The following is a 46741-nucleotide window of genomic DNA, read 5'->3' as shown; positions in this document are numbered from 1 at the left end:
CCCATCAGAGCCAAGATGGCCGATACGCCTGAGCAGTCAGAACATACCAGCATTCGGCTACGTATTCAGGCAGCCTTGAAATGCGAACAACCCGCCAAGCTACTGCCCTTTATCGGCAATGAATGCGATAACCTGCGCAGTGGTATTGCGTTTGGGCTCAAAGATTATCTTGAATTGGTGGATGATACCGGGCGCTGTATTCGCGATGATAAGCGAGGTTCGATAAGTGAAAAGAGTACCAAGCTACTGACGCGGTTGAATATTCCTCATGATAATTGGCTCAAGCTTACCACTGAATTTGGAAGACTATTTCGTGGGCCAGTAGGCACCTTGCAAGAGCTCAGTTGTTACTGCGAACACTTGGAGAAGCGACGACGGCATTTTGCAACCAGCTGTCAGTACTTTCAAACGGCTTGAACCCCACGCTATTTATCTCAACCGCAGTCATTGAAACCCCCTGAACCATGGGTGGGGCTAGCACGGCTCAAATCTCGCATTTTTGCGTGAAATAGGTTCGATTTCATCAAGCCTCTGCATCTCACGGATATCTTTCGACCTTAGTGNATCTCAACCGCAGTCATTGAAACCCCCTGAACCATGGGTGGGGCTAGCACGGCTCAAATCTCGCATTTTTGCGTGAAATAGGTTCGATTTCATCAAGCCTCTGCATCTCACGGATATCTTTCGACCTTAGTGTGCTCAAATCCCCTAACGGTGCTTGAACATAGACAGAAAGAAGATTAGGTTATTGTTTTATAATGGGTGGCTTGATTTTTTTTGACAGAAAGAAGATTAGGTTATTGTTTTATAATGGGTGGCTTGATTTTTTGCTAGAATGCGGCGTTATATGCACAAAAGGATTTCGAAAATGCGCTTACTTTTTTTACTTCTCCTCATTCCTTCTTTTGCTAATGCCGAGATAGACAAAGTATTACAGTCTCAACTCTTAGAAATGGCAAAATTGGACCAATCAGTACGCAAACAATTAGGCGAAGCTGGCTGGGACAAAGCTCCAAAAAATCTCCATACCAAATTATCAACTGTCGACCATGAGAATACAAAAAAGCTCAAAGCAATATTGAGCGAACGAAAATGGTTTACTGATGTTGAGGTAGGAAAAGAAGGTATAGGGGCTGCTTTTCTTATAATTCAGCATTCACCAGACACTGAGTTCCAAGAAAGGATGCTCCCTATTTTAAAGGAATCTTACTTAAGCAACGAAGGCGTATCAGGACAGGAAGTAGCGTTATTAACTGATCGTGTACTTATCCGTATGGGCAAAAAGCAAATATATGGCACACAAGCAGATGTTAAAAATGGTGAAATAGCTTTTATGCCCATTTCAGACATTGATACAGTGGATGAAAGAAGGGCTGAAATGAACATGCCACCTTTAGAATTTTATAAGAAACTTATGGAAGAAATGTATGGCATCAAAGATCACCCAGAAATAGAACTGAATTAAAGTGCATATAACAAACGGTTTATGCTGGGACGCAAAAAAGCTTGGCTTGCGTCACTTCGTTCCTAAATTATAGCCAAGCATTTTCCGCCCCATAACCGGGTGTTATTCACCGCATTCGGGCTCCCAGCCCATCCCCGCTGCAGGCAATGAAACATCCGTCACCGGAAGCCCAATCAATGTTATTTGGCTATTTTGAGCTGAAAGTTATGTCGGCCGTCGTCCCCGCGACAAAACCTCCTGGGGAAGACGGCCGATGGTTTTAAGATTAGACTTTGAACTCGCCAACCGAAGCCTGCAACTCTTCGGCGAGTTGTGCTACCTGATGGCTGGATTGGGCGGTCTGATCGGCGCCTGAGGCGGTTTCTTCCGAAATCAGTGCAATATGTTCCAGTTTTTCTGAAACCTGCTGGCTGACCAGGTTCTGTTCCTGAGCGGCGTTGGCGATTTGGGTTCCGGCATCGAAAGCCTGATGTACAGATTCGCTGATGGCTTCCAGAGCTTGATTGGCTTGCTCTGTCTTGGCGACGCAGGAGTTGGCTTGGGCGCGGCCCTGTTCCATGACAGCGACCGCCTCTTGGGTGCCGGTTTGCAGCACCTGGATCATCTGCTGGATCTCCTGGGTCGACTCCTGGGTGCGGGAGGCGAGGTTGCGTACCTCATCGGCCACAACGGCAAAGCCGCGTCCCTGTTCACCGGCCCTGGCGGCCTCGATGGCGGCGTTGAGTGCCAGTAGATTGGTCTGTTCGGCAACACCCCGAATAACATCCAGAATCGAGCCTATGGCATCGCTGTCGGAATGCACCTTGTTGATCACTTGCCCCGCCTTGGCGACTTCGTCGGCCAGCGCTTCTATGGTGCGGCGGTTTTCCTCGGCAATGATCCGCATATTCTGAGCTTCTTCATCGGCCTGTTTAATCTGGCTCAGGGCGTGATCGGCGCTGTGGGATACCTGCTGGGCACTTGAGCTCAGTTCTGTGGTGGCTGTGGCTACCTGATCGACCTGGCTCTTCTGCTCCTGGATCCCGATAGTGGTTTGTGAGGTGACCGCCGAGGTTTGTTCGGCGGCGGCTGCCAACTGGTTGGATCTATCCAAAATGCCACGGATCAGACCTCTGAGACTGTCGATAAGGCGGTTGCAGTTGCGGGAAAGTTCGGCAAACTCATCCTGTCCAGAGTCATCCAGCTTATGGGTCAAGTCACCGGAAGCGAGGATATTCAATGCCTGATTGATACGGTTGAGTGACGCGGTCAGTGGTTTCACCACGGCAATACTCACGGCTATGGCCACCATTATTGCTACCAGCACCACCAATAGGGTTTGCATACTGGCCGAGTCGATACTGGCCAGGGTTTTGGCGTTGATCTCGTTGGTCAGGGTTTCGATTGCCCCGGAAAGAGCCGCCATTGCCTGATTAACATTTTTCTTGTCGGTTTCCACTTGCTCCAGTGCTGCCTGAGTGCTGGCCTTGAGCTCGAGTTGGGCCGCTTTTTGGGCCTGAATCGAGTTTTTGCCCTTGAGATGTTGGCTGAGTTTGCCAAGCTCGCTGGTCATTTCATTGAGTATGTCTGCATCGATGACACCGGCGCCGTGACGACTGATGTACTCCAGCTTGGCCTCGGCTTCGTTGCTGATATAGCTAAGTTCTTTGACTATGATTTCGTACTTGCTGCGGTCCTCGGTGGCGACCAGATCGTAGACAGTACTGATCACATTGGTGACATTGCTGTCCAGAGCGGCGGCGGAAGCGGCAATTTCCCGCTCAGTAGTGTCTTGGCTCTGTTCCAGATCCATTAGATCCAGCAACAGACTGGCGGCATCATCCGCCGTGCTTTCCAGTTGATCCCGCTGCTTATTGAGGCTTTCCTGCTGCTCTAGGGCGCTGAGGTGGTCGGCCATCATGCGTTCACTAGTGTTGATGAAGGCCTGATAATTGCGTTCTACCTGGGGCAGGATCTCTTTGAGTCCGGGCTCTTGCTGTACCAGCTTTGACAGACTGGCAAGTTGCGCCTTGAAGCTTTGCTTTTGACTGGTAAATTGCTGTTGGAGCGGCGGGAGTTTATTGGCCTTGGGGACGTGGTAACCCACCAGAACCAATCTTTGCTGCTCGCTGAGGGTTTCACCCAGCTCGCCGGTTGATTTGAGTGCCGGGATACTCAGTTGCTGTAGAACTTCGGTGGTGTTTTTCAGCTCATTGTTGGTGAACCAGGAAACAGCACCAAGTAGGATCAATAGCAGGGTGACTACGGCAAACCCTGCTATGACTCGGGTCGCTACATTCAACTTCATAGGCTACTCCGGAAAAGGTTATGGTTTTTCTCTTGGGAAAAATCTTTTAGTTTTCATGGGCACGTTACCAGATGGTTATCGGCCGACGTCCACTAAGTTTAACCTTTTTTTAACCTAGGTTGGGTAATTTTTTGATCTGATTCCAGGTGCCAGAGTGTCAGGTATTCTCCCCAGCAACAGCCGGTATCCAGCGCCTGCAGTCTTTCGCCTTCGACCTTGCCCATCAGCGCGGCCCAATGCCCAAAGACTTTGGTGTAGTCAGCGGTGTTGGATGGGAATAAAAACCAGGGTTTGAGATTGGGGTCTTCACATTTGGCCGGCGGCACCTTGCAGCTGAAATCCAGCGTGCCGTCGAGATAGAGGTAACGCATCCGGGTCAGGGCGTTGATACAGTATCTGAGTCTGGGCAGGCCGCTGAGCGCACCGGACCAGTCTTCCGGCTCTTCTGTGTACATCCGGGCGATGAGACTGTCGAGATAGTCGACTCTTTGCAGCGCCTGGCTAACGGCGCCTGCTTCCTGGCGTAAGGTTTGGATGTCCCACTGGGGCGGTACGCCCGCATGGGTCATGATGAGTTTATGCTCGGGTAGTTCGCGCATCAGGGGCTGGGTTCTGATCCAGTCGATGAGACTGTCGATATCAGCCGCTTCCAGTAGCGGTTGCAGCTTGTCACTGGGTTTGACCCGTTTGAGCCCGGCCTTGACCGCCAGCAGGTGCAGATCATGGTTACCCAGTACCGACTTGGCCGAATCGCCGAGATCGCGGAAGAATCTCAAGGTCGAGAGAGAATCCGGACCGCGGGCGATCAGATCGCCGACCGCCCAAAGCTCATCCTGGGAAGGGTTGAAATCGACTTTATCCAGTAAGTGTTGCAACTCGTTGAAACAGCCTTGAATATCGCCGACAAAATAGTGAGCCACTGTTATCTGTCCATTAGTGAACCTGGCCGGGTACGGCCAGGCGGAAAGCAGGGATCTGGGCGTAGAAACTCTCGCCCGCATCGGTTTCCATCAGGTAACGGCCTTCCATAAAGCCCAGCGGCGTTTCCAGCACTGTGCCGCTGCTGTATTGGTAGGCGGTATTGGGCTTGATCCTCGGGGTTTCGCCGACGACTCCGGCGCCCTGAACCTCGCTCTGTTGGCCATTGCCATCTGTGATCACCCAGTGGCGACTCTTGAGAGTCACCGCCTCATCACCCAGATTGATAATGGTGATGGTGTAGCTGAAAAGATACTTGTCTTCATCCGGTGCAGACTGGTGTTCTATGTAGTGGGTCTGCACCTCGACTCTGATACGGCTCTTCTGGGGATTCATCTTAAGTTCCTGGCCAAAATCTCTGATGGAAAGGAAGGACGCCGCCCGGCGTCCGGATGTTACGCCTGACGGTCGCTCAGCAAATTGGCGATGGCAACATACTGCTCGACACTGATCTGCTCGGGTCTGAGGCCGGGATCGATTCCCAGGGTCTCATAATCGGCATCATCAAGCAGCCCCTTGAGGTTATTTCTCAGGGTCTTGCGGCGCATGTTGAAGGCGGTGCTGGTTACCTTGCCGAGCATGGCAACGTCCTTGGCCGGCCAGGGTTTGGTTTCATAGGGCACCAGGCGCACTACGGCAGAGTCGACCTTAGGTGGTGGCGTGAAGCTGCCTGGGGGCACTTCCAGTACCGGCACTACCTGGCAATAGTATTGAGCCATGACGGTGAGGCGGCCATAGGCCTTGCTGCCCGGGCTGGCCGAAAGCCGCAACACCACCTCTTTTTGCAGCATGAAGTGCATGTTGGTGATCTGCTCGGCATATTCGAACAGATGGAACATCAGCGGTGTGGAGATATTGTATGGCAGGTTACCAAAGACCTTGAGCTTCTTGCCCTCGACCATCAGCTTGTTGAAGTCAAACTGCAGCGCATCACCCTGGTGAATTTCCAGCTTGTCTTTCAGCACAGGATGCTGCTTCAGGCGTTCTACCAGATCTCTATCCAGCTCGACCACGGTCAGCTTGTCGATGGCACTGGCCACAGGTTCGGTCAGGGCCGCCAGACCCGGGCCGATTTCGACCATCACATGCTCATTATCCGGGGCGATAGCCGCCACAATACGGTTGATCACATTGTCATCGGTCAGGAAGTTTTGTCCGAAACGTTTTCTGGCGGTATGGCCTAAGTGTACTTTATTGCTCATTGATACTCAGTTGGATCAGTTTTTACCGGCCAGTTCTATGGCCTTGTTGAGTGCACAGACGAAGCTGCCGATATCGGCCTTGCCCGTGCCTGCGAGTTCCAGTGCCGTGCCGTGATCCACCGAAGTGCGGATATAGGGCAGGCCCAGCGTAATGTTGACCGACTTGCCAAAGCCCTGAGACTTGAGCACAGGCAGGCCTTGGTCGTGGTACATGGCCAGTACCACATCGGCGTCTTGCAGATACTTGGGTTGGAACAGGGTATCGGCAGGCAAAGGGCCTATGATCCGCATCTGTTCCTGCTCTCTGAGTTCGTTCAGCGCCGGGATGATCACATCCAGCTCTTCCCGACCCAAATGGCCATCTTCACCGGCATGGGGGTTAAGGCCACAGACATAAATCTTGGGGTTGTCCAGGGCAAACTTATTCACCAGATCCTGGTGCAGTATCTTGATGATCTGATGCAGGCGTTCACGGGTGATCGCCTTGGAGACGTAAGCCAATGGGATGTGGGTGGTCACCAGGGCTACCTGTAGACCGGGGCAGGCGAGCATCATCACCACATCCTGACAACCGGCCTGATGGGCAAAAAATTCGGTATGGCCGGAGAAAGGGATCCCGGCCTGGTTGATAATGCCCTTGTGAACCGGACCTGTCACCACGGCGTCAAACTCGCCGTTCATGTTCTTTTCACCCGCATAACGCAGGGTGTCGACCACATAGGCGCTGTTTTGTTCATTGAGCACGCCGCAGCGAGGTTCACAGGCCATAGTGAAGGGCACTATGGTCAAACTACCGGCCTGCTGAGGCTTGGCCGCTTGGCTTGGCTGATAAGGCTTGAGCTGGAGACTGAGCCCCAGCATCTTGGCACGCGCCTGCAACAAGGCAGGATCTGCGCACACGACCAGCTCGGCCGGCCAGTCGCGCTGCGCCAGCTGTACTACCAGATCCGGACCTATGCCGGCTGGCTCTCCGGGAGTAATGGCAATACGTTTAATGTTCAAGCTGCTTAACCTCTATCCGTTTCAGGGGCGAAGAGTTCAATGTATGCATCGGCCCGCATTTCGTCCAGCCAGTTTTGTAACTCTTCGTTGAATTTGCGGCGGAAGATCAATTGATGCGCACGGTTGGTGTTGAACTGTTCTGTGGCATCTGTCTTGCGTCTCTCTTCCAGCTGAGTGATGTGCCAGCCGTGGGTTGAACGGAACGGCTCACTGATTTCACCCTGCTTCAGGTTGTTGAGTGTCTGGGCGAACTCGGGCACATAGATGCTTGGATCCGCCCAACCCAGCTCACCGCCTTTGGTGGCGCTACCGGGATCTTCCGAATACTGGCGCGCCAGATCTTCAAACTTGGCTTCGCCGCTGCGGATCTGTTTGAGGAACTGCTGCAGCATCGCCTTGGCTCTGTCTTCAGACAGGATCGGTGACGGCTTGAGCAGGATATGGCGGGCTCTGACTTCCTCAACTTCTTTGGTCTGCAGGCCGCGGGCGTCCATGATCTTGATGATATGGAAACCGGCACCACTCTTGATAGGGCCTATGATGTCGCCTTTCTTGGCATCTGTGATCACTTCGGCAAACAGGGTAGGCATCTCATTGATGTTCATGTAATCCCAGATACCGCCTTCCAGCGCCTTGGGACCGGCGGAAGAAGCGATGGCGGTTTCACGGAAGTCGGCACCGGATTTCAGGCGCTCCAGCACGGCATTGGCACGCTTGCTGGCTCCTTCCAGTTGCTCTGAAGTGGGGTTGGAAGGCACTTCAATCAGAATGTGGCCAACCTGGTATTCCACGTCTTTCAGGCCCTGTTCCTTGATCAGCTTCACCAGGTTATTGATCTCCTGGGGTGAAACCTGAATTCGGCGCTGTACTTGAATACGCTGGATCTCGCCTATGGTTACTTCTTCACGCAGTTGCTCGCGGTATTGGCTGAAGCTGCTGCCATCGGCTTCAATTTCGGCGCGCATCTGAGCGACAGTCATGTTCTGTTGCTTGGCAATGTTTTCTATGGTTTGGTCCAGCTGCAGATCCCCGATATGCAGACCGATACGGTCGGCCATCTGCAGTTGCAGGCGGGTCAGGATCAAACGCTCAATAACCTGGGTGCGAAGCGCCTGATCCGAAGGCAGACTCTGGCCGGCGGCCTTGGCGTTGGCCTTAACAGTGTCGACCATGTTCTGGACTTCGCTTTCCAGCACTATACCGTCGTTGATCTGTACTGCAACGCGATCCAGCAGCTGTGGTGCTGCCAGGGCAGCCTGGCTCATGACTAGAGCAAAAAATCCAAAAATCAGTTTCTTACAGGGTTTCATCCACAAAATCCTTGCCACATTTTCGTTTCGTTGGCCGCCGATGGCAGCGGCCTGGGTTGTCCAGATTGGACTCTCTGTCCCGTCCGAGGTTCAGCAATCTACCACAAATCTTGATTAATTCCTCAGATAAAGTGGTTTGCGGTAGTTGAACAGACCTTCATCCAGCATGTCGCTGACCCCCAGTGGGCCTGAGCCGCCGAGGCCTTTGATCACAAAGTTGAGGTAGACGCCGGTTTCGAACATCTCACGCTCGTTGAGCATTGCATTCTTGAGGTCGTCCTCGTAGTTGGTCTTAATACGGTAGTGGTAGCTCAGACGCACTGCCCAGCAGCATGACTCGTACTGGAAGCCGGTATAGGTTTCCACCGAACGTTCCTCTTTGAGGTCGTAATACCAGTTGCCGACAAAATAGAGGCTGTCGGTAATTGGCCAGGTGGTACGGACACCGGCCTGGGAGATATCCACTCTGTCATTAGTGTTGCTGTTGAGCAGATCCGGCACGTAACGATAGCTGAATTGCAACAGCTTGTTGGGGCCGGGGCGGTAGTCCAGGGTTGCTTCACTCTTCTTGTTGGAGCTGTAACGGGTGTCGTATTGAATAGCACCGCTGACAAACCAGTCTTTGTAGATTCTGGCATCCAGCTCGGCGGCCAGTACCGAAGTGGACGGCTGCTCTGTGAGTTCATCCTCATAGAGGCTGACCTTACTGTCTTTGAAGTAGATGATCTGGCCCAGGCTGAACTTCAGCTGTTCCAGGTTACGCTCATCAAACAGGCGGGTGGTCAGACCCAGGGTCAACTGGTTGGCATCGGCGATACGGTCCAGACCCGAGAAGCGGCGGTCGCGGAACAGGCCGAAATAGTCCTGCTGCAGTTCACCCGTGTCATAGAGACCGATTTTGGACTGATCTTCATAGCCGACATACAGGTATTGGAACTGCGGCTCCAGCGTCTGGCGGTAGTTCTGGTCGAAGTATTCGGTATAACGCTCGAAGTTTATCTGACCGTGAACCCTCACCTGAGGCAAGGTACGGCTGACACTGTCATCCAACTCGGGCTGCTGAATATTGTGCTGCCAGTAGTTGGTTTGCATCAACTTGACTTCACTGGTCAGTGAGCCTGCCGGGCCATGGATTGGCAGACTGATGCTGGGCTCCATATGTACCCGGGTTGCCGTGGTGTAACTGTCTTCTCTGTGGCGGAAGTTGGTTATCTCGGAGGCGAAGTTGAAATCCAGGCCTTGCCACACCCCGGGGGTGCGGTAGTTGAAGTTCAACTGCGGCATCACCTGGTAGGGTCGCTCTTCATTGCCCAGTACCTTGATGTCCTGCACCCTGGCATTGAAGTCCCAGTTGTCGGTGAAATAGGCGATTTCACCAACCCGGGACAACTGGTTGTCGGTGGCACGATTGACATCTGAGTTGAGATCGTTGAAGTAGTTGTTGTCCGAGACATCGGTATAGTTGGCCAGCACCCGCCAGTTCTCATCCAGGGCGTCGCTGTGTTCCCAGTGATACATATAGCGGTTGGGGCTGCCATCGAGCATGTTATCGCTGCCCAGGTACTCCAGGTTGAACTGGCCGGTAGGCGTTTGCCTGTTACCGTTATCGCCCAGCAGATAGCGGAATTCTGTCTTGGTAAACAAGCCCCGCGACGACATATAGTGCGGGGTAAAGGTCAGATCGTACTCTGGCGCTATGTTCCAGTAAAAAGGCGCGGCAAATTCCACCCCGTTGGTGGTGCTGGAACTGAAGCTGGGGAACAGGAAACCTGTCTTGCGTTTTTCCGAAACCGGCACTGTCATATAGGGAATATAGAATACCGGCACGCCACCTATTCTGAGTTTGGCATCCCAGATCTCCCCCCACTCTTCCTTGCTGTCGATTTTGATCTTCTCGGCTTCCAGCAGCCAGGAGACATTATCCGGTGGGCAAGTGGTGAAGTTGGTGTTGTTCAATACCAGGTTGTTATTCTGGGTAATTTCCAGTTTCTGGGCATCCCCGTGAACCTGCTGACCATGGAGCCAGTACTGCGCCCCTTCAAGGGTGGCGTTATTGGAACGCATCTGCGCCATCAGCGAGTCGGCGGTCACGGTAAACAGCGGGTCTTGAAACACCAGGTTGCCCTGAGCGGTTAACTGCTGCTCCTGCTGGTTGACCGTGGCTCTTTCGGCGGAAATTTTGCGCCCGGCCTGAGAAAAGGTCACATTGCCTTCGAAGGTCGCCTCACGCCCCAATTGCGCCGAAGAGGCGTCAGAATGGATCTGTATTTTTTGATCGGCCAAAGGGCCGCTGCTTTCCCCATCCTGATGATAGGGAACCGGAGGCAAGATAACACATTGAGCGTTGTTGCCGCCCTCCTGAGGAAGGGGTTCAGCCAGCGTCAGGGGAGGTAAAAGGCTCAATGCCAGAAAATATCGGATCTGCATCTTAGGTCAATTATTTAGATTTCTTTGTCTGGACAAGTATTCGGAGGGAAAAGTTGCATCCTGCCTCGGGCAACGCAGCCAAAAAACTCTGTATTTATTGGCTGTTTCCTGTTTTTTACCTCGGTATAATAAAGCAATTTTTCGTCAAGAGCCATGAGATGACCTTGTCTGATCCCAGATTTCTTTCCATGTCGTGCTGGTTGCAGCAACTTTTCGGTAAGCCTTTGCAAGCCAAGCTGATTTCCGGCGATGCCAGCTTTAGGCGTTATTTTCGTCTCAATGTCGATGGTTGTGATTACATAGTCACGGACTCACCTCCCAACTTATTGGATAACAAGCCCTTTATTGCCTTGGCGCGAGCGTATCACCAAGCGGGCATTCGGGTGCCCAAGGTGCTTGAGTTCAACGAGGAAGAGGGCTTTATTCTGCAGCAGGACCTTGGCGATAATTTGTTGTTGCCCGAGTTGACCGAAACCAATGTGAGTGACTGGTATCTCAAGGCGCTGGCGATTTTGCCGGATATCGCGGCGGTGCGGGAAAGTGAACTTGGCCCATTGCCCGACTATGATGCGGCCTTTGTCGAACGCGAGCTGGCGATTTTCAGCGAGTGGCTGCTGGATAAACACTTGCAAGTCTCCCTGACAGCCGCTGAGCATACTATGTTGACCGAAAGCTTTGCTATTTTGACTGCCAGCGCGCTTGCGCAACCCCAGGTCGGCATGCACAGGGACTTTCACAGCCGTAATCTGATGCTTAAAGAGGGTAAGCTTTGGGTAATAGATTTTCAGGATGCCGTGTTGGGGCCTGTGACCTATGATGCAGTCTCGCTGCTGAGAGATTGCTATATACGTTGGCCGGATGCGATAGTCGAGCCGCTGCTCAAAGCCTTCTTTGAACAGTGTCGCGAGCCGGGGTTGGTTGGCAAAGATGTTGATTTTGCCACCTTCAGTCGCTGGTTCGATCTCATGGGAGTGCAGCGACACCTGAAGGCGGCGGGTATCTTTGCCCGCTTGCACCACAGAGATGGCAAGTCAGGTTATCTCAAGGATATACCGCTTACACTCGGATATGTGGCTGATATCTGCGAGCGTTATCCTCAGTTGCAGGCGCTTTCCTCCTGGGTCAGGCAGAGGTTATTGCCGCTGACTCAACAACAGTCACCACAAGCAGAGCCACAGGAGCACAAATGAAGGCGATGATTCTGGCAGCCGGCAGAGGGGAGCGTCTGCGTCCCTTGACCGACAAGCTGCCTAAACCTCTGGTGACAGTGGCCGGTAAGCCCTTGATTGAGTATCACATTGAACGTTTGGCCGCCATGGGCGTGACAGAATTGGTGATCAACTGCGCCTGGCAGGCAGACAAACTGATTGAACGCCTGGGAGACGGCAGCCGTTTTGGCGTGACGATTCATTACAGCCGTGAGATTGAGGCGCTGGAAACCGGCGGCGGGATCAAAAAGGCCCTGCCGCTGCTGGGTAATGCACCTTTTTTGGTGATTAACGGCGATGTGTTTATCGACGCCATGCCTGAGCTGCCCAATTTGGCTGCAGATACGCTGGCGCACCTGTTTCTGGTGGATAACCCGGCGCAGCATCCCGAGGGAGACTTCGCCTTGCTGCCGCAAACATTCGGCGATTCGCGGGTCAGTGACAGGGGCGCGCCCAGGTACACTTTCTCCGGGGTGGGAATATATCGCCCCGAATTATTCGATGGGGTAGCAGAGACACATTTTGCCTTGGCGCCGCTGCTGCGGCAAAAGATGGCGCAGGGGCTTATCAGTGGCAGTCATTTCACGGGTTACTGGTGTGATGTCGGCACACTGGACAGGTTGCAACAGCTGGAGCTTAGGCAGGCTAAAGGGGCTGTTTAACCACGAGCGCGCAAGCGGACGCAAGACAAGACAGTTCAAGATTAAGTATTGGCCCGGCCAAGCACGGGCGCACTATGGGATAACAGATGCGTATTTGGGGTAAATTTTTCGGCGGTGTCATTGGCTTTATGTTCGGGCGTTTCTTCGGCGCCTTGCTGGGGATCTGGCTTGGGCATCTATATGACAAGCGGATGGCGGCCTCTCAGGGCCTACCGGGGGGCAGTCGGCAGGCACAGTTCTTCAACACCACTTTTGCCGTTATGGGGCATATCGCCAAGGCCTCGGGGCGGGTGACCGAAAATGATATCCGCATGGCCACCAGTCTGATGGATATGCTGCGCCTCAGCGGCACAGCGCGAAAAGACGCCCAGCAGGCGTTTCGCGAGGGCAAGGAGCCGGACTTTGAACTGGAAGCCAGCCTGCGCCGCTTTCGACGTATCACCTTTGGCCGCCGGGAAGTGCAGCAGATGTTTCTGGAAATTCAAATCCAGACTGCCCTGTCTGACGGTGAACTGCAGGACAAGGAATATGCAATACTGCAGGTGATTGCCAGAGAGCTGGGATTCAGCAGCTTTCAGCTCGATGAACTGCTTAAGCGTTGGCAGGCGGAGCTGCGTTTTCAACAAGCTCCCGGCGATCACAGACCATCGGTTGCCGATGCCTATGAAGTCTTGGGGCTGTCAGAATCCGCCAGCGATCAGGACATCAAACGCGCCTATCGCAAATTGATGAATGAACACCATCCGGATAAGTTGGTAGCCAAGGGCTTACCGGAAGAGATGATGGAGTTGGCCAAGCGTAAGGCTCAGGATATTCAGGCGGCTTACGACAGGGTCAAGAGCAGTAGAGGAATGCGCTGAGCCTCGCCCTTGGGTGTCGGCTCATGCTGTTAAAGAGGGTTCACCCAAGGAGAGCGCCATGAAACTTGCTTATTCAATCCCCTTGCTTTTGGCCCTGAGCGGTCAGGCTCAGGCCGAAGTGTTTGTTGCGCCGTTCGGCGGTTACAGCTTTGGCGGCAATGATCTGGACTATAGGTCCAGCGAAAGCACGGTTAATAACAACAGTAGTGCGGATATTACAGAGGCCGGTCATTTTGGCTTTATGTTGGGGCTGACGACGTCAGAGCCGGGTGACATGTATCTGCTTTACTCCCATCAGGGCACTGAGCTCAGTGGCAGCGGTTTCCCGGGCACTGACAAGCTGATGGACCTCAGCGTCGATTATCTGCATCTGGGGGGCACACTCTATTTCCCCAAAGACAAGCTGCGGCCCTATGTCACCGCCAGCGCCGGTTTGACGCAACTGCGTCCCGAGCTTGGCAGCAACGAAACCCGTTTTTCCATGGGGCTTGGACTGGGGCTGGATTATCAACTGCTAGAGCAGCTATCCCTGTTTGCCGATGTGCGCGGCTATGCGACTCTGATAAACAGCGACAGCAGCCTGTTTTGCGATGCCAATCAGTGCTTATGGCATATCAAGGGCGATACCCTGTGGCAGGGGCAGGTCAATCTGGGGTTAAGATACCGTTTCTGAGTGGGGTAACAAAGAGGTGAGTATGAGCTTAAAAATAGTGGTTCTGGATGGCTTTTGTCTCAATCCTGGCGATCTCGATTGGTCGCCACTCAAGGCGCTTGGGGAGCTTAACGTCTATGACAGAACCCCGGCTGAGCTTGTGCTGCAGCGCGCCCAAGGCGCCGATATTCTGCTCACCAACAAGACAGTGCTTGGGGCGCAGCAACTGGCGGCGCTGCCCGGACTCAAGTACGTAGGCATTCTTGCCACGGGCACCAATGTGGTTGACTTAAAGGCCGCCGGTGACCTAGGCATCACGGTCACCAATGTGCCTGGCTATGGTCCGGATGCGGTGGCGCAGATGGTCTTTGCCCATCTCTTGTATCACACCCAACAAGTGGCGCAGCACCACCAGGCTGTGGCGGCGGGGGCCTGGAGCCAGTGCGCCGACTTCTGTTTTACTCTGTCACCGCTGATGTCACTCTCGGGCAAGGTGATGGGAATTGTCGGTTATGGTGATATAGGCTCGCGAGTGGCGAATATTGCCCGGGCGCTGGGGATGCGGGTGCTGCTGCATACCCGAACTAAGCGCCATGACCTGGCCGAAGGCATCAGCTGGGCGCCACTGGAGCAGCTGTATCGTGAAGCCGATGTGATCTCGCTGCACTGCCCGCTGACCGCGGCGACCGAGAAGATGATCAATCAAGACTCGCTGCAGCTGTTAAAGCCCGGGGTTATTTTGATCAATACCGCCCGTGGTGGGCTGGTGGATGAAAATGCGCTTGCCACAGCACTCAATCAGGGCAAGTTGCGGGCCGGAGTGGATGTGCTCTCCAGTGAGCCTCCAATGCCTGACAACCCCTTACTCAATGCTAAAGGAGTCAGCATAAGTCCGCACAATGCCTGGGCGACAATAGAAGCCAGGCAGAAGCTGTTGGATATTGCCGTGGACAATCTGCGCGCCTTTATTGGTGGAAACTCAGTTAACCAGGTTTAACTCAATAAGGTTTAGTGCGGCACAGTTGCCGATAGGAGCGGGATTCCAACATGGCTTGGGTCAGTCCGAACCGGGCTGCCAGTTGCCAAAGCTCGCTGCGAAGCTGCTCCAGCTTATCGCTATCGTCGGTCATGATCGCCAGTTCGGCAAAATCGCCGAGCCCCGCCAGGCTGTCCAGCGTCATATGCCACTTGCCGATAAAGTAGATGCTGCGGCATTTTTGCAGCCGCTGCACCGGCACATAGCCCATGGCGCTGAGCATGTTGCGGGCCCTGGCGGCATCCGAGATATTGACCGCTTCACAGCAATCTGTCCCCGGGCCCTTGAGGATCCACAGCAGATTGTTGGATGGCTGCATCTCCCGGATGCACAGTGACTTGTCCGCCGCGTCCAGTTGACCATCCGGGGTATCGAAGTAGCAGTCGTCCTCCTGATTATCGGCAAACATACACTCATGCTCCATGGCATTGAGGCGCTCAAGCAGTTGTTGTTTGCTGCAAGATTCATTCAGACGGAACTTGAGCTCCACTTCATACTTACCCTGAAAATGCTGGCCCACGGCGGTCTCTTTTAAAAAATCACTTCCACTTTGGCGGCGGAGCGCAGCGCCTTGTCTATGGCGCTTTGAACATCCAGATCCCTTGCCAGAGCAACCCCCAGACGGCGGCGACCATGGATCTCCGGCTTGCCGAACAGTCGCAGCTGAGTGTCGGCTTCGCTTAGCGCTGCAGCAAGGCCTGTGTAGCGCAGGTTGTCTGAGTCGCCTTCTTTGAGCACCACAGCCGAAGCGCTGGGGCCGTGCTGGCGGATATTGGCGATCGGTAATCCGAGAATGGCACGCACGTGCAGGGCAAACTCGGACAGATCCTGGCTTATCAGGGTCACCATGCCGGTGTCGTGTGGGCGGGGCGAGACTTCAGAGAAGTAGACTTCATCGCCCTTGATAAAGAGTTCAACCCCAAACAAACCATGGCCGCCGAGCGCCTCAACCACTTTGGCGCCTATCTGTTGCGCCTTTTCCAGGGCCACTTGGCTCATGGCCTGTGGCTGCCAGGATTCGCGGTAGTCACCGTCTTCCTGCCTGTGGCCTATAGGTGCACAGAAATGAATGCCGTTGACTGCTCTTATGGTGAGCAGGGTGATTTCGTAGTCGAAAGGCACAAAGCCTTCGACAATCACCCGGCCTTGACCAGCGCGGCCACCTTGCTGGGCATACTCCCAGGCCGCGGCTATCTGGGCTTGCTCGCGGATCACGCTCTGGCCCTTGCCCGATGAGCTCATCACAGGCTTGACCACGCAGGGCAAACCTATTTGGGCCACCGCCTGATTGAATTCTGTCTCAGTGTCACAAAAGACGTAGGGCGAGGTGGGGATCCCCAGCGTCTCTGCTGCCAGACGGCGAATGCCTTCTCTGTCCATGGTCAACTGGGTGGCCCTGGCGGTGGGCACCACCTTCAGGCCTTCGGCCTCCATTTGCGCCAGCGTCGCTGTGGCTATGGCTTCGATTTCCGGAATGACCAGATGGGGTTTTTCCAGCTCGATGACGGCGCGCAGCGCCTCGGGATCGAGCATGTTCACCACATGAAAACGATGACTGACCTGCATGGCAGGGGCATTGGGGTAGCGGTCAACGCCGATGACTTCGACGCCCAGGCGCTGCAGTTCAATCGCAACTTCTTTGCCCAGTTCGCCGCAGCCGAGCAGCATGGCGCGCACGGCGCCTTGGCTAAGGGGAGTGCCTAACATAGTGTGGGTACCTTTGGTTATTGTAGCTGCCTGTGGCAGCGGATTTTTTGCTAGTTTACCCTTTGGCAATCGGCTTGGGCGGAAGGCTTGATAAATTGTGCGCTGGATCACTGCTTGCGCTGCTGTGGCGGATGTTGAAACTTTGTTATTCTTAAGTCCGCTATTATCGTGCGGGAAGCCAGAATGCAGGATGTCAAAGACTTAACCGGGGTGCTCAGGGGCGGTACGCCCTTGGTAATAATTGAAACGTATGAGGAGCCCAGAGTTCTGGAGCTGCTCAAAAGAGTGGCCGGTGTGCTGATGCGGCCCCTGTATGGCTGGAGTGTTACCCAGGGGCTCAAGCGGCTGGACAGGGAAGTCGGGGTGCAGAAATTCAATGCCGAACCGACCGATATTCTGGCGCACATCAAGGCCAGCCAGCAGCAGGGGATCTATGTGCTCTGTGACTTTCACCCTTATGTGGTTGAGGCGCCGCGTAACGTGAGAATGATCAAGGAGATTGCCCTTGAGCACGAAACCTTGCAACACACCCTGGTGATGGTTAGCCACGCCTTTGATGTGCCCCCTGAACTGAGCCGATACTGCGCTCATTTCTCCCTCTCCATGCCAGGGCAGGCCCAGTTGGAAAACCTCATCATAGAGGAAGCTCGCCTGGCTCGAGCCAAAGGGGTCTTGAATCGTCTCGATGAAGCCGTGATCCCACTGCTTGCCGGTAACCTTCGCGGCCTGAGCCATGCCGATGCCCGCCGTCTTGCCCGTAAGGCCATCTGGGATGATGGTGCCTTGTGTCACTCGGATATTCCCGTGGTCAACAAGGCCAAGTTTGCGCTTTTGGATATGGAAGGTGTGCTGCAATTTGAGTACGACACCTGTGACTTTGCCGATGTTGCCGGGCTTTCCAGACTCAAGGAGTGGCTGAACCACAGGCGCCTTGGCAGCGATGCGCAATCATTCGATACGCCCAAGGGCGTGATGCTGCTCGGGGTGCAGGGTAGCGGCAAGAGCCTGGCGGCCAAGGCGGTGGCCGGGATCTGGCAGCGGCCTTTGCTGCGCCTGGATATGGCCGGACTCTACAATAAGTACATAGGCGAGACGGAGCGCAACCTCAAGAAAGCGCTGGAGATGGCGGAATTGATGGCGCCCTGCGTACTCTGGATAGATGAAATTGAAAAAGGGCTGGGCAGCAGTAACAGCGATGAAGGCACCTCGAAGCGGATCCTCGGCACCCTGCTGACCTGGATGGCAGAGCGCAAGTCCGAAGTCTTTATGGTGGCGACCGCCAACGACATCAGCGCGCTGCCCCCCGAGTTGCTGCGTAAGGGACGCCTGGATGAGATATTTTTTGTCGACCTGCCGGACAGCTCCACCCGGGAGGAGATCTTTCGCATCCACTGCCGTAAGCGCAATATCGATCCGGCCGCGCTGGAATTGGCGAGTCTGGCAAGCGCCAGTGAAGGTTTCTCCGGCGCCGAGATAGAGCAGGCGGTTATTTCTGCCCGTTATGCCGCGAGGGCAGCGGGGCAGGAGGCCAATCAGGCCTGGCTGCTCGATGCCCTGAGTCGGACCCGCCCCTTATCTGTGGTGATGGCGGAAAAGCTCAATGTTCTGCGTCAATGGGCCAACGGTCGCACTGTGATGGCTCACGGTTGAGGCGGAAACTGGCTCAGGATCCGCATTACGGTTTCCCGGGTTGCCTGAGCCTTACCTTCGCCGCCATCGCTGAAGCTGAACTGATCGCTGCCGCGCCAGATGAGGCGGTTGCTACTCGCTTCTATGATATCGATTTGTATGGTCTGGAGTTTGGCATCGGCTCCCAGAGGCACACCCACACTGGTGCCCACGCCAATGCCACCGCCAGAGCCCCAGGTGCCGCTGCCAAGGCCGATGGAGAGGCCTGAGTCTTTTGGCTTATCTGTAGTGCGAAAGGCAAAGGAAACCTTGAAGTCCGCCGACTCGGTGACTTCGGTAAATTGTTTGCTTTTTAGCGTGTCGACAATTGCCTGATTGATCCGCTCGGCGCTCAGGGGATCATCACTGCTGGAAATCGGCAGGGGGGTGAACTTTTGTAGCTTGGCGAAGTTGTATTCCGGGTCGTAGTCCTGTTTCGGCTGCTGGGCGCAGGCTGTCAGCAGCAGGGGTACCAGCAGCAAGAGTGTCCTGAATGTCATCGCTTGTCCTCCGTGAAGGGATATACCTTACCCTGTGACTTTGTGCCAAAGCGGCCGTCAGTGCAAGAAGTGGATAAAAAATCGCCTTTTTAAGAATGAGATGATATACCTAAGGTTCAGCCGTCAGAGAGAGCCTGCAATTACGCCCCTATGGAACAACTGGTCTTTTTTGATATCCCCAGCCCCTGTATCGGTGTCTGCCAGACAGATGCCAAGGGCTATTGCAAAGGTTGTTTTCGGAACCGCGAAGAGAGATTCGATTGGCTCAATTTTTCCAACGCCCGTAAGTTGGACGTCATTCGCCTTTGCAAGGCGCGTAAACGGCGCTGGCAGCTGGCGCAGATAAAGGCGCGCAGGGAGCAGCTCAAGGTGGAAGAGCTGCAGTTGAATCACAGCTTGGACTTTGATGCCAAAGGTGACGAAGACGAGCCTCTGGACTTCAGCGATTTCAGTCTCGATTGAGTTCCCGCGTGGGCAGACTGATGCAAAAACGGGTTTCCCCGGGGCGGCTAAATAGCCGGATCTCGCCTTGATGGCGCTCGACTATGCGTTTGATAATCGCCAGCCCCAGTCCAAAGCCTTTATTGCTGTTGCGTGAGGTATCGCTGCGGACAAAGGGCTCGAATATCTTGCGCTGTTCCTCTTCAGGGATCCCTTCGCCATCGTCTTTAACCTCGATGGTGACTCCATCGTTTTCTTCTTTCAGAGTCACCAGAATTTGGCTCTCGGCGAAGCGCTGGGCATTGGTGAGCAGGTTTTGCAGGGCTCTTTCAATCAAGGCCGGCTCACAGGTGAAGGGCAGTTTGGCGACGGAACTGTCCAGGGTTATCGGAATAGGGCTCAGGCTCTGCAATCTGTCTATCACCTGGCGGCAAAGGGCGGTGAGGTTGCAACTCTCCTGTCTCAGTCCGGTTTGGGCCGACTCCAGACTGGCATAGGTGAGCATTTCTTGCAGTAAGGATTCCATCTCTTTGACATCTTCTGTCATGCCGGCAATAAACTCGGCCCTGGCGGCCTCATCATTCCCCTCCCGGCAATAGTTGGGGATCAGTGCCAGGGCGAACTTGAGCCTGGCCAGCGGCGTGCGGATCTCGTGGGAGACGGCATTGGCCAGGTGGCGCTGGTTGTCGATAAGAGCACCGATATGCCGCGCCATCTCATTGAAGGTTTGTGCCAGGGGTTGTACTTGAGAGCGGGGGGACAGCTTGATGCGAGTATCCCACTTGGCTTGTCCAAGGGCTTCCGTTGCTTGTTTGAGCACCTTAAGATCTCGGGAGAGTGGCCAGACCCAAACCAGGGCTACTCCGGCCAGCGACAGATAGAAGAACAGGGTGAACAGGCCGCGCAGTCTGGCCCTGGGATCTGTATCTATCGGGCCTGTCATCAGTACCTGTTGATCCAGGCGGATAAACTGCATCTGCTTGCCAGAGTTGGTCAGGGTGGTGAAGACTTCACCGGGAGCCAACTCACCATCATCGGCCTGAGTGATCTTGTCGGCACTGAATAGACGCAGCGGGTAGTTTGCATTGATATTGGCAGCGGCAATCGCCTGTTGCCGCTGCTCGGGCGTCATGGGTTTAAGCATGGCCGCCATCGCCATCAATGGCGCATCGGCCAATTGTTCTGTCTCATCATCATGTTGTTGCCAGAGGGCATCGAGAGTCCATCCCAGCCCGAGAAAACTCAGGCTGATCAATAGATACAAACTGATAAAGAGGCGTTTCACACGTTAACCTAACAGGGGATCAGCTATTCCAGGCTTCGGGAGCAAACAGATATCCCTGGCCCCAAACCGTCTTGATCCTGAATGGCGTTTCAATATTATCGCCCAGCTTCTTGCGCAGACGAGAGATACGTACGTCTATCTTGCGATCCTTGCCATCGAAGTCGATGTTCAGCAGACATTGGTAGATATACTGGCGGCTCAGCACTTGGCCGGCTTGGGATGCCAGCAGCCACAGGAGTTCAAATTCGTGACTGGTGAGATCCACCTCTTTCTCGCCCAAACGGATCGCCTGGGTGTGAGGATCTATACTCAGCTTGCCAAAGCTCAGGCAGTGGGATTCTGCCATAGGCGGCTTGGTATGACGTCGCAGCAGATTGTTGATCCGTGCAACCAGGAGCGCCGGATCCACCGGTTTTACCACATAGTCATCGGCGCCCAGTTCTAGGCCTTTGATTTGATCTTCATTGGAGCCAAGTGCACTCATCAGCAGAATTGGGCCGGCAAAGTAGTCCGGTAGTTTTTCACACAAGGACAGGCCATCCATGCCCGGTAACATGATGTCCAAAAGAATAATGTCTGGCTTATAGGTGAGCAGTCGGGTCAAGACGGTATCACCGCGGCGCTCAACTTCCACATGCATACCATGGGACTTGAGATAATCCACAATAAGGTTGGCCAGACGAGTGTCGTCTTCCACCAGTAAAACGCGGTGGGTCGATTGCGCTGAGGTCATCAGAATAAACTCCAAGGGTTGCGATATCTACGCCTGACGCTGGTGTCAGACACGGGCGTAGTTCTAAAATAAACGCCGGCTAAGGTTTGCCATGTGTCCTTATCTACCATGACAAAGTGAATGTCCTCACTGGTTGTGAGTCGGAATGTGAAGCCGTGCACATCTTCTGTTTCACTGCACCAACGTTGTAACCCTTCATAATCAGAAAGGATACAAACCGCACCGTTTGTATTAGTCCAACTTAAACTGACATCAAGCGAACAGGTGTCCTCTTCGCTCTTGAGAATGCAGAGCTGAGGGGTAATAGCCAGCTTGATTTCTTGATTATTATTATTTGAGTCGGCCTGCACCTGGGAGGCTGATGTCATTGACAACATCAGCAACGGAAACAACCAACACCAGCCTTTTACTAAGCGCACCTTGATTAAAACCTATAGGCAGCACCAATGAAAAAAGTTCTGACGTCATCTTCATCCAGCAGAGGACTCTTGGCTATTTCATCGGCAAGTTGGGTATAACGTAGTCCTAACACAAGATCCCAGTCTTCGTTGAGGCTGTAGCGACCGGTAAACTCCAGTCCGCGGTTAAAGCCTGAACTCCCCTGGTAAGCCTGACTCCAATAGGCATTCTCGCTTGGTCTGACGCCAAAGTAATAATCGACTATTTCTTTACTCTTCCACTCCAGATTCAGGGCGAACTCCAGTTTCCAGCGTTGCCAATTCAGGTTATACAACCACCTAGCCTTGGCTTCGGTGCCCCGGTGAACATTAAACATATCATGTGTAAGCGAAAGATTCAGTGTACCGTATCGAGTGTAAATAAAAGCCTCGGCTCCACCAAGAAATGTAAAGTGTCTGTCCTCCAATTCGTTAAAAACTTTGGGAGGCTCATTTCTTGGCGTTGACATCACTGACACCGCCCGGCTTTGAGGCGCGACCGATATCTGCGAGCGACTACCAAAAGTGAAGATATTGCTGGGATCCCAGCGATAGAAAAATGCCCGCTCTCTGCTATAAGCCGTCACCAGATTAATGGTGTAGTTTTCCGACTCCGCCAGGGTCAGTCCCAAGCTGCCATTGTCAAAAAACCAGTTCTCACCATAGTAGGCAATGCTGGGGAGCACGTAGAGAGGAATATCGTCCTGCTGGCGCAAGGGATTGCTCTTTTGGCCATAACCCATGGCCAGCCCAAGCTCCCATTCACCAACAGGTATGCACTCCCTCTCCTCGCAATAGGGATGAGCCCAGGCGCTGAAAGACAAGAGGCTGAAAATGAACAAACAGAGTCGTAAAGACATGAAAATACGGTATATCAATAATAAGCATGATTGGTTGAGCGCAGAAGATTAGCATTTGTTCGGCTTAAATTCAGAGACTTCTATCATATGTGTTGCAAATTGATACAGGTGTAATCTTGGCTTGACACTTGTGTCTGTGCTGGGCAGATATGCGGGACTGAGGTAGCATGATGAAAATCAGCTGAAAAAAGGATAAAGCTATGGCCCGTAATCCCTTCGATTGGCAAGATCCCTTGCAGTTTGACAGTCTGTTGCAGCCGGAAGAAAGGATGATCCGCGATACTGTGCATGAATATGCCCAAAGCAAGTTGCAACCCAGGATCCTGCAGGCAAATCGCGAGCAATACTTTGATCCCGAGATCATGACAGAACTCGGTGCTCTGGGGTTACTCGGGGCGACTCTGCCGACTGAATATGGCGGCGCCGGGGTCAACTATGTCAGCTATGGCCTGATTGCCCGGGAGATAGAGCGGGTCGACAGTGGTTACCGCTCGGCCATGAGTGTGCAGTCCTCTTTGGTGATGCATCCGATTTTTGCCTACGGCAGTGAAGAGCAGAAACAGAAATATCTGCCAAGGCTGGCCCGCGGTGAGCTGATTGGCTGTTTCGGCCTGACCGAGCCGGATGTAGGGTCAGATCCCGGCGGCATGAAGACTCGCGCCGAAGCCATCCCGGGAGGGTATCGGCTCCATGGCAACAAAATGTGGATCACCAATTCACCGATTGCCGATCTCTTCTTGGTTTGGGCCAAGCTTGATGGGGTCATTCGTGGCTTTTTAGTGGAAAAGGGCACCCCTGGGCTGTCGGCGCCCAAGATAGAGGGCAAGTTCTCTCTCAGGGCCTCGATAACCGGCGAAATCGTGCTGGACGGAGTTGAAGTGGGTGTCGATGCTCTGCTGCCCAATGTCGAGGGGCTCAAGGGGCCCTTTGGTTGTCTCAACAAGGCCAGATATGGCATCGCCTGGGGCGCCTTGGGCGCGGCCGAGTTTTGCTGGCATGCCGCGCGGCAATACAGTCTGGATCGAGTCCAGTTTGGCAGGCCGCTGGCGGCCAATCAGCTGATCCAGAAAAAGCTGGTGGACATGCAGACAGAGATCACCACGGCGCTGTTTGCCTGCTTGCAGGCCGGTCGCTTGCTAGATCAGGACAGTTTGGCTATTGAGGCCATCTCGCTCATCAAGCGTAACTCCTGCGGCAAGGCGCTCGAAATCGCCCGCCAGGCCAGGGACATTCACGGTGGTAATGGTATCAGTGACGAGTTTCATGTCATCCGGCATCTGATGAACCTGGAAGCGGTCAATACCTATGAGGGGACCCATGATATTCATGCCTTGATCCTGGGGCGGGCCCAGACAGGCTTGGCAGCTTTTAGTTAAGGAGAACAACAGAGTGCAGGCAACAGAGTTTGAACCCAAGGTGAGTCAGTCACAACAAGAGGTTGTGGTGCGCCACAGCGAGCACACGGATATTCCGGCAATACGGGCGCTCTTTACTCAGCCCAGCTGTTATGCTGGCACCTTGCAGCAGCCCTTTCCGTCACTCGAAAAGTGGTATAAGCGCCTGGGGGAACTGCCGGATGGTTATTATTCACTGGTCGCAGAGTGGCAAGGGGAGGTGGCCGGTCAGCTCTCCTTACAGGTACAAACCAACCCCAGACGTAAGCATGTGGCCGATCTGGGGATGGCGGTGAGTGAAGAGTGCCGAGGTATCGGCGTGGGTTCTGCGCTGCTGGCCGCCGCTGTGGATTTGGCCCATAACTGGTTGGCGGTGAGACGCCTTGAGCTGACGGTTTATACCGACAATCACGCCGCCATAGCGCTCTACAAACGCCATGGCTTTGTGATTGAGGGCGAGGCGCGGGACTATGCCTTCCGTGATGGCGAATATGTGGATGTGTTTTTTATGGCCAACATCCGCGAATGATTACTCAAACATCAAGAACAGATAGACCATAAACAACACCAAGTGAGTCGCCCCGTGCAGCGCATGGGGGCGGCCACTACACTCAGGATCATTTTTCATTATCTTGTGCCCCCTTCGAGTGACGGATAAAAGACAGGTATTATGCCTGTGGCTGCTTCCCCTTATCCCGGGTCAGCCACAAGCTGCCCAATACACTGATCAGCAAGATAGCGGCGATGACAGCCAGTGCCAGCATGATAGGCAGATGATAGATATCCAGCAGAAGCATCTTGGTACCGATAAACATCAGGATCAGCGCCAGGCCATATTTGAGCAGCACAAAACGTTCGGCGGCGCCCGCCAACAGGAAGTACATGGCCCTGAGTCCCATGATGGCAAAGATGTTGGAGGTCAGTACGATAAAGGGATCTGTGGTGACCGCGAAGATAGCTGGAATACTGTCCACCGCGAAGATGATGTCGCTGATCTCTACCAAAATCAGCGCCAGCAACAGGGGCGTGGCAAATAACATGCCGCGGCGACGCACCACAAAGCGTTCACCCTGAAGCTTTTTCACCACCCTCAGGTGTTTTCTGAGCCAACCGAGTAGTTTGCTGTTGGCGAGATCGGTTTCATGCTCTTCCTTGGCAAACAACATCTTGGCGCCGGTAAATAGCAAAAAGGCTCCAAAAAGATACAGTACCCAGTGGAACTGACTAATCAGCCAGGTGCCGCCAAATACCATTGCGGCCCGCATCACTATGGCGCCCAGTACTCCGTAGAGCAGCACCCGTCTTTGCAGCTCGGCGGGGATGGCGAAATAGCTAAACAGCATCAACCAGACAAACACATTGTCCACGGCCAGGGCTTTTTCGATGAGATAGGCTGTGAGAAACTCCAGCCCTTGTTGATTGGCGACTTCGAGACCTGCGGTCTGTTTAAGGTAGAACCAGATCCCTAAGTTAAACAGCATGGCGACGCTTATCCACACCAGGGTCCAGATCCCCGCCTCTTTGACCGAGACCTTATGGCTGTGACCACCGCCGACAAACTTAAGATCTATCCAAAGGATCCCCAGCACTATTACCAGAAATCCGCTCCACAACCACCAGGTACCCATTTCATTTTCTCCAAATACAACAAAGCCTGCCACCGACGGCAGGCCAGCTGAAGGAGCACGGATCCTTGCCTGTCGGCAAGGTCTCACTTACAAAGCACAATTCAATAGCCTTGCCCGGTTGCCGGGTGTGGATACACCGTAATGACGACAAGCCGGCGAGAAGTTACTCCCCTTGGAATATTTTCCAATTTAACAATATGTTGTTCCGATAGCCAGCTCTGGAAGATGAAATTATCTTAATCTTGCCAGCCACTTGGAGCTGAGGGCAAGCGAATAATAAATAAAAAGGGCAGTCGATTGACTGCCCTTGGGTTTTATGGTTCTTGGGTAAACCGTTAGGCTTCCAGTTTGGCCAGCTCGGCTTGCTGCTCTTTGAGCTTGTCCATATCGCGCTTGAGATCAGCCATCTTGCTGCGCTCTTTGTCGATAACCGCTGCCGGGGCCTTGGCCACAAAGCCTTCATTGGACAGTTTGCCTTCAATGCGGGCGACTTCGCCACTCAGCTTATCCAGCTGTTTGTCGATACGAGCCATCTCAGCCGCTACGTCGATAAGCCCTGCCATAGGGATCAACAGTTCCATCTCGCCCACCAGTTGGGTGGTGGACATGGGTGCGTTGTCGCCATCGGCCAGAATCGTCATGCTTTCCAGCTTGGCCAAGCTAGTGAAGAAGGTTTGGTTGGCTTCGACACGGGCCTTGTCGCGGGCACTGACACTGCGCAGTAAGGCGTTGAGCGGCTTGGACGGAGCTATGTTCAGCTCGGCGCGGATGTTACGCACGGCAACAATCACTTGCTTGACCCATTCCAAGTCGGCCATGGCCTCGGTATCGACTTTGTCGGCCTGATACTCAGGGAAGGCGGCCAGCATCAGGGTTTCCCCTTCTACACCGGCAAGTGGTTTGACACGGTGCCAGATGGTTTCAGTGATGTATGGCATCAATGGATGCATCAGGCGCAACAACTGCTCGAGTACAGTCACCAGAGTATGACGGGTGCCACGCTGCTCGGCTTCAGAGCCGTTTTGCAGCACAGGCTTGGTCAGCTCCAGATACCAGTCACAGAACTGGTTCCAGGTGAATTCGTACAGGGTATTGGCAGCCAGGTCGAAACGATAGGCGCCCATATGCTCTTCGAAGGTCTTGACCGTTTGGTTGAACAGACCTGTGATCCAGCGATCTGCCAGTGACAGCTGCATCTCACCGCCGGCCTTGCCGTTAGGTGAGTTGGGGCCGCAATCTTGATCTTCGGTATTCATCAGTACATAGCGGGAAGCATTCCACAGCTTGTTACAGAAGCTGCGGTAGCCGTCCAGGCGCTTCATGTCCCAGTTGATGTCACGGCCGGTGGACGCCATGGCAGCCAGGGTAAAGCGCAGCGCATCGGTACCGTGGGCTTCGATGCCGTCGGCAAACTCCTTGCGGGTGCTCTTTTCAATCTTGGCGGCCAGTTGCGGCTGCATCATGTTACCGGTGCGCTTGCCAACCAGAGATTCGAGATCTATGCCATCGATCATATCCAGTGGATCCAGCACATTGCCCTTGGACTTAGACATCTTGTTGCCTTGCTCATCACGGATAAGCCCGGTCACATAGACAGTCTTGAAGGGCACCTGAGGTGTGCCGTCTTCATCCTTGATGAAGTGCATGGTCATCATGATCATCCGGGCTACCCAGAAGAAGATGATGTCGAAACCTGTCACCAGCACGTCTGTGGGGTGGAAGGTTTTCAGCTCAGGAGTCTGCTGTGGCCAACCCAGGGTTGAGAAGGTCCACAGGGCAGAGGAGAACCAGGTATCCAGTACATCATCGTCCTGACGCAGAGCAACATCGCTTGCCAAGTTATGCTTGGCACGGACTTCGGCTTCGTTACGGCCGACATAGACCTTGCCGCTGTCGTCATACCAGGCCGGAATACGGTGACCCCACCACAGCTGACGTGAAATACACCAGTCCTGAATGTCACGCATCCAGGAGAAGTACATGTTCTCGTATTGCTGAGGCACAAACTTGATATCGCCGTTTTCCACCGCTTCTATGGCTGTTTTGGCCAGTGGTTTGACAGACACATACCATTGGTCGGTCAGCAGGGGCTCAATCACCACGCCGCTGCGGTCGCCATAAGGCACTTTCAGGCCGTGAGGCTCGATTTTTTCCAAAAGACCCAGGGTCTCGAATTCGGCGACAACGGCATCGCGTGCCTTGAATCTGTCCATACCGGCATAACGGCTTGGCAAAGAGGCGTCCAATTCGGTGTTGAGGCTACCATCGACATTCACCACTTCGGCCACAGTGCGGATGGCGGCATCTTGGGTGAGTATGTTGAACATGGGTAGATTATGACGCTTGCCAACTTCATAGTCATTGAAGTCGTGGGCCGGGGTGATCTTCACGCAGCCGGTACCGAACTCCATATCCACATAGTCATCGGCCACCACAGGAATGCGGCGGTTAACGATTGGCAGAATGATCTCTTTGCCAATCAGGGATTGATATCGTTCATCGTCAGGGTGCACGGCAACCGCGCTGTCACCCAGCATAGTCTCCGGACGTGTGGTGGCGACAATCAGATAGTCTTTACCGTCGGCGGTCAGGGCGCCATCGGCGAGTGGATAGCGGAAATGCCACATGTGGCCCTGCTTTTCCTTGTTTTCCACTTCCAGATCGGAGATCGCAGTGTGCAGCTTGGGATCCCAGTTAACCAGGCGCTTACCGCGATAGATGAGATCATCTTCATAGAGGCGAACAAACACTTCCTGCACGGCTTCCGACAGGCCTTCGTCCATGGTGAAACGCTCGCGGTCCCAGTCTACCGAGGCGCCCAGGCGACGCATCTGGCTGGTAATGGTGCCACCGGACTGGCTCTTCCACTCCCATACCTTGTCCATAAAGGCTTCACGGCCGAGATCGTGGCGGCTCTTGCCTTCTTCGGCTTCCAGTTTACGTTCCACCAACATCTGGGTGGCGATACCGGCATGGTCGGTGCCCACTTGCCAGAGGGTATTCTTGCCTTTCATCCGCTGGTAACGGATCAGGGTGTCCATAATGGTATCCTGGAAGGCGTGTCCCATGTGCAGGCTGCCGGTGACATTCGGCGGTGGGATCATGATGCAATAGTTGCCCTGGGACTCGTCACCGTGGGGCTTGAAATAGCCTTTCTCTTCCCAAACCTGGTAGAGCGCTTGTTCAATAGACTGCGGATTGTATGTTTTTTCCATGGGAGCTTACATTTCTCAAACTGGTTTAAGAGGTTCGGTTGTCAATTCTTGAGTGCTCAGAGGAATATTAAACGCCCGATATTGCTTATAGCGCTGGCGGGCGATGACCTTCATGGCATCATCGTTGGCAACGAAATCGATAATGTGACCAAAGTTTACCGCAAATGCAGGGCTTTGGTCTGCAAGATTAATCAGAACCTGACGTAATTTGCCGGGCCCGATAGGATCAAATCCTATCTCTACAGGTGCCCCGGCCGCCGGGCCTTCACCTTTAAGGTTGTGGGGCACGAAACTGATGGGGTCAAACTGCCATAGTTGTTCATCAATGGCATGGGCTTGTGTCTGGTCATTACAGTGAATATATACCTGCGCACCATTGGCGTAATGCCATTGTGCCAGCTTGCAGGCGGCCATCTCAACTTGCTCACGGGCAGAGGGCGTTGATACCTGTGGCAACAAATAGAATATTGCTTGACTCATCTATGGTATTGGCCTTGATTACCCTTGACATAAACGTAGGATTTTACACCCTTTGCTGTAGGCTTAACAACCAAGGGGGAAGAAGCGCATTGGAATAGATTTTCATGGTAAGTGATCTGCGTGGCCGCATATTGTGATTGTTGGGTGCGCTGCGTCATGGTTTGAATAAAAACGGGGAAACGGTCTGGACAAGCGTGATCTCGGCTCCTAAAATACCCCGCGAAATTTACATACCCTCTGGGCACCTCGTGTGTCAGAGATAAAGCAGCTGATCCTATTCAGTTGTTTTTTCTATTTCTTTTAGTAGAAAGAACACAAAAATGGATCGCTCATGTCTACTTCTCAATCTGCTGCAGATATCTCTTGTAATTTATCCCCCCGCTCTGTTGCGCAAACGCAACGGGATTTTCAGAAAAAAGCCATTTTTAGCGTCGCCTTTTTGATGGCAATGACTTCAGTCGGTCCAGGTTTCCTTACTCAAACTGCAGTTTTTACCAATATCTACAAGATAGATATGGCGTTTCCAGTACTCGTGTCGGCAATCATCACTTTTGGAATAGTGATGAATCTGTGGCGTATTGTTGGCGTATCCGGTCTACGAATTCAGGACATTGCCAACCGGGTCGCTCCAGGAATGGGGTATGTGATCGGTACTCTATTGGCTCTGGGTGCCGTGGCATTTAATTTTGGCAATGTCAGTGGCTCGGCATTGGGGATGAATGTACTCACAGGTATCGATACTACCTGGGGAGCCATAGTGACCGGCGTCATGGGGGCGACACTGTTTTTATTACACAATGCATCCAAACGCATAGATCAAATGGCCCGTTATTTGGGATTGTTAATGATAGTGTTGATTGCCTATGTTGCACTCAATAATCTACCACCGGTTCAGCAGACTATAGTGGCTGCCGTATATCCCACTGACTATGCGAGCTTGTTACTCCCAACTTTGACCATAGTCGGAGGTGCTGTCGGTGGCTATTACACAGGTGCTCAACGATTGGTGGATGTCGGCTTGAGTGGCAACCAACAATTAAATGGGATCAAGCAGGCAGCTTGGGCAGGGATCTCCATCGCCGTAGTCATTCGGGTACTGTTGTTTTGTGCCATTCTCGGGGTGATTATGGCGGGTGGGGTGTTGGATGCTGCCAATCCTGCGGCCGATGCGTTCCGGATAGGGGCTGGTAACTTGGGTTATCATATCTTTGGCTTGGTGTTGTTTGTGGCCTCGATTACCTCTGTCGTCGGCAATTCCTATATGGCCGTTTCCTTGGTGAAAACCTTGTTCCCTGTGGTTGCCCGTCATGAAAAAGCCTGTTGTGTCGGCTTTATTATGATTACCGTTTTGGGGACTGTGTTGGTCAATATGCCGGTATTTTTGTTGATGTTGGCAGGATTGGTAAACAGCATAATTCTACCAGTCGTCTTGGCGGTGATACTGATGGCGACTCGTCGAAAGAGTATTGTCGGTGATTATCGTCACCCGCTTGGATTAACCGCTATTGGCGCCGCGATAGTCATCGTCATGGCGGGGGCCAGCGTGTCAAACATAGAACGTTTTGTGGCGACTTTCGTGGGATAAAACTGTTAGTGATTGTTACCTCGTCGATCGCGGGTTTGAAAGTGATTTCAGGATTGGCAGGATCAAATAAATCGCTTTAATGAGGTTGAATGAAACCGTTAGAACTTACGGCCCTCTTGGCGTTTATGCTTAAGAGGGCCGCAAGTCTTGCTTTGCTGGTTACCGAATGGCCGCAGGACTCAATTTAGTGCAGCCATCAGTTTTTATCACAGCGGCTCGGCAACCTTGATCACCAGCTTGCCGAAGTTTTTACCTTCAAGCAGGCCGATAAAGGCTTGGGGTGCCTGCTCCAGCCCTTCGACCAGTTGCTCCTTATATTGAATTTTGCCTTGAGACAGCCAGTCACCCATATCCTTGGCAAACTCTTCATATCTGTGACCATAGTCGTCAAAAATGATAAAGCCCTGCATCTTGATCCGCTTCACCAGAATGGTGCTCATCAGCAGTGACAGGCGATCCGGGCCGGCCGGCAACTCAGTAGCGTTATATTGAGACACCAAACCACATACGGGGACTCTGGCGCTGGTGTTCAGCAGGGGCAATACGGCATCAAACACCTTGCCGCCGACGTTCTCGAAATAGATGTCTATTCCCTGGTCGCAGACTCGGGCCAACTGCTCGGCGAAGTCCTCGGCCTTGTGATCCAGACACTCATCGAAACCCAGTACTTCTTTGGCGTGGCGACATTTCTCAGCGCCGCCGGCAATACCTATGACCCGGCAGCCCTTGAGTTTGCCTATCTGGCCTACAGTAGCGCCAACCGGTCCGGTGGCGGCGGCAACCACCAGGGTTTCTCCCGCTTTGGGCTGGCCAATATCCAGAAGTCCCATATAGGCAGTGAACCCCGGCATGCCCATGACTCCGAGGGCATATGAAGGGGCAGCCGGCGCTTTGCCGAGTTTCAACAACCCTTCACCGTCCGAAAGGGCATAGTTTTGCCAGCCGGTGTAAGCGAGCACCCACTCACCGACTTCAAAGTTCGGGTGACGGGATTCTTCCACCTGGCAAACCGTGCCGCCGACCATGATATCGTTCACGGCTACCGGCTCGGCATAGGATTCTGCATCACTCATGCGGCCGCGCATGTATGGATCCAGCGACAGATAGATGGTGCGCAGCAACACCTGGCCGTCGCCTGCCACCGGCTTGCTGCTGCTTTCCAGGCGGAAGTTGTCTGCGTTGGGAGCGCCGCTCGGGCGAGAGGCCAGCACAATGCGCTGATGTGGGTTTTGATTGGCAGTCATAATAGGCTCCATTGGCTTTTATTGCTTAATTAGACCGGTCGTCTAGTTTTTGGTTAAAAAAATCCCGCCACCTGTGTGGCGGGGAGTATCTGTTATTGGCCGCTGTTGTCCAGCCTGCCTGCGAGTATGCTGTCAGTGGTTTGCATTGCCAGATTAAGGGCGTTTTTATCCTGAGTCAGCTTGCTCATTAGGCTGGCCCCCAGCCAGAGGTTGTAAAGTAGCTGCGCCGTCTGGTCACTGTTGCCGACTTTGACAGAGCCATCCCGGTTACCGGCTTCGATACATTCGGCAATAGTGGCAATGATCCGCTTGGCACCTTGCAGCAGCGCCATACGCATCGGCTCAGAGAGATCGGCCACTTCGGCACTCAGCTTCACCACCAAGCACTTTTGCGCGCCACAGACATCGGCGTCGCAATCCAGCCAGAGTTGCCAGTAGCTTTGCAGCCGCTGCAGCGCCGGAGTGCGCTCATGGCCCAGCAGTGCCTGCAGTTTAACTTGATAATCGTTGAAATAGTCCTTTATCAGGGCTTCACCGAACTGCTCCTTGGATTTGAAGTAGTGGTAGAAGGAGCCCTTGGGGACTTCTGCATGTTGCAGCAGTTGTGACAGGCCAACATTGGAAAAGCCTTTGGTTACGACGAGCTGGTAACCCGTGTCCAGTATGTGTTGGCGTGTGCTTTGTGTCTGTGTGTTCATGGCGGCCAGTATAATTACCATTAGACCAGTCGTCTAGTGGTTTATTTGAACAGCACTTGTTTGGCTTGGGGCCTAAGTGGCAGAACCAAGTGACTAAGGAAACACGATAGAAAGTAACTGGATTAAAAACAATGAATTAAAGCGTTCAGAGTTTAAGTAAACGGAGTCATGTCGGCTGGAACTGTATTTGCAAACTCAGCTGTGCAAACTCAGCTGTGTAAACTTAGTCTGAAGCCGAGTTTTATGGGCCGTATTGAGCCACTGCCTTTCAACAGGGCGGTTTACTGTGGCTTAGCTCTGTGGCTTAGCTCTGTGGTTTGAGCCGTGGATGAATACTATTTTGCTCAAGCACCGGCTCACTCGGCGAAAATCAAAAGGCGGGGAAGGAGTAGGACAAAGGGAAGATTGGCTTTATAAAATAGCCCACAAAAATAAAAAGCGAAGCACTGGGCTTCGCTTTTTATTAACCGGGAGTCAGGCGCTTATTCGCCTTGTTCGACTCCGGCGCGGTTCAGCAGGAACTGCGCCAGCATAGGAACCGGACGACCGGTTGAGCCCTTGTTGGCGCCGCTGTTCCAGGCTGTACCCGCTACATCCAGGTGGGCCCAGTGGTACTTCTTGGTAAAGCGCGACAGGAAACAGGCCGCCGTGATAGACCCGGCAGGGCGTCCGCCCAGGTTGGTCATATCGGCAAATGGGCTGTCCAGCATTTCCTGGTACTCATCCCATATCGGCAGGCGCCAGGCGCGGTCACCGCTCTGCTCACCGGCATTGAGCAGCTCGCTCGCCAGTGGGTTATGGGCAGAGAACAGACCTGAGGCGTGTTTACCCAGCGCGATAACACAGGCACCTGTCAGAGTGGCGGTATCGACCACCAGTTCAGGGTCGAAGCGCTCCACATAGGTGAGTACATCACAAAGCACCAGACGGCCTTCGGCGTCTGTGTTGAGCACTTCCACGGTTTGGCCGCTCATGGTGGTGAGAATATCACCTGGGCGGTAGGCATTACCGGAAGGCATGTTTTCACAGCCGGCCAGTACCCCAACCACATTGATAGGCAGCTTCATTTCACAGATGGCCTTCATGGTACCCAGTACCCCGGCAGCGCCGCCCATGTCGTATTTCATTTCATCCATGGCTTCGCCCGGCTTGAGCGAGATGCCTCCTGAGTCAAAGGTCAGGCCCTTACCTACAAGCACTATCGGCTTGGCGGTCGTGTCGACGGCACCCTGATATTCCATCACTGTCATGATGGACTCATTGGCACTGCCACGGCCCACGGCCAGGTAGGCGTTCATGCCAAGCTTGGCCATCTGTTCTTCACCGACAGTGCTGACCTTCAGGTTCTCATGCACCTCGGCCAGTTGCCGGGCCTGCGAGGCCAGATAAGCCGGGTTACAGATGTTGGGTGGCATATTGGCCACGTCGCGGCACAACTGCATACCGGCGGAAACGCCGACACCGTGCTCGATGGCGCGCTCGCCAACCGTCAGTTCACGGCGGGTCGGGACATTGAATACCAGTTTGCGCAGCGGACGGCGGGTCTCGCCCTTGCGGGTCTTGAGTCCATCGAAGCTGTAGAGGGTAGAGCTGGTGGTTTCCACGGCCTGGCGCACTTTCCAATAAGTGTCGCGGCCTTTAACGTGCAGTTCGGTCAGGAAGCACACGGCTTCCATTGAGCCGGTATCGTTGAGGGTGTTGATTGTCTTGGTGATGATCTGCTTGTATTGGCGCTCATCCAGTTCTCGTTCTTTTCCGCAACCTACCAGCAGAACCCGCTCACTCAGCACATTGGGTACATGGTGCAGGAGCAGCATCTGCCCGGGCTTACCTTCCAGATCGCCACGGCGCAACAGGTTGCTGATGTAACCTTCACTGATTTTGTCCAGTTGTTCGGCGATGCCGGACAGGCGACGGGGTTCGTAAACGCCTACAACTATGCAGGCCGAGCGCTGTTTTTCGGGGCTGCCGCTCTTTACGCTAAACTCCATGAGCTCTCCTAGATTCTTTTAAAGACAAACTTTTTTATTTATTGGATAATGTCTGCTTGTGCCGCCTAAAGGCGGAAAATTTCCTGCAGCAGGGGGCTGGTTTGGCTGACAAAAAGCATACGCCTGAAACAACCAAAATGCCGCCTGTTATGGTCAGAAAACTATCAAAAGTAGACAGTCTACATGAAAGTAACACTGACACCAGCAAAAAGATAAGTTTGGATACCGGATTCAGCCTGTGATTGTATTTAGATACTTGATCCGCGAAGTTTTGAAGGCACAAATAGCGGTGCTTTCTGTCTTGTTAGCTATTTTTATCAGCCAGCAATTTGTCCGCATCCTGGCTGATGCCTCCGATGGCGAATTTCCCGCTTCCCTGGTGATGACTCTGATCGGCCTCAATCTGCCTGAACTGGCAGTGCTAATTCTACCCTTGAGTCTATTTCTGGGGATCTTGCTCGCTCATGGCCGCATGTATGCAGAAAACGAGATGGTGGTCTTTCATGGGGTCGGCGTCAGCGAATGGTATGTCACCCGGGTAACCTTGATCCTGGCGTTGCTCAACAGCCTGTTTACCGGTTATCTGGCGCTCTATGTCGCGCCCTGGGCGCAGGACAAACAACACGCGGTCTTGGAAAAGGCCCAGTCAGAAGCCGGGCTGGCCGCCCTGGTTCAAGGACGTTTTCAAACCAGTGCCAACGGCCGGGCTGTGCTCTTTGTTGAAAAAATCAGCAAAGACAATGAGCTGGAAAAAGTCTTTGTGGCCCAGCTTCCCGATGAGGAAGACGAGAGCGGTGTAACCAACCTGGTCGTGGCCCATGGTGGCCGGGTAGTGGAAGACGCAACCGGTGGTCAGCGACTCAAGCTCGATGACGGCGTGCGTTATCAGGGAGCGCCGAACCGGGTGGATTACCAGGTGATTGAGTTCGGCGGCTATCAGATGCAGCTCAAAGAGCAGGAAGTGGATGAGAGGGATCGCAAGTTATCTGCCGTGCCTTTCAAGGAACTGCTCAATACACCGGGGCCGGAAGCCGTGGCGGAACTTCATTGGCGACTGGCCATTCCGCTGGCTATCCCCTTGATGACGCTGATTGCTGTGCCTATGGCTCGGGTCAATGTACGCCAGGGCAAGTTTGCCAAGGTATTTCCGGCGGTATTACTCTATCTTGGCTATTTTGGCTTGATGGTCGCCGGGCGCAAGGCATTGCAGGATGAGGTGATCCCTGCCTGGCTGGGGATGTGGTGGATCCATGCCTCGGCATTGCTGATGGGCATCTTGTTGATAGGTAAGGGCAGACCTCTGGGAACTCGACTGGCGGGGCTATTCAAACGCCGGGGGGCCGTAGCATGAAGATACTGGACTGGTATATTGCCAGAGTACTGCTCAGCACCTCGGCCTTGTGTCTGCTGATTTTGACCGGGCTTTCCGGGATCATCAAATGGGTCGATCAGCTGCGTCTGGTGGGCCGGGGCAGCTACACCATGATGGATGCCGCCGTCTATGTGCTGTTTTTGATCCCAAGAGATGTGGAGATGTTCTTCCCCATGGCCGTGTTGCTTGGGGCGCTCATCGGCATGGGTATGCTAGCCTCCAACTCTGAACTGATAGTGATGCAGGCCTCCGGCATGTCGCGGCTACAGATCACCCTGTCGGCGATGAAGACGGCGGTTCCTTTGATGCTGATGGTGATGGTACTGGGGGAATGGGGCGCACCGGTGGCGGAGCAGAAGGCCTATGAGCTTAAGACCAGCAAGATCTCCGGCGGTAACCTGATTAAGTCCCACCGCGGGATTTGGGCCAGAGATGGAAACCTGTTCGTCAACATTGGCGAGATTGAGGATGTGACTCGTCTTGGCAATATTACCCTCTACGAGTTTGACTCAGAGCAGAAGCTGGCCAGTGTGGTGCATGCCGAGCAGGCTATCTACACCAAGGAATATTGGCGTTTGTTGGAGGTTCGCCGCACAGTGTTCAAGAATGAACAAGTGGTGCTGGAAAACCTCAAGGAAGACAGATGGCCCTCCAGTTTGACACCGGACAAGCTGAGTGTGGTGTCGGTTAAACCCGATGCCTTGTCTATTCGTGGTTTGGTCGGTTATCTCGATTATTTGAAGAATAACAATCAGGATGCCAGTCGCTATGAGTTGGCACTGTGGCGCAAGGTGATGCAGCCCGTTACAGTGGCTGTGATGATGCTGGTGGCGCTTTCTTTTGTATTCGGGCCACTGCGAACCGTCACTATGGGAGCCAGGGTGTTACTCGGGGTGATAGCCGGCTTTACCTTCTATATCTGTAATGAGATCTTCGGCCCCATGAGCATAGTCTATGAGCTGCCGGCCTTGATGGGCGCCATGATGCCGAGTTTGCTGTTTACCAGTGCGGCTATCTACTATATCCGCCGCTGAGGATTGAGGGCTTGAGAGTAAAGCCGCTGCGGATTTGAAAGCCTCCTGTGCCGATTAACGTTATGAAAAAGCCCTGTCACTGACAGGGCTTTTTGTTGTGGTTTGCGTATTGGAGATATCTATAAAGCGTTATTTTAATGCTATCGCTACCCGTTTATTTCATCAGAATCCGTGTCTCAGGCTCCGTGCCAGTTGCGCAGTGAGTTGGCTTCTTTACTGAGAAGCACCACTTCGGAGCGGGTCATGCTGTCCTGCAGTGCCAGTTTGTCACCGCTGAACAGGATCCACAGGTTGCCTATCCCCAGCAGGGACCAAACCACCCGTGCCAGCGCGGTAATAAAACTCAGGTTTTGGCCGTTGGGATGCTGCACCTTGAGGCGCCAGGCGCGCATGCCCAGCGTCTGGCCGCCCTTGGACCAAAAGAGAGCGTAAAAACCGGCCACACAGCAGGCCAGCCACAGTTGATAGAGGCCGTGATAGAGGCTATTGCCATTGAGCAGATCCGAAACATGTTCATAGTTCCCCATGGGAATAAGGCCGGAGGCGGTCAGGCCGGTAAAGATCCCAAACCCTATGGCACCGGCAAACATGTAGACGGCTACCGCCAGCAGCAGATCATAAACGGCGGCTCCGAGGCGCTTGAAAAAGCCGGCTCGGGGAAAATTGGCGTGTTCTGGATTTATCATGGCTTAACCCTCTTTGGGGCAGGTATTAACCCTGCTCTTCTTCTTTGACAAAGTGGATATGACGAAACCCCATACGGGCGAATTCACTGGTGCGATAGCTCTTTAGGGCTCCACCGCCTTTGGCTGTCATGGCGACTTGCTGCTCCATCGCCAGAAAACGGCTGAGATCTATTCCCTCGGCGGCGGCAACAGCCTCGTACATGTCGTGGTATTTGTCATAGGCAAAGTTGATCACTTTCGCGACCCCCTTGTATTCATAGGCGACCTGACGTGCCATCTTGTGTCCTCATTAAAGCAGTGGGCTCAAGCGAACTTACTGCGAAATATAAAATAAACGGCGCCGAGCATACATAACCCGGCCCAGAGATAGTCCAGTTTCAGTGGTTCTTTAAGGTAATAGAATGAAAAAGGAACAAACAGACTCAGGGTGATGACTTCCTGAAGTATCTTGAGTTGGCCCACATTCATCACACTATAACCAATACGGTTGGCCGGTACCTGCAAAAGATATTCGAACAGGGCTATGCCCCAACTGACCAAGGCGGCAATGATCCAGGGTTTACCGGAAAGGGACTTGAGGTGTCCGTACCAGGCAAAGGTCATAAAGATATTGCTCAGGCACAACAAGCCTATGGTGATGAGTGTGGGTTGCATCTGTCAGCGGGTTACCGGATAGACCATATAACTGGCGTCATCTGTATAGGTGGCCAGCGATTTTTCGATACGCTTGTGGTTAAAGCCGAGTTTTTCCCAGTAACCACAGGCGCCCTGTACTGCCACCAGTGACAAGGAGCCCAGACGCAGTTTTTCCGCCTGCAGTTTGAGGGTATCAAACAGTTTGCGTCCGGCGCCGAGTCCCTGAGCCCTGTTGCTGATGGCAATATCATGCAGATAAAGGGTGTCGGCCTTGGGTAAGGCGGTAATCGCCTGATACAGTGGCGGAGGCGTGTCTTCGGTCCAGGGATGAGCCAGACAATAGCCTACCACCTGGTCACTCTTTTCAAGGACATAACAGGTTTGCGGTGATGCCTGCCACTTGCTCTTGAGTACATGTAAAGGTTCGGGGGCCAGAGCGTGGTAGCACTCTGCTTGAATTTCGCCTATGGCTTGCCAGTCATTCTGGCTAATGGCGCGTATCAACATCTGAATTCACTTTCTCTTTGCAGTCACTTCATAGAAACGCGCCATTATACCATTTTTGCAGATAAATTAATCCAGATAGCGCTGCTGCAGATGGCGCTGCAAGAAGTTGGGATCCAGACTCTGGCCTGTGGCGCTGCGGATCAGTTCATCGGTTTCCAGCAGGCACCCCTTGGACCAGATTTTTTCATCCAGCCAGTCGCAAATCTGTCCCAGCTTATCCTGGCTCAGCAGGGCTTCAATGGGGCCCAATTCGGCTTCCATGGCAAATCTCAGCTGGGCGGCGTACATGGCGCCCAAGGTGTAGCTGGGGAAATATCCCAGTTCGCCCAAGGTCCAGTGAATATCCTGCATACAGCCATCTTTATAATTCCCGGCAGTACTCAGCCCCAGATATTGCTGCATCTTCTGATCCCAGAAATCGGGTAGGTCTTTCACCTCCAGGCTGCCGTCGATAAAGGCCTGCTCGGCTTCAAATCGCAGCAGTATGTGCGCCGGATAGGTGACTTCATCGGCATCGACCCGGATAAGACCCGGCTTGACCCGGGTGATATTGTCGATCAGTTCATGGGCCGATACCGGGCAGTCGAGATGTCGACGAATTCTCGGATAGAGTTTGCTGATAAAGGCGCGGCTGCCGCCGAGTTGCATCTCAAAAAACAGGCTTTGACTCTCGTGGATCCCCATGGAGCGAGACATTCCGGCGGGTTGTCCTCGCCAATCCTTTGGCAGCGCCTGCTCGTAACGGGCATGACCCGTTTCGTGAATTGTGGAGGTGAGGGCAGCGATAAAGTCGTTTTCCGTGTAGCGACTGGTCAGGCGGATATCACCGGGCACGCCACCGCAAAATGGGTGCGAGCTGACATCCAAACGCCCTTGGTTGAAATCAAATCCCAGGTATTGCATCACCTCTCGTCCCAGCAGCTTTTGGTCTGCTATAGGGTAGTCGCCGGCGCTGCTTTTGTAACTCTGGTGCAGCTGTTTGTGCTTCACTTTTTGGATAAGCTCGGGCAACCAGTCCCGCACCGCTCCTAGAGTGGTCTCCAGCCGTTTACAGGTCATGCCGGGTTCAAATCTGTCCAGCAGGGCATCGTAACCTGCCTTGCCTGTGTGCGCCGCGCGAGCCTGGGCTTCTTCTCGCACCAAGGCGATTACCGCCTCGAGATTGGGGCGAAACCCTTGCCAATCGTTGTTATGCCGCTGTTCGCGCCATTGGTTTTCACAGCGATAACCCGCCAGCGTCTTGGCCTGTACCAAGTCCCCCGGCACGGCAATGGCTTGGGCGTAGTGCCAGCGCATCTCTCTGAGATTGGCCCTCTGTTCGATACTGAGTTCGGCGGCTTTGGCTTCGGCGCCATCCAGCCATTCGGCAAGCCTGGGCGAGGTTTTTAAACTGTGAATGTGTAATGCCAACTCGGCCATCGCCTCGGAGCGGGCCTCGCTGCCGCCCATAGGCATCATGGTGGCTTGATCCCAGTCCCCCAGGGCACTGAAATGCTCGAAGTGGCTGATGGTGCGAAAGTGCTGGCAAAGTTGCTGGTATTCGGTTTTGGCAGTCATGGTTTGCTCTAAAATATTGGCATGCATCAGAGGGAACAATTCTTATGCTAACCAAGCCAAGGGATCGTTCTCAAGTGTTTTTCGGCAGTTTTTGTTCTTGCGAAATGTAATTAAATTAATGCCTTGTAATAGAAAACAAAGTTTACAATTCGGTTTTGTCTGGGCGTTGCTGGCGTAAACCTTGTGGTTTGTTGCAACACTAACCCAAGCAAAGATAGCCTCTGTATGGAGTGGCTAACATTAATGTGAGCCGCTGCAGATTTCTGACGTTAAATGCAGATAAAAGCTATTGGAGTCAAAGCTTGCCAAGGGGTACACTCAGTAACGACCTGAAATAAACAGGCTTATATGGAATATTGACGACAGGTACAGTCGTCTACAAGGAGGAATCCTGTGCTGGACTTTTTTCTGGCCCAGTCCAATCTGCCCTATGCTGTAGCCTTGGCGATAGTGGCACTGCTTGGAGTGATAGAGGGACTCACGCTAATCGCGGGTATCAGCCTGATGGCCGCTATGGATGACTGGCTTCCCGATGCCGATCTTGATACTGACCTACCTCAGGGGGGACTGACAGCGCTGGCCGGTTGGCTCTGCCTGGATAGGCTGCCTGTGCTCATCTGGTTTGTACTGGCACTGGGATGTTTCAGTATTACGGGCTACCTGCTTAACTATTTTTCCTGGCTGCTGACCTCTGCCCTGTTGCCGCAAGTGTTTTCCTTGTTGCTGGCCTTGCCGCTGGCGGCGGTTGCCTGCCATTTCCTCGGTGGGCAGTTGGCCAGAATCCTTCCCAAAAATGAATCCAGCGCCGTCTCAATCGAAGATCTCAGCGGCAGCGTCGGCACAGTAACGCTCGGCTGTGCCATCAAGGGTAATCCCAGCGAGGCCGTGGTTCAGGATCAATACCGTCAAAAACACTATGTCCTGGTCGAGCCCGAGGACGAAGACACCGAATTCCCTGCAGGGGTGCAAGTGGTGCTGCTCAGACGCAGCGGCCGCGTGTGGTCTGCCACCCGTTTTGAACAATAATCTAACCAAAGAAGGAAACAACAGGAATGGAAACCATCCCGGGTTTAAATACCAGCGGCACCAGTATGTTGCTGTTTACCGCAGGCGCAGTAGTGCTCTGCCTGTTGGTGATAGGGTTTATTTTTGCCAAGCTCTATTGCCGCGCCACCAAAGAGATGGCCTTTGTGCGCACGGGTTTCGGTGGTGAAAAGGTAGTCAAAGATGGCGGCGCCATTGTCCTGCCGGTACTGCATGAAATTATTCACGTCAATATGAATACCCTGCGCATTGAAGTGGGCAAGACTCAAAAAGATGCCCTGATCACTAAAGACAGGATGCGGGTGGACGTCAAGGCCGACTTTTACTTGCGGGTGGCCCCCAATGCCGAAGGTATTTCCATGGCGGCCCAAACATTGGGCGGTCGCACCAATAGGGTGGAAGAGCTCAAGAAGCTGATGGAGTCCAAGTTTGTTGACGTGCTGCGCGCCGTGGCAGCCGAAATGAACATGACAGAGATGCACGAACAGCGGGCCGACTTTGTACAGCGGGTGCAGAACAACGTTGCCAACGATCTTGAGAAAAACGGTCTGGAACTGGAGTCGGTTTCTCTGACAGGTTTTGACCAAACAGAGCTGGAGTTCTTCAATGAGAACAACGCCTTTGACGCTGAAGGTCGTGCCAGACTCGCCAAGATCATCGAAGAAAAACGTAAAGAAACCAACGATATTCAGCAGGATAACCGGATCCAGATTGAGCTGCGTAACCTGGAAGCCGAAAAAGAGTCGCTGAATATCGAAAAGGCCGAAGAGGAAGCACGTTTGATCCAGCAGCAGGCACTGGAGTTCAAGCGCGCCGAGCAAAAGGCCGAGATCATCAAGCAGAAAGAGCAAAAGCAGCGTGAGGAGCGGGAGGCGGAAATCGCCAAGGAACGCGCCATCGAGTCGGCGGAAATTGAAAAGACCAAAGACATAGAAACCCGCGAGATTGAAAAGCGTAAGCAAATTGAACAGGCCAGAATTCAGCAGCTGCGAGATATCGAAGTCTCCGAACAGGAGAAACAGATTGCGGTTGCCGCCAAGTCGGAAGAAGAATCTGCCGCCAGAGCCCGTGCCGCCGAGGCCGAAAAGCTCAAGGTTGAAAAAGAGGAAGCGGTAATCACAGTGCGTCAGGTGGCTGAGGCCAATCGTCGCAAAGAGATTGAAGTTATTGACGCCCGTAAAGAGGCGGAGCGGGAAGCCGTTGGGGTCACAGTTCAGGCTGAAGCCGAGAAACGCGCCGCCGAAGATAGATCCATAGCGATACTGACCGAAGCCCGCGCCAGTGCCGATGCCAAGATGCTCAAGGCCGAGGCCGATGAGAAGGTGTATGCGGTGGAAGCGGCCGGTAAACAGGCGCTGCACGAAGCCGAGAACGTGTTGCGTGACGAGCAAATTGCCCTGCAGCGCTCACTGGCGATCCTCAAAGTTCTGCCGGAAATCGTCGCTAATGCGGTTAAACCACTGGAAAACATCGAAGGCATCAAGATCCTTCAAGGCTACGGCAGCAGCGTAACCGGCCAACTGGGGACAGCTTCCGATGGCGCCGGTGCCAAGGGCGGCATTGCCGAGCAAGTGACCAGTGCAGCGCTCAACTACCGTGCCAACGCGCCTGTGGTCGATGCCATGCTTAGAGAGTTGGGGTTGGTAGATGCCGAAAAGGGCGGCCTGAATGATCTGCTGAGTGGCAACAATATGCTCACCCATGAAGCGCTGCAAATCGCCCGGGATACCAAGGCCAGTGTCGAGCCCAAAGTGGAGACGGTAAAGCCTGTTAGCCAAAACAATGTGGCCTATGAAGTGACTTTGGATATAGATAAGCCTGAGCAACCGAGAAACGCTTAAGCCCAGTTGTACTCATCAATGAATGCCCTCCATCGGAGGGCATTTTCTTATCAGGCATAGCTTCTTATCAGGTATAGCTTCTTCTTATCAGGTATAGCCTTGGAAAATTCGTTTTCAATTTTCCAAGCCGGCCTCGGCTACGCCAATATGCAAATAACGCCTAGCGGCGGCTTCGAGCGGGAGTTGGTGCAATTCTGTTAGCGCTGAGTAGCTTGGAACATCTGAAGTGTCTGCAGACATACACCTCATTTCTAGGCACAGGCGGAACTGTGACCGTCGAAAACAGGGCCGAATTTTGTTCCCGACAAATTCGGCATTTCCTACGTCCTTGTAGGTCAGATGTTTTCGTCGAGGCTACATGGACGTATTCACAACAACTTCCCTGTTTAACGGCCAGCTCACCATCCCTGGTTCGCGCTCGAAAGCATGTTGCTGCGCAACTCTCGCCGAGTCACAGGATCGCCTGTGCATAAGCCTGCGGCAGGCAATGGGAGACATCCGTTGCTGGAAGTTCAATCTATGTTATTTGGCTATTTTGAGCTGAAAGCAATGCTAGCCGCTGTGCCAGCGGCGTAAAGTCGTGGAGCTTCGCCCCACACCCGAGGAAAGGGGGCTGTATCGATTCGCCCCCTTTCCAAACCCCCAGCGACCCGCGACGCAGCGGACAACCCCTTGTGCTTATGATGTCAATTCGCTATCGCGCCAGACGCTCATCCCTGATTCGACTGGCGCTGCTTCGGCATCCATGCCTCGCTACGCGATTGTCATCAACGCCCTGCGGCCGCTTCGAGCGGGAATCGGTGCATTCTGTGAGAATGAATTAGCTTGAAATATTTGAAAGATCTGCAGATATACACCTATTTCCAGGCACAGGCGGAACTGTGACCGTCGAAAACAGGGACGTTTTCGTCGAGCGCCCATGGATGGGTTCACAGTGTGTCACAGGATCGCCTGTGCAAAAGGCGCACCGCAGGTGATGGGCTACACCGTGGCCGGAAGCTCGGCCAGTACTAACTTAGGAACTTTTAGCTGGAAGCTATGATAGCCGCTGTTCCAGCGGCTTAAAGTCGTGGTGTTCCACACCACACCGGGCAAGGGGCTTTGCTTGTCCAAAGCCCCTTGCATCCCCAAGGACACCCCGACGTAGCCGAAATCCCCGCTGGCTTATGAAACAAATTGGCTACACTCAGGACTCGCATCCTTGCTCGACCTTCGAGCCTCGACATCCCTGTCTCGGCTACGCCAATTTGCAACAACGCCAGCGGCGGCTCCGAAGGGGGCATTGGTGCAATTCTGTTAGCGCTGAGTAGCTTGAAATATCTGAAGAGTTTGCAGACATACACCTATTTTCCAGGCACAGGTGGAACTGTGACCTTCCGAGCCAGGGATGGCGAGGCAGAGCTTACAGGGACGTACTCGCAGCGTGTCACAGTATCGCCTGTGCGAAAGGTGCACCACAGGTGATGGGCTACACCGTGGCCGGAAGCTCGGCCAGTACTAACTTAGGAACTTTTAGCTGGAAGCTATAATAGCCGCTGTGCCAGCGGCTTAAAGTCATGTTGCTTTGGGTTTCAAACCCAGTCAATTCTGCTTCAAAAACAAACAAAATCAGGGTTTTGTTGCCTTTGTCAAAACTTGACCTTTGGCTAATTGTTTTCAAATTCAGTACTGGGTATTGTATAACCAATTCAAACGCTTAGCTTTAGCACTTCCTTAAGTTTAAGGGCGAAAGCTGCAACACTTTTCCGATTTTAGCGGAATGTAGGGACAAACAGAGTTTGGACCCGTGCGGTAGCCATGGCTTCACTCAACGTTTTTTGTAGGCCTGGGGTGTAGGGTTCTTGGTTGTACGGCTTGGCGCGCTCATGACAAGCACCTCAGAACTGATTTTTTATACAGTATTATTGCCGTTCCAGGAAAAATGCCGAGAATTTGCAGCTAAGCTTGCGCGTTATTTCCGTAACATTTCAGGAAATATCATTAAATTCATAAAGTTAAAAAATACAGCTGGTAGATAATAGGTTTGGAAACCGCGCATGCGCGTTTAGCTGCAAGGGATATTAGGACTAAACTCTATTATATCCAGCGAATACAAACAGATAGCGATGCGCGTTTACACTCCTCCGAGGACTAAAACGCGCATGCGCACTATACAGCTGTTATGCCTATAATTTTTTAATGAGGAAATATATGGTAGAAAAAAACAAGGCGGAAGTTAATGCTGAACAAACTAAAGAATGTTTCATTATTATGCCAATAGCTGAAGCAGATGATCGTCCCAAGGGGCATTTCAAGCACGTTTATTCAAATATTATTAAGCCCGCTTGTAAAACGGCTGGATATAAAGCTGTAAGAGCTGATGAAGTCAAGCAAACAAACTTAATTCACTTAGATATTCTTAAACAGCTTATAGAAGCTCCTATCGCGATATGTGATCTAAGTAATCGCAATCCCAACGTTCTATTTGAATTAGGTATTCGGCAAGCATTCGACAAGCCTACAGTGTTAATTCAAGAGCAGGGCACACCGAAAATTTTTGATATCGCACCACTACGATATCTAGAATACTGCAAAGAAATGCGCTATCACGATGTTCTTGAGAGCCAAAAAGAGTTAGCCGAAGCAATAAGTGCAACTGTTGGTGCTGATGGACAACAAGGAAATGTGAATTCAATTGTTAAACTACTTGCTCTCAATAGTCCTGCGCAAATACCTGACATTGAAAATAGCAGAGAACTGTTATCTTTAGATGTAATGCATGCAGAAGTTCGTCAAATGAAATCGTTACTTGAAAACATTACGAATGTTGCTCGACCTTCAAAAGCTTCATTTGCACTAATAGAGTATGAAAGGTTAAATGATGAATTTCACCGTCTTCAAAATGCTAGACGATTATCGCCAGAAGAGAGAATGGATCGGATGCATAGGTTGATCCGTGATATTGAAGAATCCATGATGCATTGTAGAGATGCCGAAAGTCATAATTATTATCATGCTCTGATGGATAAAGTTCATCGCTCAATATAGGCATAACAAACGACTATGGCGTCAATCCTTTATTTTGGGCGATGTTTTGGTCCCACATGATGCCATCTCGAAGCATAGAGTT

The 46741-nt window shown here is 53.1% G+C and carries 41 protein-coding genes and 1 pseudogene; 17 read left to right on the top strand and 25 right to left on the bottom strand.

Features of this window, described 5'->3' with window-relative positions; all coding sequences use genetic code 11:
• Positions 1 to 417 (top strand): annotated as a pseudogene (locus CBE72_RS16180) (transposase); the annotation flags it as partial.
• A 451-nt stretch (positions 418 to 868) separates the two neighbouring features.
• The gene (locus CBE72_RS16175) at positions 869 to 1465 is read left to right on the top strand and encodes a DUF6624 domain-containing protein (protein WP_100145020.1); all 597 of its coding nucleotides are present in this window, start codon (positions 869 to 871) and stop codon (positions 1463 to 1465) included.
• 265 nt (positions 1466 to 1730) lie between these two features.
• Here the strand turns inward: CBE72_RS16175 and CBE72_RS16170 are convergent, their stop codons facing one another.
• The 7 genes from CBE72_RS16170 to lptD form a co-directional block, all read right to left on the bottom strand.
• On the bottom strand, positions 1731 to 3752 hold the full coding sequence (locus tag CBE72_RS16170) for a methyl-accepting chemotaxis protein (protein WP_100145018.1): 2022 nt from the start codon (positions 3750 to 3752) through the stop codon (positions 1731 to 1733).
• A 98-nt stretch (positions 3753 to 3850) separates the two neighbouring features.
• The gene (locus CBE72_RS16165) at positions 3851 to 4672 is read right to left on the bottom strand and encodes a symmetrical bis(5'-nucleosyl)-tetraphosphatase (RefSeq protein WP_100145016.1); all 822 of its coding nucleotides are present in this window, start codon (positions 4670 to 4672) and stop codon (positions 3851 to 3853) included.
• Between the two features lie 13 nt (positions 4673 to 4685).
• Positions 4686 to 5066, bottom strand: a complete 381-nt coding sequence (apaG, locus tag CBE72_RS16160; protein WP_100145014.1) for a Co2+/Mg2+ efflux protein ApaG — start codon at positions 5064 to 5066, stop codon at positions 4686 to 4688.
• A 59-nt stretch (positions 5067 to 5125) separates the two neighbouring features.
• Positions 5126 to 5932, bottom strand: a complete 807-nt coding sequence (rsmA, locus tag CBE72_RS16155; protein ID WP_071237044.1) for a 16S rRNA (adenine(1518)-N(6)/adenine(1519)-N(6))-dimethyltransferase RsmA — start codon at positions 5930 to 5932, stop codon at positions 5126 to 5128.
• 15 nt (positions 5933 to 5947) lie between these two features.
• Complete coding sequence (gene pdxA / locus CBE72_RS16150; protein WP_100145013.1) at positions 5948 to 6934, bottom strand: 4-hydroxythreonine-4-phosphate dehydrogenase PdxA; 987 nt, start codon at positions 6932 to 6934, stop codon at positions 5948 to 5950.
• A 5-nt stretch (positions 6935 to 6939) separates the two neighbouring features.
• The gene (surA, locus tag CBE72_RS16145) at positions 6940 to 8244 is read right to left on the bottom strand and encodes a peptidylprolyl isomerase SurA (protein WP_100145011.1); all 1305 of its coding nucleotides are present in this window, start codon (positions 8242 to 8244) and stop codon (positions 6940 to 6942) included.
• 114 nt (positions 8245 to 8358) lie between these two features.
• A complete protein-coding gene (lptD, locus tag CBE72_RS16140) occupies positions 8359 to 10671 on the bottom strand; it encodes an LPS assembly protein LptD (protein ID WP_100145009.1) in 2313 nt (770 codons plus the stop codon).
• 158 nt (positions 10672 to 10829) lie between these two features.
• On the opposite strand from lptD, the gene CBE72_RS16135 reads away from it, so the two are divergent.
• The 5 genes from CBE72_RS16135 (at position 10830) to CBE72_RS16115 (ending at position 15050) form a co-directional block, all read left to right on the top strand.
• Complete coding sequence (locus CBE72_RS16135; RefSeq protein WP_100145028.1) at positions 10830 to 11861, top strand: aminoglycoside phosphotransferase family protein; 1032 nt, start codon at positions 10830 to 10832, stop codon at positions 11859 to 11861.
• Positions 11858 to 12541 (top strand): N-acetylmuramate alpha-1-phosphate uridylyltransferase MurU, encoded by a 684-nt coding sequence (gene murU / locus CBE72_RS16130; protein ID WP_100145007.1) that lies wholly within the window; start codon positions 11858 to 11860, stop codon positions 12539 to 12541. The genes CBE72_RS16135 and murU overlap by 4 nt, the downstream gene beginning before the upstream one ends.
• 86 nt (positions 12542 to 12627) lie before the next feature.
• Positions 12628 to 13401 carry a co-chaperone DjlA gene (gene djlA, locus CBE72_RS16125; protein WP_028781624.1) on the top strand — a complete coding sequence of 258 codons (774 nt, stop codon included), beginning with the start codon at positions 12628 to 12630 and terminating at the stop codon, positions 13399 to 13401.
• A gap of 58 nt (positions 13402 to 13459) precedes the next feature.
• Positions 13460 to 14074, top strand: a complete 615-nt coding sequence (locus tag CBE72_RS16120) for an outer membrane beta-barrel protein (RefSeq protein WP_028781623.1) — start codon at positions 13460 to 13462, stop codon at positions 14072 to 14074.
• 22 nt (positions 14075 to 14096) lie between these two features.
• Complete coding sequence (locus tag CBE72_RS16115) at positions 14097 to 15050, top strand: D-2-hydroxyacid dehydrogenase (RefSeq protein ID WP_100145005.1); 954 nt, start codon at positions 14097 to 14099, stop codon at positions 15048 to 15050.
• Between the two features lies 1 nt (position 15051).
• Here CBE72_RS16115 and cyaB read toward each other — a convergent pair whose 3' ends face one another.
• The gene (cyaB, locus tag CBE72_RS16110) at positions 15052 to 15609 is read right to left on the bottom strand and encodes a class IV adenylate cyclase (protein ID WP_100145003.1); all 558 of its coding nucleotides are present in this window, start codon (positions 15607 to 15609) and stop codon (positions 15052 to 15054) included.
• A gap of 11 nt (positions 15610 to 15620) precedes the next feature.
• Positions 15621 to 16796, bottom strand: a complete 1176-nt coding sequence (gene purT / locus CBE72_RS16105) for a formate-dependent phosphoribosylglycinamide formyltransferase (RefSeq protein WP_100145001.1) — start codon at positions 16794 to 16796, stop codon at positions 15621 to 15623.
• Between the two features lie 183 nt (positions 16797 to 16979).
• Here purT and CBE72_RS16100 point away from each other — a divergent pair, with 183 nt between their 5' ends.
• Positions 16980 to 18446 carry an AAA family ATPase gene (locus tag CBE72_RS16100; protein WP_100144999.1) on the top strand — a complete coding sequence of 489 codons (1467 nt, stop codon included), beginning with the start codon at positions 16980 to 16982 and terminating at the stop codon, positions 18444 to 18446.
• Here the strand turns inward: CBE72_RS16100 and CBE72_RS16095 are convergent.
• Positions 18437 to 18964, bottom strand: coding sequence for a DUF4136 domain-containing protein (locus tag CBE72_RS16095; RefSeq protein WP_100144997.1), 528 nt, complete (start codon positions 18962 to 18964; stop codon positions 18437 to 18439). The two genes, CBE72_RS16100 and CBE72_RS16095, sit on opposite strands and share 10 nt — an antisense overlap.
• Before the next feature lie 150 nt (positions 18965 to 19114).
• Between CBE72_RS16095 and CBE72_RS16090 the strand changes: the two genes are divergently transcribed.
• Positions 19115 to 19426 (top strand): DUF1289 domain-containing protein, encoded by a 312-nt coding sequence (locus CBE72_RS16090; RefSeq protein ID WP_100144995.1) that lies wholly within the window; start codon positions 19115 to 19117, stop codon positions 19424 to 19426.
• Here CBE72_RS16090 and CBE72_RS16085 read toward each other — a convergent pair.
• The 4 genes from CBE72_RS16085 to CBE72_RS16070 are packed head-to-tail and all read right to left on the bottom strand — an operon-like array spanning position 19413 to position 22720.
• On the bottom strand, positions 19413 to 20690 hold the full coding sequence (locus tag CBE72_RS16085) for an ATP-binding protein (RefSeq protein WP_100144993.1): 1278 nt from the start codon (positions 20688 to 20690) through the stop codon (positions 19413 to 19415). The two genes, CBE72_RS16090 and CBE72_RS16085, sit on opposite strands and share 14 nt — an antisense overlap.
• 19 nt (positions 20691 to 20709) lie before the next feature.
• On the bottom strand, positions 20710 to 21423 hold the full coding sequence (locus CBE72_RS16080; protein WP_100144992.1) for a response regulator: 714 nt from the start codon (positions 21421 to 21423) through the stop codon (positions 20710 to 20712).
• Positions 21423 to 21842, bottom strand: a complete 420-nt coding sequence (locus CBE72_RS16075; RefSeq protein WP_157929101.1) for a DUF3019 domain-containing protein — start codon at positions 21840 to 21842, stop codon at positions 21423 to 21425. Before CBE72_RS16075 ends, CBE72_RS16080 begins: the two co-directional genes overlap by 1 nt.
• 5 nt (positions 21843 to 21847) lie before the next feature.
• Positions 21848 to 22720, bottom strand: a complete 873-nt coding sequence (locus CBE72_RS16070) for a MipA/OmpV family protein (protein ID WP_100144988.1) — start codon at positions 22718 to 22720, stop codon at positions 21848 to 21850.
• Between the two features lie 200 nt (positions 22721 to 22920).
• Here CBE72_RS16070 and CBE72_RS16065 point away from each other — a divergent pair, with 200 nt between their 5' ends.
• Complete coding sequence (locus tag CBE72_RS16065; protein ID WP_028781616.1) at positions 22921 to 24096, top strand: acyl-CoA dehydrogenase; 1176 nt, start codon at positions 22921 to 22923, stop codon at positions 24094 to 24096.
• A gap of 13 nt (positions 24097 to 24109) precedes the next feature.
• Positions 24110 to 24643 (top strand): GNAT family N-acetyltransferase, encoded by a 534-nt coding sequence (locus tag CBE72_RS16060; RefSeq protein ID WP_229672038.1) that lies wholly within the window; start codon positions 24110 to 24112, stop codon positions 24641 to 24643.
• 139 nt (positions 24644 to 24782) lie between these two features.
• Here the strand turns inward: CBE72_RS16060 and CBE72_RS16055 are convergent, their stop codons facing one another.
• The 3 genes from CBE72_RS16055 to CBE72_RS16045 all read right to left on the bottom strand — a co-directional run bounded on the left by CBE72_RS16055 (position 24783) and on the right by CBE72_RS16045 (position 29437).
• Positions 24783 to 25742, bottom strand: a complete 960-nt coding sequence (locus tag CBE72_RS16055; protein ID WP_100145026.1) for a TerC family protein — start codon at positions 25740 to 25742, stop codon at positions 24783 to 24785.
• A gap of 335 nt (positions 25743 to 26077) precedes the next feature.
• Positions 26078 to 28957: a valine--tRNA ligase gene (locus tag CBE72_RS16050; RefSeq protein ID WP_100144986.1), complete on the bottom strand. Its 2880-nt coding sequence runs from the start codon at positions 28955 to 28957 to the stop codon at positions 26078 to 26080.
• Positions 28958 to 28972: 15 nt separating this feature from the next.
• Complete coding sequence (locus CBE72_RS16045) at positions 28973 to 29437, bottom strand: DNA polymerase III subunit chi (RefSeq protein ID WP_100144984.1); 465 nt, start codon at positions 29435 to 29437, stop codon at positions 28973 to 28975.
• Positions 29438 to 29768: 331 nt separating this feature from the next.
• Here CBE72_RS16045 and CBE72_RS16040 point away from each other — a divergent pair, with 331 nt between their 5' ends.
• Positions 29769 to 31022, top strand: coding sequence for an NRAMP family divalent metal transporter (locus CBE72_RS16040; RefSeq protein ID WP_100144982.1), 1254 nt, complete (start codon positions 29769 to 29771; stop codon positions 31020 to 31022).
• Positions 31023 to 31228: 206 nt separating this feature from the next.
• On the opposite strand, the gene CBE72_RS16035 is transcribed toward CBE72_RS16040, so the two are convergent.
• From CBE72_RS16035 to pepA, 3 genes are all read right to left on the bottom strand, one after another.
• Positions 31229 to 32266 carry an NADP-dependent oxidoreductase gene (locus tag CBE72_RS16035; RefSeq protein WP_100145024.1) on the bottom strand — a complete coding sequence of 346 codons (1038 nt, stop codon included), beginning with the start codon at positions 32264 to 32266 and terminating at the stop codon, positions 31229 to 31231.
• Positions 32267 to 32358: 92 nt separating this feature from the next.
• Complete coding sequence (locus CBE72_RS16030) at positions 32359 to 32964, bottom strand: TetR/AcrR family transcriptional regulator (protein WP_093982219.1); 606 nt, start codon at positions 32962 to 32964, stop codon at positions 32359 to 32361.
• Between the two features lie 482 nt (positions 32965 to 33446).
• Positions 33447 to 34955 carry a leucyl aminopeptidase gene (pepA, locus tag CBE72_RS16025; protein WP_028781604.1) on the bottom strand — a complete coding sequence of 503 codons (1509 nt, stop codon included), beginning with the start codon at positions 34953 to 34955 and terminating at the stop codon, positions 33447 to 33449.
• A 238-nt stretch (positions 34956 to 35193) separates the two neighbouring features.
• Here pepA and lptF point away from each other — a divergent pair, with 238 nt between their 5' ends.
• Positions 35194 to 36306 carry an LPS export ABC transporter permease LptF gene (gene lptF, locus CBE72_RS16020; protein ID WP_100144980.1) on the top strand — a complete coding sequence of 371 codons (1113 nt, stop codon included), beginning with the start codon at positions 35194 to 35196 and terminating at the stop codon, positions 36304 to 36306.
• On the top strand, positions 36303 to 37361 hold the full coding sequence (lptG, locus tag CBE72_RS16015) for an LPS export ABC transporter permease LptG (protein WP_100144978.1): 1059 nt from the start codon (positions 36303 to 36305) through the stop codon (positions 37359 to 37361). The genes lptF and lptG overlap by 4 nt, the downstream gene beginning before the upstream one ends.
• Positions 37362 to 37537: 176 nt before the next feature.
• Here the strand turns inward: lptG and CBE72_RS16010 are convergent, their stop codons facing one another.
• The 5 genes from CBE72_RS16010 to CBE72_RS15990 form a co-directional block, all read right to left on the bottom strand.
• Positions 37538 to 38047: an RDD family protein gene (locus CBE72_RS16010; protein WP_028781602.1), complete on the bottom strand. Its 510-nt coding sequence runs from the start codon at positions 38045 to 38047 to the stop codon at positions 37538 to 37540.
• Positions 38048 to 38072: 25 nt separating this feature from the next.
• On the bottom strand, positions 38073 to 38324 hold the full coding sequence (locus CBE72_RS16005) for a DUF2960 domain-containing protein (protein ID WP_025011397.1): 252 nt from the start codon (positions 38322 to 38324) through the stop codon (positions 38073 to 38075).
• A 26-nt stretch (positions 38325 to 38350) separates the two neighbouring features.
• A complete protein-coding gene (locus CBE72_RS16000) occupies positions 38351 to 38701 on the bottom strand; it encodes a DMT family protein (RefSeq protein ID WP_025889282.1) in 351 nt (116 codons plus the stop codon).
• 3 nt (positions 38702 to 38704) lie between these two features.
• Positions 38705 to 39190, bottom strand: coding sequence for a GNAT family N-acetyltransferase (locus CBE72_RS15995; RefSeq protein ID WP_100144976.1), 486 nt, complete (start codon positions 39188 to 39190; stop codon positions 38705 to 38707).
• 66 nt (positions 39191 to 39256) lie between these two features.
• A complete protein-coding gene (locus CBE72_RS15990; protein WP_100145022.1) occupies positions 39257 to 40747 on the bottom strand; it encodes a carboxypeptidase M32 in 1491 nt (496 codons plus the stop codon).
• Between the two features lie 393 nt (positions 40748 to 41140).
• Here CBE72_RS15990 and CBE72_RS15985 point away from each other — a divergent pair, with 393 nt between their 5' ends.
• The 3 genes from CBE72_RS15985 (at position 41141) to CBE72_RS15970 (ending at position 46659) form a co-directional block, all read left to right on the top strand.
• Entirely contained in the window at positions 41141 to 41773 is a 633-nt protein-coding gene (locus tag CBE72_RS15985) for a YqiJ family protein (RefSeq protein WP_039033177.1), read from the top strand.
• Positions 41774 to 41799: 26 nt separating this feature from the next.
• Positions 41800 to 43632, top strand: coding sequence for a flotillin family protein (locus CBE72_RS15980; protein WP_100144974.1), 1833 nt, complete (start codon positions 41800 to 41802; stop codon positions 43630 to 43632).
• A 2190-nt stretch (positions 43633 to 45822) separates the two neighbouring features.
• A complete protein-coding gene (locus tag CBE72_RS15970; protein WP_100144970.1) occupies positions 45823 to 46659 on the top strand; it encodes a hypothetical protein in 837 nt (278 codons plus the stop codon).
• Positions 46660 to 46741: the final 82 nt, after the last annotated feature.

It is taken from the genome of Shewanella carassii, assembly GCF_002777975.1.
GTDB classification, from domain to species: domain Bacteria; phylum Pseudomonadota; class Gammaproteobacteria; order Enterobacterales; family Shewanellaceae; genus Shewanella; species Shewanella carassii.
Note: the sequence above shows the minus strand (reverse complement) of the source record. Positions and strands in the feature narration are given on the sequence as shown.

Excerpts from the sequence above, each read along its gene's own strand:
- CBE72_RS16050 (WP_100144986.1), bottom strand. The coding sequence starts at position 28,957 with ATGGAAAAAACATACAATCCGCAGTCTATTGAACAAGCGCTCTACCAG.
- CBE72_RS16035 (WP_100145024.1), bottom strand. The coding sequence starts at position 32,266 with ATGACTGCCAATCAAAACCCACATCAGCGCATTGTGCTGGCCTCTCGC.
- CBE72_RS16030 (WP_093982219.1), bottom strand. The coding sequence starts at position 32,964 with ATGAACACACAGACACAAAGCACACGCCAACACATACTGGACACGGGT.
- CBE72_RS16170 (WP_100145018.1), bottom strand. The coding sequence starts at position 3,752 with ATGAAGTTGAATGTAGCGACCCGAGTCATAGCAGGGTTTGCCGTAGTC.
- rsmA (WP_071237044.1), bottom strand. The coding sequence starts at position 5,932 with ATGAGCAATAAAGTACACTTAGGCCATACCGCCAGAAAACGTTTCGGA.
- CBE72_RS16005 (WP_025011397.1), bottom strand. The coding sequence starts at position 38,324 with ATGGCACGTCAGGTCGCCTATGAATACAAGGGGGTCGCGAAAGTGATC.
- CBE72_RS16090 (WP_100144995.1), top strand. The coding sequence starts at position 19,115 with ATGGAACAACTGGTCTTTTTTGATATCCCCAGCCCCTGTATCGGTGTC.
- CBE72_RS16175 (WP_100145020.1), top strand. The coding sequence starts at position 869 with ATGCGCTTACTTTTTTTACTTCTCCTCATTCCTTCTTTTGCTAATGCC.
- lptG (WP_100144978.1), top strand. The coding sequence starts at position 36,303 with ATGAAGATACTGGACTGGTATATTGCCAGAGTACTGCTCAGCACCTCG.
- CBE72_RS16120 (WP_028781623.1), top strand. The coding sequence starts at position 13,460 with ATGAAACTTGCTTATTCAATCCCCTTGCTTTTGGCCCTGAGCGGTCAG.
- CBE72_RS16115 (WP_100145005.1), top strand. The coding sequence starts at position 14,097 with ATGAGCTTAAAAATAGTGGTTCTGGATGGCTTTTGTCTCAATCCTGGC.
- CBE72_RS15995 (WP_100144976.1), bottom strand. The coding sequence starts at position 39,190 with ATGTTGATACGCGCCATTAGCCAGAATGACTGGCAAGCCATAGGCGAA.
- CBE72_RS16070 (WP_100144988.1), bottom strand. The coding sequence starts at position 22,720 with ATGTCTTTACGACTCTGTTTGTTCATTTTCAGCCTCTTGTCTTTCAGC.
- CBE72_RS15970 (WP_100144970.1), top strand. The coding sequence starts at position 45,823 with ATGGTAGAAAAAAACAAGGCGGAAGTTAATGCTGAACAAACTAAAGAA.
- CBE72_RS15990 (WP_100145022.1), bottom strand. The coding sequence starts at position 40,747 with ATGACTGCCAAAACCGAATACCAGCAACTTTGCCAGCACTTTCGCACC.
- CBE72_RS16080 (WP_100144992.1), bottom strand. The coding sequence starts at position 21,423 with ATGACCTCAGCGCAATCGACCCACCGCGTTTTACTGGTGGAAGACGAC.
- CBE72_RS16055 (WP_100145026.1), bottom strand. The coding sequence starts at position 25,742 with ATGGGTACCTGGTGGTTGTGGAGCGGATTTCTGGTAATAGTGCTGGGG.
- djlA (WP_028781624.1), top strand. The coding sequence starts at position 12,628 with ATGCGTATTTGGGGTAAATTTTTCGGCGGTGTCATTGGCTTTATGTTC.
- CBE72_RS16100 (WP_100144999.1), top strand. The coding sequence starts at position 16,980 with ATGCAGGATGTCAAAGACTTAACCGGGGTGCTCAGGGGCGGTACGCCC.
- purT (WP_100145001.1), bottom strand. The coding sequence starts at position 16,796 with ATGTTAGGCACTCCCCTTAGCCAAGGCGCCGTGCGCGCCATGCTGCTC.
- murU (WP_100145007.1), top strand. The coding sequence starts at position 11,858 with ATGAAGGCGATGATTCTGGCAGCCGGCAGAGGGGAGCGTCTGCGTCCC.
- CBE72_RS16135 (WP_100145028.1), top strand. The coding sequence starts at position 10,830 with ATGACCTTGTCTGATCCCAGATTTCTTTCCATGTCGTGCTGGTTGCAG.
- CBE72_RS16040 (WP_100144982.1), top strand. The coding sequence starts at position 29,769 with ATGTCTACTTCTCAATCTGCTGCAGATATCTCTTGTAATTTATCCCCC.
- apaG (WP_100145014.1), bottom strand. The coding sequence starts at position 5,066 with ATGAATCCCCAGAAGAGCCGTATCAGAGTCGAGGTGCAGACCCACTAC.
- surA (WP_100145011.1), bottom strand. The coding sequence starts at position 8,244 with ATGAAACCCTGTAAGAAACTGATTTTTGGATTTTTTGCTCTAGTCATG.
- CBE72_RS16045 (WP_100144984.1), bottom strand. The coding sequence starts at position 29,437 with ATGAGTCAAGCAATATTCTATTTGTTGCCACAGGTATCAACGCCCTCT.
- CBE72_RS16095 (WP_100144997.1), bottom strand. The coding sequence starts at position 18,964 with ATGACATTCAGGACACTCTTGCTGCTGGTACCCCTGCTGCTGACAGCC.
- CBE72_RS16065 (WP_028781616.1), top strand. The coding sequence starts at position 22,921 with ATGGCCCGTAATCCCTTCGATTGGCAAGATCCCTTGCAGTTTGACAGT.
- lptD (WP_100145009.1), bottom strand. The coding sequence starts at position 10,671 with ATGCAGATCCGATATTTTCTGGCATTGAGCCTTTTACCTCCCCTGACG.
- pepA (WP_028781604.1), bottom strand. The coding sequence starts at position 34,955 with ATGGAGTTTAGCGTAAAGAGCGGCAGCCCCGAAAAACAGCGCTCGGCC.
- CBE72_RS16010 (WP_028781602.1), bottom strand. The coding sequence starts at position 38,047 with ATGATAAATCCAGAACACGCCAATTTTCCCCGAGCCGGCTTTTTCAAG.
- CBE72_RS16000 (WP_025889282.1), bottom strand. The coding sequence starts at position 38,701 with ATGCAACCCACACTCATCACCATAGGCTTGTTGTGCCTGAGCAATATC.
- CBE72_RS15980 (WP_100144974.1), top strand. The coding sequence starts at position 41,800 with ATGGAAACCATCCCGGGTTTAAATACCAGCGGCACCAGTATGTTGCTG.